Consider the following 57,671-nt stretch of genomic DNA (forward strand, 5'->3'; position numbering starts at 1 on the left):
CCTTGATGATGACCTTGCATGACAACTGTGCTTCCTTTTGGCGAAGACCGAAGGCTTCCCGCATGGCTGCGGTGGCACTCATCATCATGGCGAGACGTTCGCCGGTCGCAGCTCTTGCTTCCAACTGAGACCGAATCTCGTCGACTCTGTCAAAGTTCGTGGCTATCGGATTCTGGCGGGTTACCCCGCCAAACCCATATGCGGCATTATCTTTTGAGACGATGCCGCCCTTCCCGATCGCCTGGCACAGGTCACGGACATAAGCCATGTAGTTCGCACCGGTCCGAGCATTGATATCCTGCTCGTGCAATCTTGTGGCATAAGCCTGGATATGTCCTGGCTTCAGGTGTTCTATACGCTGCAGCCCGAATTTCTGCTGCACGAAGTTACAAAACCGCTTGATCGTTTGCAGTTTGGCTTCGCGAGTACCGCTGCCGACTTTCCAGTTCTTTCCTACCCTCTCCAATGCTTGGCAAGACAATGGCTTCATAAAATTACCTCCCTTTGTAATAGGCCGTTCGAGGCGGCCGAATCGTGGTTGAGTGTAGGCGACCAGACAGCTGGCGCTGTCCCCTGAACTAATCCGAATCCGAAGATTTCGGGTAGCGAAGGTTCATCACGGCTATACGCACTTTGCCGGAGGCTGCGTGCGTATCTGCCTGACGGCAGACGTGATGGGGTCATTCGATAACATTTTGGTTATCGCTCGAATGGGGTGGGAAATTTTTGATCATCGGCGGATCAGTTTTTTGAGGTGTGGTAAAACCAGATGGGGTGCGGTGTTACGGGCGGCGTCACTTTTCTTGAAAAGTGACGCCTTAGCGTTTTTATGTGATCAGTTTCTGCACAGGGATGGTCCGACCGTTGGTCGTCCCAGGGCCGTTGGCCCAAACAAAAAGGGAGTGTGCAAGGCGCACAACTCCCTTTGGAGAAAATCAATTTTACTACGCCTTGCGGCGGATCAGATCGCGAGACCAATGCCTGCGACGACACCATTGTGTTAAGCACACGCTGGTTAATTCCCCTGAGGTACTCAAGCCGAACTCAATTAAGAGCAACTACGAGTATGCGGTCTCAGAAGAATGGAAAGTTAATTTAAACGTACACCTTGAATTGTTTATTAGCAATACAAATAAACATATATATCTTTTATTTATCAGCATGTTGAGCCAATGTGTATAATGTCAACTATAACTGATTAATTATCACCTGTGTCGAACGGGTTCAAGGATCACGGGGCGCAACGCGCTCCCGTGGAGCCGGTGTTATAGCTAAATAATTCCTTTAATTATTGTACCGAGCCCCACAAATGCAAGGCCTATGACCAAGACAATTACTACGAAAACAGCCAAAGACAGCAAACGACTCCCCGCACTCATTTTATATGTCGAGTTCGGGAAAGATTCCGTTATCTCAAAATTATCAAAACCTACATTCGAGTCTTCAGAAATTAAGTATTCAAGTTCAACCGGAATGCAATCATAGCCTTTTTTTGAAATTGGTTGATGATCTGCAAATGCTGCCTTGAGAAATTCAATCCCCAAACGCAAATATCCCTGTTGATTGGCAATAATCTGGCTCTCATCAGGTCCACCGCCATATTGTTCTAATATGACTTTGGCTCCATCGCGTGGAACTTCATCATCCAATTGTTTTATCAATGTTTTTAGTTTGTTTTCGTCCATTTTTTATTCCGCTATAACGGCGCGGCGGGTCAGCCGGTCGCACGGCTGCACCCGTCTGGTTGGGGTGCCTTTATTCTTTTTGTTCTCGTAGTGGTCGTTCAGGTCTTGTTTTGTTGCAGTAACAGCAAGTTTTGTCCGAGCAGGCTGGGTGTGTTTCAGTCCATAAATTGCATCCTGGACAGAAATGAGAGTCAAATTTGTCGTCATAGACAATAGGCGAATGGCAGATTTCGCATTTATAGTCATGGACGAATCCTGAGAACTCTTGCCCGTTGACCGTGACGATTCCACGATTATCATCTTCGACTATTTGAACATTTGTTTTTATCATTTTTATCTATTGCCCCAACGTCGTAGGGGCGCAGCGGCGGAGCGAAGTGGAGCCCGTCTGCCGCCGCCTGGTTGGAACTTCCTCTTTCCACCTTCGTTGCAATAACACCAGTAGACTCATCCTGCGGTAACTCTTCGGCTCAAAGCTTTTAGGTAAAATTGAGTTATTTGTGCAGTCGTACTTCGCTAAATCTCATACACTGAAGGTTTCCTTGTGAATCAAGGCGGCCTTCTTCAACCAGTTTCTGTAATCTTTGAGAGTAGTAAACATCAGGAATTCCATTAATACGGTTTTCTAGGTCATCCATAGTACTCCCAACGATCATAGCAACTTTACGCCAATGCTCCGAAGCATATGATAGCAATGCTTCATCAATTGCATTCAAATCTTGTTGGCTCAATTTAGCTACAAGTGCCTTCTCCTCTTCAGTTAGGTCTGGATCTGGTTTTGGGATTTCTCTATTCATTTAATCTTATCTCCTGTTCCAACGGGACTGAGGGTGTGCGGGCTTCACCGCACCACCCGATGGTTAGTTGCTTTGCCTTACTGCTCCCATTTGCCTGACGAAAAATTGAAAATTCTGTTTTCATCGTGCATCCCACCCCAAATTACTATGTCTGGGTAATTGGATTCCATTGGGTGAAATAAGTCATACAACCACTCTATTACAGCTTCCATATCAAGGGTGACGGTATCTAATCCCAATTCATCGAGGTTATCTTCTTCTGCTTCTGAAAAAGCAGGAAGAATATCCAAGGATTCAGAGATGAAGAAGTCCGCACGGTCAGACACTTCATTCCAATTGGGAAGGTTGTCAATATATCGGATCATGACCTGAGATTTGGACCATAAGCGAACCGGTTGTGCTTCAAACAAATACGCAGTAGCTCCTTCGGGTAAGTCTGCTTGTAAAATTTCAGAAAGCCGCGATTTAGCTTGATTCTGGAGCTTTACAAGATGAGACTTAATGTAATTTTTATACTGCTGATCATTTTGTATATTCATGTTTATTCCTGCAACTAACTAGGGGTTATATGATTGTGTTACTCATCGGAAATCACACATGATATTTCGGAAATCCTCAGAAAACATCCCTTATAAAGTTGAATAAAAGTTCAATTTGGGGCTAATTTGTAATAATATACCACCAAATGGTGGGGTTATGTTACTAGTCATATAATACCGGTGAAAATTATATTGCAGACAAAATAAGACGATCAGACAATTTGATTATTTGCGCAACTGATAATGTTTATTTCTGTAAAGGGCTGATATCAATGCATGTTTCCCAGTTATCACATTCATGTGCATCGGCGCGCCAATTATAACAGGCACTTACAATGATAAATTGCAGGTGCCTGTTTTTTATTTACACCATATCGCAAGGTACTTTTCAGATCTGATGCCTACCCGATGGCATTATTTCAACCTACATGTGCTTTCCCTGGCATTTAAGTTACTTACGGTGAATTATGACTAGACAAGCAATCAATAAAGTATTTTTATTCTTAATAGTACCGGCTCTTCTCATAGCCGCCGGATGGTTTGCCAACGATTGGTATAAGCGTCACGACAAAAACACGGAAAGGCGTATCAAGCTGAGTGGTTTTAATTACATATCCCCTTTGCTAGATGTTGAACTTCCTGAAGGATACAACATCCAGCACGACCCAATTTCGTTCGAGCACAAGGTTAAGAAATTTGTTGACCAGCAGATACAAGCCGGAAAAGTCAAAGAGATGTCGGTCTATTATCGTGATCTGTTGGATGGTCCATGGTTTGGCATTTATGATGATGCTCATTACAATCCGGCCAGCATGATGAAAGTGGCCGTTATGATTGCCTGGCTCAAACGTGCCGAAAAAGACACAACTATTCTCCAGCGTAAGTTGGTGTTTTATGAAAAGAGCAGAAATATTCCGCAGCAGAATTATAAACCAAAGCAGACACTAAAAGACGGTGCCAGTTATACGGTTGAAGAGCTTCTTCGATACATGATTAACTTCTCAGACAATCGTGCATTATCGCTGCTTCATTATGCTCTAACTCCAGAAGAGCTTATCAACGTTCTTAATAGCATGGACGTAATCAACACAACGATTGGAGAAGACAATTCAATTACGGCGCATGGCTATTCAGGTTTTTTGCGTATTCTTTATAATGCATCTTTCCTAAACAAGGAAATGTCGGAAAAGGCGCTGCAACTGATGAGTTTTGACGATTTCCCATATGGCATTTCAGCTGGAATTCCTAAAGGGACAAAACTTGCTTCAAAGTTTGGTGAATTTCAAGACGAAAAGAATCCTGGAGAATTCCAACTCCACGAATTTGGAATCGTGTACCATCCGAAAGGACCATATATACTTGGAATCCTAACTCGTGGAAATAATTGGAAAGAACAGGCAGACATTATCAAATCAATTTCGGAGATAGTTTATAATTCCGTTAATCTGACAGTTACGGATGAATCCAGAGATAAGGAATAAGATAATCAAAGTGCAAGAGTTCAGCAACCCTCTCCATGGATCGGGATGCTCAATTGCTTTTCTGATGTAATACGCTAATCAATCCTTTGCAAAATCAACGGCGAGAGCCTTTGCAGGTGGGGTTATGGGTAAGGTTTCAGTCAATTCGATACTGCTCGCGCTGATTTCCGCCATGATTATCAGCGGACCGGCACTGTCAGCAACTATTCCGGATACTAGCGAGACAGCACAGACGCACGACTCCTCGAACGCACAGAATCCGCTCCACTATCACCTGGTAACAGTGCCATCGACGAACAAAAAAAGAATCGATGCGATGTGCATCAGGTTTCTTTCTTTAATCCCCAAGGCCATGCTGATACCAAAAACCGCAGAAAGTACCGTTTATCGTTTAATTGCTGATACATTCGACTCCATAGAATCCGCTAAAAAACGTAAGACGGAATTGCTGCGACATTGCGAATCCCCTTTTGTCGTGAAAAACAATCAGGGATATGCCGTGATTGCCGCTTCGCAATTGTCCGAGACGCTAGCAGTGGCCGAGCAGAAGAGATTGGCCGCCAAACACATTTCGACGACGATACTCGAACTGCGGGTACCTTTGAAACAGTGGCAGATGAAGAGCACCGAACGCTTCACTCTCAGGGATGCCGTTATTCTGGCAAGCAAACTGACCAGTATCGGCGTGACAACAACCATCGAGCCGACAGCATACTGAAGCCGCCCGTATCGGGAGCGTAATCATACAGATCCTGCAAGTCAGAAAGGTTCAAAATAGTATATGGCCCCACGGGAGTTTCCGCGGGGCCATATTTTTATCCAAATGTCCTGCCTAACGTTTTTTACGCAATCAGTCGTTAAATTGTTACCCCGGAGATATGCCCCGCACAGCGCAGGGTAACAATCCTGCGACACGGGAAGAAATCTATTTCCCGTTTTCCCCGATGTACCCTGCCATGCTGCGTACCGAGGCAAATACCTTGGAACCGGTAGCAGCGTCGGGAACGATCACCCCGAATTCCTTTTCCATGGACACCACCAGCTGCAGTGCATCGATGGAATCCAGGCCCAGCCCTTCACCGAACAGCGGTGCATCGGTCTCGATTTCAGCAGGCGTCATACCCTCGATGCGCAGGCTGTCAATGATCATCAGTTTTACCTTTTCTATCAGATCGTCATTCATCAACTATTCCTTTCCTATGTGTGTGTTTTTGCGGATACCATCATCCTTTTATCAGGCAAACCGCTCTGCTCCAATGAATGGGCCTTGGGCGCCACCGGTTCGTGAACTCTTCCGAAAAAATCATACAGGTTAAACCATTGATCGGGGTAGGCACCGATATAGCGCTCAAATACCGCCAGCAGCCGCTCCATACCGGTCCGGATAGCGCTGCCATGCTCCCCGTGAGTACCGCGGAAGTAGATCGGTGCCTCCATAATGGTAGCATACCCGTCTTTTTCCTTCAGGACAAAAACCGGAATTACGGGCGCTCCGCTGGCCATGGCAAGATAGGCAACGCCCACCGGAATATTGGTAGGACGGCCAAAAAAATCTATCTGCATCGTATGGGAAGATCCGTCCCGGTCAGCCAGCATGGCCAGCACCTCATTGCGCCTCAGAGCGTTTACCGCCTCGATGATCGCAAGCGGCGAGGAATCGTCCCGGTCGACATAGATGTAACGGATTCCGCGCTCCTGCCTGAGAGTCTCACGCAGCGCATTGACCTTGTCATCCGGCTCGCGGAACGTCAGTACGTTGATCGCATATCCCAGGTCGGCCAGACCCAGGCCGCCCAGTTCCCAGTTGCCCAGATGGACCGAGACCATGATCGCACCGCTGCCGGCCGCCAGTGCCTGGTCAAGCATGAGACTGCTGCTGCGCCGCCCGATCATGGCCTGAAGTTTATCACCCTTGAGCCGCATCAGCAGCATCACATCGCACCAGTTATCGCTAAACCTGCAGAAGGTTGAAAACACCAATCCTTCCACATTATCTCTGCCGGTTACAACCTGGAGATTGGAGCGCACGGACCGCCGGGTATCGGTCAACAGCAGGTAAAACAGCCCGCCGAAGAACAGGGTGAACGGCGGAAACATCCAACGCGGCACCAGGATGGTGAACAGATTTATAAAAAAGAGATTTAGGCTGCTGTAAAATGTCACTGCATTAACCCTTTTCCTGAAGTACGCGATACATGGGAGCCACTCTGATCCTACCTGCCGGCTACGACAACAGCCTGATAACAAGTATTACATAGCTTGCTTTTTTAGCAAGTTACCAATCAAAACATCATCTATTGATAACGGTTTTTTCTGCTTTTGACGGATGATCCTTGAACTCTTCCTCCCAGACCGGGTCGGCAATTTCCGCATACGAACGGGAGTAGTCATCCATCTTCTCCGCCAGACCGGTAAAGATCTCATCGGCACCCTCATGGGTCGGATAGGCGCCCTCCGAGGTAAACAGCTCACGTCCGGCAGCAGGCTGATCGATCAGCATGCAGGGACGCAGCAGGTTGTCATGTTCGCCCTGTTTGGCCCGGATCTTTGTGAAAAACGGGGATGCCAGGGCCTCATGGATGGTTGAGCGCCGGATATTATCGACGGCGAAATGACAGAAGACACACGGTTCGATATCGCCGTTGGCATTGATATGAAAATACTTGCGTCCGCCGGCCAGACAGCCGGAGATCATCGGCCCGTCGTTCCAGAAATCGATAAACAGCATCGGCTTGGTAGCGCGGTACCCAGCAACGGTGCGGCGCAGGCCATCGCGCTGCTCGGGGGTGGGCATCAGCTCCGGTTCAGGCTTGCGTCCAACCGGAACATAGGAAAAGAGCCACATCGCAAAGACCCCCTTCTCCAGCAGCATGTCGATGTACTCGCCATTGGTGATGATGTCGGAGTTTTTGCGGGAATGGGTGAATGATCCGCAGAAGGAGAGCCCGCCCGCTTTCATCAGGTCCATGGCATGCATAACCTTTTTGAAATGCCCGGCGCCGCGGCGTTCATCGGTTTCCTGTTCATAACCCTCAAGCGAGAATGACGGCATGACATTGCCAACCTCGGTCAGCCTGGCAACCATCTCTTCATCGATCAGCCCGCCGTGGGTGAACACCAGAAAGGCCATGTCGCTGTGTTTCTTGAAGATCTCGAAGATGCCTTCCATATAAAACGGCTCTCCGCCGGAAATGACCGCGAAATACACCCCCATCTCCTTCATCTGGGTCAGGATGGAATCGACCTCGTCCAGCGAAAGCTCCAGCGACTTGTCATAATCACCGGCATAACAGCCGTAACAGCTCAGGTTGCAGCGCATGGTCGGGCTGATGACCACGGTTGACGGCGGATAGTAGCCGTGCGTGTCGCTCCATTCCTTGCGTTTGTTGGTGCCGTTCAACAGGTGATTCACCAGCAGGTTGCTGATCCATTTGTCACGCTGATTGGGATGCAGATCACGCAGAATCCGGCGCGGAAATTCGATGCTGGGATGTTTTTCCCGCACCAGGCCGCGAATCCAGCGGATACGTTCCTTGTAATAGTCCTTCTTGGGGATCATCTCCATCAGATGGGTCATCCGGATCAGGGTCTCGTCCGATGAATTCACCGCCAGCTGCAGCATGGCGGAAAGCGCTTTTTCTTTGGTGTAGTTTTTTAGAGAATTAAGCATCTGTCAGTTTCCTCGGGTGTGAAATAGTGTCTGTACTTTGGATGTAATGGCTGCTGCCAGATCGCTGATAACAATCCGCCTGTTCGTCAGCGAGGTAAGGTAAAACGGGACCACGCAGCCGCAGCGGTCACAATCGGCCTTGGCCCCCAGCATGCAGGGCTCTTTCGTCACCCCGTCCGGTCCCAGCGCAAATGATTTTTCAGCAAAGGGGCAACGATCTGTGACCGAGCGGGACCGGTCGGATTTCATCAGCGAGAGCGCGCACTCCGTATTGACGATAAAATCACCATAGACCTTCTTCTCGGCTTTTAATTGTTCGAGAATCCGGTCTTTTTCATCCCGGTCAAGGCACAAGGAGTCATCGAGTCCCCGGACCGGGGTAATAAAGCTGAACACCATGTTTCTGACTTTCGGATTGCTGCTCCACTCAGCCAGCGATGCGGAGATATCGACACTGTTCTCGCTGGTAATACAGAAGGCAATCGTAATCTTGAGCCCTTCGCTCTGTTCAATCGTATGGTTGATGGTATCGTACAGCCCCGGTGAGTTGCGCATCTGCTCATGATGCTGCCGGTTTCCGTCCACCGATATGTACCAGCTCACATCCTTCCAGTCCGGCAGCGGCAGCGAACCGTTGGTGGTTACGGTATTATATTTGAAATAGCTCCTGCCCAATTCGATGATCTCCGGTCTCAGCAGGGGTTCTCCCCCCACCCAGGCGCATTGAAAGAATCGAAACCCCGCGGCCTTCATCACCTCGAAATGCAGCCGCCACTGTTCAAGCGTCCACTGGTCGGCATGATCCTGTTCAAAGAAATAGCAATGATCGCAGCGCAGGTTGCATTGATCGGTGACATCGACCGATCCGAAGCTCTGTTTGGGGATTCCGAAGAGGAAAAATCCGAGCCGGGCCAGGTTGTACAGCGATAGATATGGCTTGGAAGGTCGGGGAACACAGGTTGTCGGCAGCTTATCCATACACGTCACCTTGCAAAAACTCTGACAAACAGGATACATACAATCACCAATCAGGTTGAAACACTCCCCGGGAATCTGCCGTCGTATAACGAAACAGTATCCGAGCGTACGTTCTCTGTTTTTTAATCATTTACCTGGTACATATACCATAGCAAGTGGCCTGCCAATAAGCTGCAAAAAGAACCACACCGTTTTATTTGATTTATAACAGGTGATTAGATTGCAGGGAGCGAATGCGGAGAGGTGTAAAACATTGTACAGTCCCTCAACATATGGTGGAACCTCAGCATAGTGCGGGCTGCAGTTCAGTCGGGAGGGTTGTAACTGGAACGCATTTGTCTTCAACGATTAGCTGTCAGATCAAATCGAGGGGAAACTCCTTACTGAAAGGTCGCTATTGCAGGAGATGTTATTTCGCATGTTCCGTATCATGGCGAGGCATGGCCGGATTGTGTGCAGCGGCTGTTTCCCTTGTAGCGGGACAATCGTGTAATTCGTCCGCACCAGCGTACGTAAGACGGTCATTGGGCCCCTTGCGCAGGATGTTGTAGGCCAGGTTGGTGAAGCGGCGTCCCGGGTTTTTCCAGACCCTGGAAAGGATGGAAGGCCAGGTATACGCCTCCTTGCGCGCCTCCAGCCAGCCCCGGTAGAGCTGCTCGGGCGACATCAGCTTCGGACGGAAGACAACCTCCGAATGATTGTAGCGGCTCCAGTCCCGGTGCAGAAGACGTCCTTCCTGCTCGAACTGCTGAAAGAGTTTCGTGCCCGGATAGGGGGTCAGCAGGTTGAAGGTGGGGACGCTCGGAGAGCACTCCCTGACAAAATCCAGGGTCTTCTCGAAGATGCTTTGATCATGATCGTCAAAACCGAAGATCAGGGACGTTTCGAGGATGATACCCGCATCCCTGACCCGCTTCATGAGGTCGGCCTGCGAAGACTGGCCGGATGATTTGGCCAGCACTGAATAAGGCCCGGTCACCGACTCGATCCCGACAAACAGTCCGATGCAGCCGGAACGGGCGACCAGTTTAAGCATGTCGCGGTCTTCGGCAAAGCGCAGGCTGGTTTGAGAGCCCCACCTGATGCCCATCTCCGCCATCCCTTCAAGGATCGGCCGGGCCTTGGCAGGGTCCCCCAGCAGGTTGTCATCCAGAAAGATCACGAGTTTCCGCGGGAACGAGCGGATTTCGGCCAGGATGTCGGTTGCTTCGCGGTAGCGGAAGCGATTACCGAAGTATTGGGTAACTGTGCAGAACGAGCAATCGTACGGGCAGCCGCGACTGGCCTGGACGGTCTGGGTGGTCAGGTAGCGTTTGCCGGCCAGGATCCCGCGGCGCGGCCAGGGGACAATCAGCTTGTCGTCCTGCGCTATCGGCGCCTGATAGACCCTGGCCAACCGTCCTGCGAGAACGTCTTCCAGCAGCTGTGCCAGAACCGGTTCAGCCTCGCCAATGACAACGGCGTCCGCATGGGCAAGGGCCTCCTCGGGCATAACCGTCGGGTGCATCCCGCCCATAATGACCGCAACCCCTTCCTGCCTGAATTGATCGGCAATTTCATAGGCCCGGGTGGCCTGATGGGTCATGGCGGTGATGCCGACCAGGTCGAAGTCCCTGCCGCTGGGAATCGGGTCCTGGCTTTCATCGACCAGGGTCACCTCCCAGTGGGGAGGCACCACTGCCGCAACCTGCTGAAGCGACAGGGACGGCAGCTGGAAATATTTTACCCAGCCGAGCTTGTGCGTTGCCGGGTAAATGAGCAGCAGCCGCGGAGGAGAATGCTGCTGGAGAATGGGTTGCATGCGTGCGTGTTCGTTTATTGAAGGTGTAGACATCCTAGGTTCCTTACACTGTTGAGACGTATTATTGCACGGGTAGCGGCTTGCCGGACTCTATTTCACGTTTCTCGTGGTAGATGAAGCGGACCAGGTAGTACTCGAAAGGATAGCCGCTCTCGAAATAGCGGAAACTCTGCTGATGCCGGGTATCAACCGCTTCCAGGGTCGAGATGCCGGTGTTGATGGCGAGACTGTTGCCGGTGTGTGCAAAGGGATCGATAGCGGTCAGGATTCCGTAACGGATGGTGGTATCGACAGCCAGTCCGCTTGTATCACGCAGGGACGAAGGACCGTAGATCGGCAGTACCACGTAGGGCCCTGAGCCCGCTCCCCAGTAGCCAAGTGTCTTGCCGAAATCCTGGTCGTGCCGTTCCAGGCCGAAACTGGTGGCCGGATCGAACAGACCGCCCAACCCCAGGGTGCTGTTGGTCACGAAACGTCCAAGCGTGATGGCAGACTCCTTCCCTTTCAGCTGGAACAGGCTGTTGGTCAGATTGCGGACCTCCCCGATGTTGTTGTAGAAACCGGAGACCCTGTGCTGGACAAACGTGGGGGTAACAAACTCATAGCTGTTCACAACCGGCAGAAACAGGTATTTGTCGAAGTAATAGTTGAAGCGGTACATGCTCCGGTTGAAGCCCTCCCAGGGGTCCGTCACCTCGGCAAAGTTCTGGTCCCTGAATTCGCTGATCGAGTGCCGCGCCGGCACTTCTGCCGGGGTATTCACCGTATGTGCGGCGCAGCCGCACATGGTCACCATCAGCATCATGACAATGGTGTTCAATAAGACGTTACGTTTCTTGGTAGTCATTAGTACACCGCCTTATAGTTTGAAAAAATCGACCATGTAGGCCAGGTTATCCTTATACTCAAGGTTGCCCAGATGGCCGCCGCGGGGGTAGATCATAGCACGTTCGCCGAAGAGCTGCCGCAGGTATTCCAGGTCCTCTTTGTTCAGGATAAAGTCGTTCTCGTTGGTCATCACACCGAACTTGGAGGACGATTTCAGGTACCCCTCAATGCTCTTGAGGCTCAGGGAATCGATGAAGGCCTGTTTGGTCAGTCCCGGTCTCTGATTCTGGAAGTGGGGAAACAGGTACTCGTTGAAATAGTCGATGAAGCTCAGGTGGCTGGAAACCAGGAAATAATCGAACACATTGTCGGTGGGACTCAGTACCCGGTTCTTCGGCACAACGTAACCGCTGTTGGTCATGACGTCGGAGGCGAAGATCATGCCGGCCAGATTGATACGATAGGTCAGGCCGATCAGACCGGCGGTTTCCTCATTGGAGTACAGGCCTTGGGTGTAGACCGAGTACAGGAATTCATCATTGATGGCGACAAAATTGCCATAACGGTAAAACTGGCTGAACTTGGAAAGCATCTTGTTGAAAAAGATGCCCTGTTTTCGGGAGCCGCCGGGGATCTGCTTCATCAGTTCCTCGATCGCTGTCGCCGAACTGAACAGGCTGACCGGAGGATTGATCATGAGCACATTGCGGAAATTGAAGACCTGGAGATCCTCGTCCAGCTTCGCCACAAAGGCTGCCTGACTGGCTCCCAGGCTGTAGCCCCCCAGGTGGAAGGAGGAAACCTCTATCTCATCCTTCACCTCTGCCCAGGCAACCTCCATGGCCCGGTACAGATCGGCCGCGTCCTCGGTCACCTCGCCGGGGATCCTGCTTTGGGAGGCGGAGATGATAAAGTTGGCATGAGAGGGGGACGGCAGGGTGATTACGTGGAAGCCCGCCTGGTACAGGGCCTTCATCATGGTCATGAGCTTGGTTGACCGGTCGCTGGAGCCGGCGCCGGCGATCAGGAAGACCAGGGGGGCCTTCTGCTTCTGGTAGGCAAAGGTGCAACGCAAGCCTTCGTCGTAAAAGAAGATCGGCGGTTTCTCCCGGTCCGGGATGACATCCAGCACCAGCTGACGGGTGCGCATCTTTGCGGGAAACACGGGCATGAGCTTGGCCGGGGTCCCGAGAATAGTGGCTTCGTACGACCCGGGAATCGGGTAGCCGTAGCCGTCATCTGCCGCATGACCTGACAGTGGCAGCAGGGCAAGACAGGCGATCAGCAGCAGTTTCAGATACATCATAGGTATTCTCCTTTACAGGGCATTTGGCCCTGATCCTTCTGGCACACGTATGCTGTCGGTCAGCGGGTTGTTTCGATCTTGCGATTGGGATCCGCAGGCGCTGCCGGCTTTGCCGCATCCGGCTGCAGCGACTGTTCCGACTGGAAGGGAAGCCGCCCGGTATCATTGCTGAGTTGCGGAGGCTCCTCGACGATCTGCCAGTTTTTCCCGACCGGCACGGCCAGGGGCTTGGGAGACGCGACCCCTTCAGGGGTTGAAGCTGAGGGCCTGGTATCGTACAAGGCGCACGAGCAGAGGAACATGGCGGCAACGAGAACTGACAGCTGAATTAATTTCATAACAGGATCCTTGTATAGACAGTGAATTTAATCGTACCGGCCGATTGGGCCGCATTTACATTTGTTGTGACCGCCTGGTCAGCCGCCCTCAACCCGGGCCATATCCTGCACCACAAACCTGCCGCAGATGAAGCAGAGCAGACCGGCCAGGGCCATGGCACAGGGGGTAATCAGCAGGGCGCTGCGCAGGTCCCAGCGATCGGAAAGCCAGCCGAGGATTGAAGGAGACACGGCGTCGCCCAGGGCATGGATAAAAAAGATATTTACCGCAAAAGCCATGGCGCGGACAGCCGGGTCCGTGACATTGATAATTACCGTATTGAGCGGCCCGGTATTAAGAAAGAGAAAGAACTCGGCGAAGAAAATCGCAATCATGCAACTCGTCAATCCGGGGGCGAGGATCGCCCAGGCGGCAAAGGGTGTCCCGATCAAAAATCCCCATCCGGAAACCAGCAGATACCCCTGGCCGCTCTTTTTCTGCCAGCGGTCGCCGAGCCAGCCACCGGCCAGGGTACCCAGTATCCCCGCCAGCACTGTGGTTGCACCGAACAATGTATTCCCCCTGGCCACATCCAGGGCATGCACGCGGTGCAGAAACGAAGGAATCCACTGGGCCAGCCCCCCGATGGCAAAGGTCATGGCCGCCATGGCAAGGGTGTTGCAGACAAACGAGCGGTTTCTGAACAGGGCTGCATAACCTGTGGTTGCACTATTCCCCTCTCCCCCTGGGAGAGGGTTGGCCGGGTGCGGGGCGTCACCGCCGCGTGGGGGCGTACGCAGCAGAGCGATAGGAATCGCCAGCAGCAGTCCCGGAATACCAACCATCAGAAAAGCGGCATGCCAACCGTAATGCTGTCCCAACACCCCGCCCAGCAGATACCCCAGGGCACTGCCGACCGGAATGGCAATGTAGAACAAGGACAGGATCCGACCGCGTTGTTCCTTGGAAAAGAAATCGGCCACCAGTCCGGGTGACACCGTTCCGAAGCTGGCCTCCCCTACCCCGACAACGGCACGGGCCGCCAGCAGCGACCGGTAGCCCGGGGCAATGCCGGCCAGCGCTGTGGCCAGACTCCAGACAACCAGCCCCCCCGCTGCAAGCCTGGTGCGGCTCCAATGATCACCAAGCCAGCCGAAGAGCGGTGCGATCAGCAGATAGCTGAACATGAAGGCACTGCCGAGAAACCCCAGGGCCGTATCCGAGAGACTCAGATCGATCTTGATCAGGGGAAATACGGCGAAGAGCACCTGACGGTCGATGTAGTTAAGCAGGTTCACCGTCAATAGAAGCCCCAGGGCGTAGCGGCTGTATCGGAGCGAAATCGGCTTGGCATCCATAGGGTCTATCCTCCACATCTTCAGACAGAATCAGTGTCACATGCAGCGGGTCCACTGCAACCCGGCTCAGTGCAGCTACTATATATGGACGATTTCAACGGGAAGCGCAATCTCCGTGGCTGATTGACTCTAAATCCTACATGCAGTTCAAGATATTACTTCTGTAAGACTGCACTGATCTCCCGTTCGTGGTTCGACAAGCGCACCACGAACTGGAGTCAGGCAATGTTGTACTCATTTCTGCTACTCGGCGCTCAGGTACTCCAGCGTGATGGTCACCGTGCGGTTGAAAGCCCTGGCTTCAGGAGACAGGTTGTCGAACAGGGGCGTATTCGGGCCGACTCCCGAATAGCGGATACGTTCGCCCGGGGTTTCGCCGTAGGCCGTAGCCAGCAGTTTGTTCACAGCCAGTGCCCGCCGTTCGGATAGTTTAAGATTATACTTTTCCGTGCCGATGTTGTCGGTATGTCCGACGATCTCGACAGTAGCCTGGGGCAGTGTCTTGATGCGCTCCATGATCCGGTTGACGATTTCCTGGTTCTGCGCTTCGATCGTATCCTTGTTGAAATCGAACAGGATCAGCGCGTATTTTTCCTGCACCCGCAGATCCAGCTTTTGGGCGAGCCGCTGACTGGTCTGGATGAAGATGACTTTGACCGGATCCGGAACGAGCACCAGATTCTGTCCCTTGCTGTCCTGCAGCTCCATCTTCACAGAGATGTCACCGCCGGCGGCCAGGGCCTTGAGATCCCCGGAGCCTACCGGAACAGTGATCTCCTTGGGTGGTGCCCCGTTCCCGGCCAGTTCGGTCAGAGTTCCGGATCTATTGCTGACGATCAGTTTCCAGTTCGCGATCCCGTTCGGTGCAGCCACGTCAGGACGCAGCATCAGGGTGGCTGTATTGATCCGGCTAGTCAGGTAGGTACTCCGGATCGGAGCAAGGATGGACGGATCCGTTGAAATGATCTCAACCCTCCGGTTTTCCGCCTGCCCTTCCTTGAGGTTGATGGAACTCGGCTTCACCGGCAGGTTGCGCGACTGAATTGCCATCCGTTCAGAGGCTATGTTCCAGATTGCCGTCAGATAATCCCGTACCGCTTCGGCGCGCCGGGTGGAGAGTTGCTTGTTTCCCTTCTCCTTGCCGGAGTTATCGTTGCAGCCGATCAGCGTGATCGTGGCAGCGGGTTTGCCGGTCAGCCGTTTACCGATGATGTTCAGGTCCTGATAATATTTTTCCAGAGTAGTGCCGAACTTCTGCTCATCAAAGCCTGCCGTGTCACCAGGGGTACTGAAGCGTACGTAGCGGGACTGGATCTCTTCAGCCGCTTTGGCAAAGTAGATATGTCCCAGCATCGGCGATGAATCGATGGTTTTGATCTCTTCGATCGTCAGGCTGGACGGGCTGACAATCAGACCGGCCCGGGTCTGGACAAGCCTGACCGTGACCGGCTGGGCGGTCAGCGCCAGGGCCTGTCCCTTGCTATCCTCCAGTTCCATCTTCACTGCCAGGTCGCCGCCGGCGGCAAGCGCCTGCAGGTCCGTGGTCGGCAACGGAATCTTCAATTCAGCAGCAGGTGCGCCTTCTCCTGCCAGTTCGGCCACGACACCCCTGGCATTGCTGACAACCGCCTTCCAGCGTGCAATCCCGGAGGCCGCATCGACCGCCGGCCGCAGCGTCAGACCTGATGAATCGATCTTCGAGGTGGGGCTGGCTGCACCCATGGAGCGGACCTCATCGATCGTCAGACCGGCCGGTGCCACAGTCAGCGTGCCCGTGGGGAGGAACAGGTAATTGACAACGTAATAATGCTCCATCTTGGAAGCGACCTTCTGGAAGATGGGGACAAGGTTTGTCTCGGACGTGGCCTTCCAGGTCTGGCCGCGGGTCTGGCTTGTAAACGCGGTCAGGAACTTGTCGGTAGCCGAGCCCTGCAGGTAGTCGATGGCGTAGGCATTGAAGCCCTTGATCCCCTGCGCAGCCTGGGAGACAACCTCGCTCTTGAAGGCGCTGTTCAGGTCCTGCCCGTCTGAAAAGACCACCATGAAGCGGGGTTCAGTGGCCGGCATTTTTTTAATGAGCTCAAGACCGGCGTACATCCCTTCGTAGAGATAGGTCTTGGAGGTAATGCCTTCGCTGTAGGCCTTGGCCGTAAAAACCTTCAGTTCGGCCGATTGGCCTGATTTGAATATCTGCACATGCAGATCACGGCCACCCAGATTGATTGTCTTTTTGTCGTCAAAGACGACCATCTGCACATCGTCGATCGGCCGGACAATCTTCAGCAGTTCGCTGACACCGGCCAGCAGGGCCTTGACGGCCTGGCGCTCTTCCATTGAAAACGAATTGTCCAGAACAAGGACAATGTGCCGGGGTACGTCCAGACTCTCTGCGATCGGCTGCACCGAGGTGATCCTGGCCGTCCGCCCGGACTCGGTTACGGAGAAATCTGCGGCAGTCAACCCGAACAGCGGTTTTTTATCGGCATCATCAACACTTATCAGTACCCTGCCGTCCTTGATGATCTGTTCGATCTTCACCGTTGCGCCCGCTTTGGCGGTATGGATCTTCAGGTCTGCCTCTCCGGCAGCAAACGATACTCCACTCACCAGCAGTGCGATCAGCACCAGCCACATTCGCTTGATCAACATAATTCCATTCTCCTTTTGGTATTCACATGTTGCGTAAAAGTGTCATGCATTCAAAGCTTCTCCACAGCCAGGCGCGTCAGCTCAACAATCTCGGCCGGCTCTTCGAAGCGAAAGTGCAGCGGCTCCCCAAAGGTAACCGTCACCGTCCCCTTTTTCGGAAACGCCACATCATGCGGCAGGACCAGGTCGCTTCCGCTGATTTTTATCGGCACGACCGGAATCCCCATCTCTTTGACCATGATGCCGAGTCCCAGCTGAAATGGCAGCATCCTGTTGTCCGTGGCATGGCCCCCTTCCGGAAAGATCATGATATTGATGCCGGCATCCACCAGCCTTCCCATGAACCTGAGCGAGCCGTTGAAACCCTGGGACTGGGGCAGAGGAAACAGGTTGAACAGAACAGAGGCATACTCATAGCTTAAGCGCCGCAGGATACGGTTGATACCATGGTACTCTCCGAAGAAGAACTCTGCCCAGGCGGCTGTTGCTGTTGTGTAGCGAAGCCTTGGCGGAAGGGCAAACATGATGGCCGGCTGATCCAGGTAGCTGAGGTGGTTGGCCACGAAAAACACCGGCCCGGCCAGATGTTCCAGATGCGCACTGCCCCGCACCTCCAGCGTTACGAAACCGCGAAACAGGGGACCGTGGCAGACCGCATCCCAGGCCATCCGCACCCCCCGGCAGAATCTGGAATTGGTCCAGAAGCGGAAATGGTCATGGCGGGTCAGTTTTTCCCGTTTGACTATGATCTGGCGCAGGTCCGAGACTTTTGTCTGCGGCCCGATCTGGGAATCCTGTATGTCGAGCCGGTATTCCTGTTCCAGAAAACTGATCAGTTCCAGCCGATCGATGGAGGTCAGTCCCAGGTCGGCCACCAGCAGTGACTCCTCGCGGATCTCTGCGACAGCCGTGCCGGTCACCCGAGCGATCAGATTGAGCAGGCTGTCCCTGCTGACAGCGGCATCGCCACCTTCTGTCCCTTTTTTCAGCTCTTCCTTTACCGCAAATTTCTTGATCTTGAGCGTCGTTGTCTTGGGGAATTCCGGTTCGTTCCACAGCGAGTGGCTGGTAATCTGGTGCAGCGCATCCAGTTGGCTGTTGGCCTGGGCGATGATCCCTTCCGGAGCGTTTCCGCTTTCGTCCAGTATCAGCACGGCATGCACCTCTTCGCCCCCGTCCCGATCGACGCCGATGACGCAGGACTCTTTCACCCCGGCGATCCTGTTCAGCACCGCTTCCAGCTCGTCGGGATACACGTTGATCCCCGAACCGGTAACGATCATCTCCTTTTCCCTGCCCTTGATAACCAGCCAGCCGTCCGGCCGAAACTCGCCCAGATCGCCGGTCCGGAACCAGCCGTCCTCCGTGAAGGCCTCGCGGCTGGCCTCTTCGTTCTGGTAATAGCCGGGAAAGACATTGTCTCCGCGTACCTGGATCTCTTTGTCCTCAATTCTCACCTGGACCCCCGGCATGGGGAGTCCAACCGAACCGGCCACCTGACGCTCCATGGTATTGACGCAGAGCACGGGCGAACATTCGGTGAGTCCGTAACCTTCCAGGAGCGTGAATCCCATGTTGTTCCAGAAGGTGAAGACCTCCGGATCCAGGGGAGCGCCGCCTGAAACAAAGGCGGTGAAATTGCCGCCGAACTTGTTCTGTACCGGGAAAAAGAGCGTCTGACGCACCCCTTTCGGGAGCCGTTCTGCCAGTTGCGCCAGCCCACGGAACAGTCCGGCAATATGTTTTTCCTCCAGCTCGCGCTCGATGGTTGTTTTCAGCAGCTGCATCAGGCGGGGAACAACCATGATGATGTAGATGTCCTCTTCACCCAGTGCCTCCATGATTGCGGAGGGCTTGAGGGTGCGCAGGTACACGACCGTTGCGCCACGGTACAGCGGTGTGAAAAAGCCGCCCATCAGCTCGAACATGTGGGAGAGCGGCAGCAGGGAAAGGAAACAGAAATCGGGGGTGATGATCGGTACATGCCGGTTGATCTGGATCATGTTGGCAATCAGGTTTTTGTGGGTCAGAATGACACCTTTCGGATTGCCGGTGGTGCCGGAGGTATAGACAAGCTGGGCCGTATCTTCGGGAACGGCTGTGGCAATCGCGCTGATCGGCTGGAGATCCTCAAGCAGGTATGGCAAATCCTCCATCAGGATCGAGGAGGCTGCCGTGATGCGCTCGGGCTTGAATCTGCTCTGCAGAACGCAGCTGGTGTTCGTCAGAGCGAGAATGGATTCGGCACGGGCACGGTCGGACATGAAGTCCACCGGGACAACAACCGCACCACGAATGATGATGCCCCAGTAGGCGATCGCCCACCAGGAAGAGTTTGGACCCCAGATCAGTACCCTGTCCCCTGCTGCCACACCCTGCTGCTCCAGCAGGTGCGCCATCCTCAGGGCCAGATCATGAAATTGACCATAGGAAACGACCGTGCGCCGTACACCGGTGCGATTGACAAAGGCGGTTTTATCACCCAGCGCTTCGAACGTATTGAAAAGGTCGATCAGTGTCTTCATGGGTACCCCGTTATGCATCTCAAAAACAAATCCCCCCTTATCCCCCCTTTATGAAAGGGGGGATAAGGGGGATTTGCCGTTATTTATCGCGTCCCCGGCCTCGCTCGTCATCCCTGTTCTGACCTTGGCCGCGTTCACGACCCTGGTCCGGTGAAGCGCCTCTTTCCTGCTGTCGTTGTTCGCGTTCCTGCACCCGTGGTGCTTGCTGCTGCTCTTGCTGCTGGCGCTGTTGCTGTTCACGTTGCTGGCGCTGGTCGATCTGCTGCTTCTGTTGCTGCTGTTCACGCTGCTGGCGCTGATCGATCTGCTGCTTCTGTTGCTGCTGCTCGCGCTGCTGGCGCTGATCAATCTGCTGCTTCTGTTGCTGCATCTCACGCTGCTGCCGTTGATCGATCTGCTGCTTCTGCTCATGCTGTTGACGCTGATCGATCTGCTGCTTCTGTTGTTGCTGCTCGCGCTGATCACGCTGCTGGCGCTGGTCCGGCGCAGACACTCTTCTCTGTTCTATCTGCTTGAAATGCTGCTGGACAGCCTTGTCTCGCGGCTGGTAACGATAGCTCTGGCTGCGCAGCGACTGCTGCTGTTCAACACGCGGGTAGCGGTCTCCTGAATACTGGCGCTGGTAAACCGGCAGCGGTGCGCGTGAAGGTGCTGATCTGCGGTTCCACTTGTCCCAGCCTCTGCGCTCCTGTTCCCATCCACGTCCCCAATGTTGTCCCCAGCGGGGTGGTGCAGTCGATGCCCAGCCACGAAAATATACCGGTGGCTGACGGTAGTAGCGTACGGGAACACGCAGGATGTACAACGGGACGACATTCGGCTCCACAAAACCCCAGGGGCCGTTGTACCAGGAACTGGCGTACCAGTTATCGTCCTGATAGACCCAGTACAGGCCGTCGTAAAAGAAGTAATTGGCATCCATCAGTGGAGCGTAATAGACCGGGTAGCCCGGTACCGCGACAAGCTCCGGGAACAGCGGCAGATTGATCCCGATGCTTACGCTGGGCAATCCGATCCCGATGTTCACCTGCGCTTTGGCGGTAGCCACCGGCCCCATCAGCATCATCATCAGAATCAATCCGTAGTGTAAATTTTGCATAGTTTCCTCCCCTGGTTAGTATACGGCGAAATTGCGCCACCCAACAAATCCGGACAATTATTACTACTGCACTTTCGATGTTAATGTATGACCTTCTTCAAAGAAGATATTTACAACTAACATGCCAAAAGAAAATTGAGTGTACTGAGAGGTTAAGTCAGCGTTTGTGCTGGATAAGATAAAAAACTGAAGATGGGAGGGTAAGTGATACTGCAAGAAAGAACCGTCATATGTAACATAGCCGTTAAATGTGGAGGGCAACCTGCTAGCCCGTTTAAGCAGATTAAACAATTTACAAAAAAAACATGCCCCGAATTGCTCCGGGGCATGTGATGTTAATAGGACTATAGTTCCGGACCCGGCAGAGATTAATCATCGTGCCTGTCATGCCCACGTCCACGTTCATGTCCGCGGCCACGGTCATCATGATCGCGATGTTTCTTTTCCTTTTTGTAATGTCTGGGTCTTTCCCGTTCCATATACACCCGGCGGTCTCTTTCAACATAGTAGGGACGGCCTGAGTCCATCTGGACATGTACCCCGGGAGGGGCCGGCAGATAACCATTGACGTGAACATTCACACCGGGAGGGGCCGGCAGTCCCGGCAGGCCCGGCAATCCAGGAGGTGCCGGAAAACCGGCATTGGACTCGTTTAAACCAAAACACATGGTTACTACAGCCAGTACCAACAGGGAAATAACGATTTTTGTTCTCATTAGGGTTCCTTTTACTACGTTATAATTCCCGGAGAACGTGTTCTCCGGGAACCCATCTATATCATGTCCAACGCATACTGTACAGACAGTTGAAACAAATGCTTTGCTTAGTGCTTGTTATTATCCTTGTCGTGATCCTTATCATGGTCCTTGTCATGATCGGAATCGTGATCCTTGTCATGGTCTTTATCGTGGTTTTTGTCGTGATCCTTGTCATGGTCCTTGCCGGGAACAATTGGTGGCTGTATTGGTCCCGAACCGCAGGAAGAAACAGTAGCACCAGTCAATGTTGCGGCGCCTTTCGACAGGTCTCGCCCGATCAGGCTGCCACCGGTGAAGGTGGAGTCCATACCGGCAAGGATGGTTCCCTGGAAGTTCGAAGTCGTCATTGTTGCGCCCTCGGCAACCCACCAATACACGTTGCATGACTGTCCACCACCGGCCATCACGACCGAGAAGTTGGTGCCTGTCAGTGCGCCGGTACCGAGGTTGCCGACCTTGAAGATCCAGACCCCGGTTGCGGGGCCGTCGAGTGTCAACTGGCCCGTTAACGTAGCTGCAGCATCAAAACAGTACACATTCGGTGCAAGCACCTGACCTGCCAGAGTACCGGTCAAGGTCACGTTGCAGGGTTCGGTGGCAAGCGCATCATATGATCCCAGGAAGGCATTGTAAGCAGCAATGGAACCCAGGTCACCCTGATGAACAACCCCGTTAACCGCGCTGTTTGTCTGTGTGACGGTGCTGAAAGGCAGACCGGAACCCACATCTCCAGTGACGGTGGAATCAGTCAAAGACACTGACGGACCGGCCAAAATGGCATACGTCTCAGAAGTTCCCAATGCCGGTGCCGCAGCATAGGCCGAATGGAACGGCGCTGCGGAAAGAAGTGCTGCGGTCAATGCCAATACGCTGAATTTCACTGTAAATTTGTCAAACAGGTTCGTCTTAAGCTTGATACGTTTGCTCATGTTGTTCTCCTCCAAAATTCATAGTTATCATCACACAGTCAGTCCATCGCCCTTTTTCCTGTCTTGTACTCAGACTACTCGTCTTACGGAACGGTAACTGTTGTGGCATCGAGATTAACTGCTGTTTGAGAAAACAGTCTGCCTTTAACGGACGCCTTATTACCAAACGTAATAGCTTCTTTGGCCAGCACAATCCCTTCAAAATGAGCGTTAGCATCGATCGTTACGGCACCGGCTACCTGCCAGAATACATTTTTAGGCAATGCACCACCGGTCAGAACTACATTCTTTCCTGCAGCCATGGTAAGGGCGCCCGTCATTTTGATAATCCAGACATCAGTAGCCTTGCCGTTAAGTGTAAGGTCAGCTGTGGTTATACCGACTGCAGTGCCAAACTCATAGACACCAGGAGCGAGAATTTCGCCTCCAAGAGCGCCACCTTTAAGATTTGTAGTTGCAGCACTTGTAGCTGTCCTGCCGGCTGCATTGGTGTATGCAGTTTCCATGTTGGCTACGGCTGTGGTCAGGTCAGCTGACGTTGTTCCACCTGTATTATTTGCAGCATACAACTTGCCCGGCGCAACCACTTGAGTAGACGTTGAATATGAATTTGTGACATCATCAGCCTGTGACCATCCAGTCAGGAAGTCTTTGGCAGCTGGACTCAATCCTACATTTCCGGTTACGACAGAGGTAGGAACGGTTGCGACACCTGTTTTTGCCAGAATCGCATAATTGGAGGCCGACCCGATGGGAACGGCTGAAGCTTCAGAACTGACTGCCCCGGTAATAGCAGAACCAGCGCTTGCAGCACTGTTCGGATTCGAGTTACCTCCATCATCTCCGCATCCTGTTAAAGAAACCGCCATCAATAATCCCGCCAGCCACTTTTTGTTAATAAATCTGTTTTTCATGATGTTTTCTCCCCGCTCAAAGTTGTACAAACCTGAGGTCTGTATCTTAATGAGTAGTACATCTATCGTGCCAAGGGGGAACCGGGGAGGTTGCGTGTGTAAGGTACTGATTGCGCGATACAATAAAAACGGAGCGTATCAAGGAAAGAGACAAACCACCAAAATCTGCCACCGCATGCAACATAGTCGTCATATGTGGCGGGCTGTTTTAATGAATAGGGAAGGGTGGATTGAGGGGGTTGGTTTTAGATGTTCCAGGTCCAAGAAAACGATTCAGCAAAAAAAATGCCGGGAAGCGAACCGCCCGGCTATTGCATGAAGGAGGACACTGTGTAGTGTCTTCTACCGTAAGTAATTACAACTATCGTGCCGAAGAGAATCACATAGTTCAGCAAATGGTAACATGCTGATTATAAGAGCTATTTACGAACAAGGGCGCATAAAGGCATAGAAAGACCGACAACACAAGCCGTCAAATGTGACAGAGAGCCACCAAATTCAACGGGCCTTGCAATAGAACATATCAGCACCATCACCTCCGCAACGTACCAACGCCCTCCCGGAATGTTCCGGAAGGGCGTTGAGCTACTGCTGCGTATGTCGTGTGCTTACCTTACTCGCAGGTAAAGTTTGCCACGATACGGCGGTTCTGAGCACGACCAGCCTTGGTCTTGTTGCTGGCTACAGGCTTGGTCTCGCCATAGCCTTTGGTGACTATGCGGCCGGCGTCAACCTTGAAGGTGGAGCTGATGTACTTCTCGACGCTGTCGGCGCGCCGCTCAGAAAGTTTCTGGTTATAGGCGTTGCTGGCGGTACTGTCCGTATGACCGGAAATCTCACCCTTGGCATTAGGGAAGTAGCTGAGGAAGTCGCCAACGGTTTTCAGTTCGTCATGGTACTGGGGCTTGATGTCCGACTTGTTGGTATCGAAGTTGATCGCCAACACGGCCGGTTTGCTGCAGAAGCGCTTGGCTGCTGCGGCCTTAACGTGGGCAGGTACGCTTACCACGGGAGGGCAGCCGTCCATGTCAACTTTTACACCGGCAGGTGTGCCGGGGCATTTATCGAGATAATCAGGTACGCCGTCGCCGTCGGAGTCAAGCGGACAGCCTTTTGTATCGACCTTTACGCCGGCGGGTGTGCCGGGGCATTTATCAAGATTATCGGTGACGCCGTCACCATCGGAATCAAGAGGACAGCCGACGGAGTCAACCTTTACTCCGGCAGGGGTGTTGGGGCATTTGTCAAGATAATCAGCTACGCCGTCATTGTCGGAATCGAGCGGACAGCCATCCTTGTCGACGGTTACGCCGGCAGGGGTATTCGGACATTTGTCAATGTTATCGGTGACGCCGTCCTTGTCGGAATCAAGCGGACAGCCATCCTTGCCGACAGCTACACCGGCAGGGGTATTGGGGCATTTATCGAGATAATCGGGAACGCCGTCCTTGTCGGAATCGAGCGGACAGCCATCCTGGTCAACAGTGACACCGGCCGGGGTGTTGGGGCATTTATCGGCAGGATCTAAGACACCGTCATTATCGCTGTCAAGCGGTGCGGATGTTTTAGTAGACTCACCGCCGAAGGCAAACACGACCCCCAGGGTGGTTTCAAGATTGTGGATGTGCTCATCAAATATCATGTTATCGCGGGCATCGACCCGCAGGGCGACATGGTCGGCCACCTGGATTTTCGCACCCAGTCCAATATCAGCCATAGACATATTCTTGTTGTTGATCTTGGGGCTGTAATGATTGACGCCGTAACCGGCAACGATGTAGGGGTTGAAGACACCATCGGGGATCAAATGGTAAATGAGCCCCAGATTGAACTGGGTGATATTCACGTCGTTAATGGGACGGGTGAACTGTCCCTGCCTGATAAACGCGGCGTTCTTATCCTCAACGTAGGTCTTCATGAAGGACCAGGTGCCTTCAATGCCCAGGCGATTCGTGATGTTATACCCCAAGCGTCCACCAACCACCGGGCTGTTTTCCAGATTTTGTCTGCTTTCGAAGATGTTGACACCTCCGAAGGGCGTTACTTCAACACTGCCGGCCTTGATCTCGGCGCGGGCAGACAAGGGGAGCATGAAGACAGAGGCCAGCAACACCGGCGCCATCTTTTTCATGACGGATTTCATTGATAATTTATTCTTCATCTACTTCCTCCTTTTATGGATAGAAATTCTATTGTCTCTGTATTTCAGACTACGTTTGTTTTCGCTGCCGGGAGCAAAGGAGGCAGACATACAGCCTGCCTCCTTTTTACACCCCGCCAACAGAGTGGATATCTGATAAGCCTTACGGTGCTTTCGTCACTTTATTTGCAATCAAGGTAACGCGATCAGTTAACGCAAATAATCGGCCTGTTATGTCGGCAGTGGAATTTACATTTATCTGTGATGCAGCAAATACGTTCCCGTAAAAGATTGTGCCTGCTCCGATAGTCGTGATGCCACCCGTCCTGAAAAAGACGTTTTTGGCCAGTGCGCCGCCATCAAGGATGATGTTGCCGCCCGGAGCTCCGGTTGTAAGTGTGCCGCCGATCGAGAAGATAAAGATCGAATTCGGGTCGCCCTGTGCATCGAGATGGAGTGGGCCTGTTGTTAACTGAACATTAACAGCGGTCTTATAGACGCCACGTGTAAGGACCTGCCCACCCAGCTGGATCGGGCAAACCTGAGTTGCTGCACCCGGATTCGGATCGGCCCCAAGGAAGGTATCGGCAGCCTGCAGGTCGGTTCTAACCTGGTTGATAAATGCGATGGTAGATGCATATGGTGCGGGAATTACGAAGGGCGGCATATCGTCATGTGCATATGACACACCGTTTGTGAGTTCGTCAAAGTGGCCTTGTATGGCACCTGTTGTAAATCCGGCATAATTCGAACGAGCCAGATCAAATATGCCGATATCTCCGTTACTGATAGCAGTAACGCCCGTTGTGGTAATGGCCTGACTGCCCAGAATCACAAATCGGGCGGTCTCGCCCAGGGTCGGTGCAGTCGGGTTTAAGGGCAATGGGACCGGGGTCAGCTCTGTTTTGAATGTCCATGGGTTCGGTGTCCCGCTTGTTGCCGGAACAACCAGTGCGTTGAGCGCCAGGTCTGTGGCGCCGTTGTTAACCGTAACTGTATAGTCGGTGTTGAACGCAAGAGGATTAGACGGGCTGAACGTCGCCGTAGAGCCGCTATAGGCAACGGTTCCGGGTACATTGGTTCCGAGCACGGTCTGTTTCATGGTAAGGGTTGCTGTCGTTATCGCGATCATCGGCTCGCTGAAGGTAACGGCCGGCTTGTAATTGACCGATACCAGGGTTGCAGCATTAATCGGGAGTGTGGAAACTACCGTGGGTGCAATAGTATCAGCAACCGCGCCGGTGGTCGTAAAGCTCCAGACCTTGTTTGCTGCCAGTGCGTTGCCGCCCAGGTCTTTGGCTGCGGTGGTAATCGTGGCGGTATACGTTCCAGCGGCAAGAGGAGTGCTGGTCGGAGTAAAGACCGCAGTTACGCCGGAGTAGGTCACCGTACCGGGAACAACAGTAGCGCCCCGCTTTACGGTAAATGTAGCCGGCAGTACGATTGTTTCAGGGTCCATCGGCTCACTGAAGGTAGCCGTGATGGCACTGTTGGTCGCCACACCTGTGGCAGCAGTAACCGGAACCGTGGAGTTCACGGTCGGTAGGGTCGTATCTGGAGTGGTACCTGTGGTGAAGTTCCAGACATAGTCACTTGAAAGCGCTGTGCCTGCCTGGGTCTTGGCCCCGGTGGTAATCGTGACGGTATAGACCGTACTGGCTGTAAAATTGCCGGTTGGGGTAAAGATCGCCGTTACGCCGGAGTAGGTCACGGTCCCTGGAACAACCGTTGTACCTTGCTTGACGATAAAGGTATTCGAGTTGATCGAAGCGGGATCCATTGCCTGATTAAAGGTTACGGTGAGTTTGTTGCCGATCGGCACAACAGTGGCTGCATTGGCCGGGGTTGTTGCACTCACGGTAGCTACCGGTTCTTTCCAGGATCCACCACCGCCTCCGCCGCAACCGGACAGTATACTGATAAACATACCCATAATTAACATACCTACGAGATACACTTTCTGCGCCTTAACTCTTTTCATACATCCTCCTTTAAAATAGTTACCATCATGGTTGTTCAAAATGATTCCACTCTGCAAATTCATTGTTCTTTTCTCCACCTCAAGGCTTGGTTCCAATTCCTGCATACGCTATATCCCTCTTCCCAAAGCAGGATGAGATGACCAGGATCATGAACGTAATAAGGCAAGTAACCTGCCAAGTGCCGTCAAATAATAAAACAGCCGTTTTATGTATGTAATAACGGGTATTTGCGACATCTGGTACTGAGAGCATGCCTGTTGAAACTGTGTCTCCTGGCCTCCATATGTGGCGGAACCTCAGTATGCGGAGGGATATTTTGTGGAATATCAGTCCGGTATCCGTAACGCATCAACGCCCTCCCGGAATGTTCCGGAAGGGCGTTGATGTTCTGCCTGCCTTACCTACTGGATAATGGTTACATTACTCGCAGGTAAAGTTTGCCACGATACGGCGGTTCTGTGCCCGACCAGCCTTGGTCTTGTTGCTGGCTACAGGCTTGGTCTCGCCATAGCCTTTGGTAACTATGCGGCCGGCATCAACCTTGAAGGTGGAGCTGATGTATTTCTCGACGCTATCGGCGCGCCGCTCGGAAAGTTTCTGGTTATAGGCGTTGCTGGCGGTGCTGTCCGTATGACCGGAAATTTCACCCTTGGCATTAGGGAAGTAGCTGAGGAAGTCGCCAACGGTTTTCAGTTCGTCATGGTACTGGGGCTTGATGTCCGACTTGTTGGTATCGAAGTTGATCGCCAACACGGCCGGTTTGCTGCAGAAGCGCTTGGCTGCTGCAGCCTTAACGTGGGCAGGTACGCTTACCACGGGAGGGCAGCCGTCCATGTCAACTTTTACACCGGCAGGTGTGCCGGGGCATTTATCGAGATAATCAGGTACGCCGTCGCCGTCGGAGTCAAGCGGACAGCCTTTTGTATCGACCTTTACGCCGGCGGGTGTGCCGGGGCATTTATCAAGGTTATCGGTGACGCCGTCACCATCGGAATCAAGAGGACAACCGTTTGAGTCAACCTTTTCTCCGGTAGGGGTGTTAGGACATTTGTCAAGATAATCAGCTACGCCGTCCTTGTCGGAATCGAGCGGACAGCCATCCTTGTCGACGGTTACGCCGGATGGTGTGTTCGGGCATTTATCGAGATTATCGGTGACGCCATCCTTGTCGGAATCAAGCGGACAGCCATCCTTGCCGACAGCTACACCGGCAGGGGTATTGGGGCATTTATCGAGATAATCGGGAACGCCGTCCTTGTCGGAATCGAGCGGACAGCCATCCTGGTCAACAGTGACACCGGCCGGGGTGTTGGGGCATTTATCGGCAGGATCTAAGACACCGTCATTATCGCTGTCAAGCGGTGCGGATGTTTTAGTAGACTCACCGCCGAAGGCAAACACGACCCCCAGGGTGGTTTCAAGATTGTGGATGTGCTCATCAAATATCATGTTATCGCGGGCATCGACCCGCAGGGCGACATGGTCGGCCACCCAGATTTTCGCACCCAGGCCAACATCAGCAACGGACATGTTCTTGTTGTTGATCTTGGGGCTGTAGTGATTGACGCCGTAACCGGCAACGATGTAGGGGTTGAAAACACTTTCCGGCATAAAGTGATAAATAAGACCGAGATTGAACTGGGTGATATTCACGTCATTGATGGGGCTCGTGAACTGACCCTGGCGGGTAAACACTGCGTTTTTGTCGTTGACGTAGGTCTTCATGAATGACCAGGTGCCTTCAATGCCCAGGTGATTCGTGATGTTATACCCCAGGCGACCGCCAACCAGCGGACTGTGTTCCAGATTCTGCCGGTGTTCGAAGAAGTTGACTCCTCCGAAAGGCGTTACTTCAACACTGCCGGCCTTTACCTCGGCGTGGGCAGACAAGGGGAGCATGAAGACAGAGGCCAGCAACACCGGCGCCATCTTTTTCATGACGGATTTCATTGATAATTTATTTTTCATCTACTTCCTCCTTTTATCGCTAATTATCTTTGAATGTCGGATTTCAGGTACTTTTTTTGTACTGCTGCCGGAGGAAAGGAGACAGGCTGATGAGAAGATGAAGCCTGCCTCCTGTTTCTATCCTGCATTTAGATTGAATTCTTCATGACTTCTTACTGACATCCAACTGGTGCGTTAGGATGACCCGGTACGGAAACCATATTACCAAGGAATGTAAACGCTCCTGCACCTTCAGCACCCGAAAACAATCGACCACATGACGTTGAACCGGTTCCCATAGAGATTGCTGCAGAAGCCAGTATGTTGCCCTGGAATGTTGTGCCAGCCTTAAGATCCGCTGAACTGCCCACGAACCACCAGACATTGGAAGCCTTGGCCCCGCCGGTCAGGACAATGCTGCTGTTAACAGCAGTAATTACTGTAGAAGAAGGGGCCTGGAAGACCCAGACATCCGTTGCACTGCCGTTAAGCGTGAGAACCCCGGATACATCAATCGATGAAATATTGGCAATATACGTACCGGCAGGCAATGTGGAATTTCCAGCACATCCTATGCCAGCACCGCCGCCGCCAGCGCTACCAATAACACCGCAGTCAAGTTTAGTTCCACCCGGTGTACCAGCAGGACTGAGGCTGTTCCACTTTGCAAGCAACTGGGCTCTGATATCGATTGCAGTGGTTGTATCAGGATAGCTTAGAGTAATGACTTTATCACCGTTGTTGTTTGTTGGTGGTGTGCCGCCACAGAGTCCAAAATTATCAGTCGAGCCGACTTTAACGCCATTACATTCGTCAAGCGGATTCAGCACCACATTGCCGTTAATTTTGGTAGAACCGGTGTTGGTTATCCCGCCTGCTGATGCAATTCCGTACGACATGAGGTCATTAACATTACCTGGAGGGGTGATGAAAACAGTGTTAAAGCTCCACACATAGTCGTTAGCCACTGCCGGAGAGGTAGAAACACCTGCCAGAGCATTACCCAATGTGTCAGTTGCTGCATTTGTACCGGTACCCTTGATTGTGGCGGTATAGGTGCCGGGGGCAAGTGCTGCCAAGGGATGAAAGGTTGCTGTTCTGGTTGCAGCATCATAGGACACGGGAGTTGCAGCGCCTTGAACAAGGGTCGCGCCAGGTCCTGTCACGGTGAAGGTGCCTGTTGCTGTAAGCGATGCAGGCAGCATGTCTTTATCGAAGGTAGCGGTGACTGGTGTACTGGGCTGCACCGTCGAAACGGGAGGCGACTTGGCAGGAACAGAGGAAATAACGGTGGGCCGGATCACTGGCGCCGTCAGGCTGGTTGTGAAGCTCCACACATAGTCATTTGCCACAAGCGGCAGGGTTGAATTGCCAGCCAGTGCATTGCCGGTCGTATCATTAGCCGTATTTGTGCCGGTCCCCTTGATCGTGGCGGTATAGGTACCGATGGGAAGCACTGCGGCTGGATGAAACGTCGCTGTTCTGTTTGCAACATTGTAGGTCACGGGATTCGTGGTTCTGCCTGTAACAAGAGTCGATCCGGGACCGGTCACCGTGAAGACACCTGCTGCAAGTATCGATGCAGGGGCCATGTCTTTGTTAAACGTGACGGTTATTGCCGTGTCGGGCTGCACAATCGCAATGGGGGTAGACTTGACAGGAACCGAGGAAACTACTGTTGGTCTGGCACCGGTAGTACCAGGGCCTCCCGGGGTGCCGGGTGCGGTCCAGGATCCACCTCCACCTCCGCCGCATCCTGCCAGGATACTGACAAACACACTCATAATTACCATGCTGACTACATACGCTTTTTGTGACATAAATCTTTTCATAAACCCTCCTTTCGAAAAATTGTTACCTGCATGATTTTTTTTTGCTTCCGCCTGACTGCGTTTCAAACTCATCAGATCACCTCTATGTATAAAAATGTGCAGCTAGTCTTTGTAGTTCGTATCCCTCTTCCAAGCCCTGATCTAACAACGGCGCCTGAACGAGATGACCTGGATCGTAACCCAGTAAGAGCAAGTAACCTGCCAATAACCGAAGTGATATCGAATAGTTGAAATTGACCCTTAATTTCAGGGCATTAGACGTGCGGGAGAGAACAGCTGAGAAGGATTATTTGGCAGAATACACCGCCACATTTGACGGAACTTCTATATGCTGAGGCGTGAATCGATGGGAAGTGTGCCGGTAAACAGGAGAAATTGCCTCAAAATCCATGTGCACTGTTCACCTGTCTTTTTGCTTGGAGATCAACAATTACAAGCTATTGAAGATACAATCGGTTGTTATGCCGGCAGACCGGAAAGCAGGCTCCACAATATAGTTAGTGCATTTAATGAAATGCTGATATGCTTACAGACATGAAAAAGCAACTCGAACCGGCAAAAAGAGTTAAAAAAACAGCGATTTCTGCCGCTGGCACTGAAGCTTCACTGCACCCCCCCCTAACCTTCCCGATAGTCGGCATCGGTGCCTCTGCCGGCGGACTGGAGGCGCTGGAGCAATTCCTGCGTCCGGTGCCGCCAGGGTGCGGCATGGCCTTTGTCATTGTCCAGCATCTGGATCCGACCCACAAGGGGATCATGCCCGAATTGCTTCAGCGGATCACACCGATGGAGGTTTTCCAGGTCAAGGACCGCATGCGGGTCAAGCCGGACTGCGTGTATGTGATCCCGCCCAACACGGATATGTCCATCCTGCACGGAATCCTGCACCTGTTTGAGCCGACAGTGGCCCGCGGCATGCGTCTGCCGATTGATTTTTTCCTGCGCTCCCTGGCCGAGGACCGTCAGGAGCGCAGTATCGGCGTGATCCTTTCCGGCATGGGTTCGGACGGCACGATGGGACTGCGGGCCATCAAGGAAAAAGGGGGAGTGGCACTGGTACAGGAGCCCGCCTCGGCCAAGTTCGACAGCATGCCCAGGAGTGCCATCGAGGCCGGCCTGGCTGACCTGATCGCCCCGGCTGAAGAGCTGCCTGCCAAGATCATCGGCTATCTCCACCACGCCCTCGTCATCACCAAGACTGAGCTTCCGCTTGAAGAAAAGGATCAAAGCGCCCTGGAGAAAGTCCTGATCCTGCTGCGGGCCAAGACCGGCCACGATTTTTCCCTGTACAAGAAGAATACCGTCTACCGCAGGGTTGAGCGACGCATGGGCATCCACCAGATCAACCGGATCGCCTCCTATGTGCGCTATCTGCAGGAAAACACCCAAGAGGTGGAACTGCTCTTCAAGGAGCTCCTGATCGGTGTGACCAGCTTTTTCCGCGACCCGGAGGCCTGGGAACAACTGCGCAAAGTGGCCATCCCGGCTCTTCTGAATGCCCACCCGGACGGAGGGAACCTGCGGGCCTGGTCGGCCGGCTGTTCCACAGGTGAAGAGGCCTATACCCTGGCCATGATCTTCAAGGAAGCACTGGAACAGGCCAAACCCGCAAGTAGCTACACTCTGCAGATCTTTGCCACCGATCTGGACCAGGATGCGATCGACAAGGCCCGCATAGGGCTGTATCCGAACAATATCACTGCGGATGTGTCCCCTGAGCGCCTGAAGCGATATTTCATCAAGGATGAGAGCAGCTACCGGGTTGGCAAGGAAATCCGCGAAATGGTGACCTTTGCCACGCAGAACATCATCATGCATCCCCCCTTTACCAAGCTGGATATCCTGGTCTGCCGCAACCTGCTGATCTATCTGTCGCCGGAACTGCAGAAAAGACTCTTTCCACTCTTTCATTACAGCCTGAATCCGGGCGGTGTCCTGTTTCTGGGGAGCTCAGAATCCATCGGTACCTTCACTGATCTCTTCGCATCGCTGGAGATCAAGTCGCGACTCTTCCAGCGGCGCGAAGTGCATCTGTCAGGAGTACCGTTCACATTTCCGGGCTCGTTTGTACCCGATTACTCAGGAGTTTCCAAGGAGCTACCGATGATGAAACCTGCTGCCAACCTCCAGGTCCTCGCCGACCAACTGCTGCTGCAGCGCTTTTCGCCGCCGGCAGTGTTGACCAACAACAAGGGCGATATCATCTATATCAACGGACGGACCGGCAAATATCTGGAACCGGCGGCCGGCAAGGCCAACTGGAATATCTTTGCCATGGCCCGTGAAGGGCTCCGCTTTGATCTTGGCAGTGCCTTCCAGAAGGCGATCCGGCAACCAAAACCCATTTCCGTCAAGGGGCTCATCTGCGGCACTCAGATCGTTGATATAACTGTCCAGGCCATCTCAGAACCGGAGGCGCTGCGGGATATGGTGATGATCGTCTTCAACGACGTGGCTGCCCCCCCTGAAAAGAAAGCTCCCGGACGCTCCAAGGGCGCCCAGCCAGCCAACACATCATCTATCGAACTCCTGCAGGAGCTCCAGCAGGCCCGTGAAACACTTCAAACAATCCGCGAGGAGATGCAATCCTCCCAGGAAGAGCTCACCTCCACCAACGAGGAGCTGCAATCCACCAATGAAGAACTGCAGTCCACCAACGAGGAGCTGACCACCTCACGGGAAGAGATGCAGTCCCTGAACGAAGAACTGCAGACCGTCAACGCTGAACAACAGTCCAAGCTGGACGAACTGGCGCGGGTGCACAACGACATGCGCAATCTGCTTAACAGCACGGAAATCGTCACCGTATTCCTGGACAACGATCTCAATATCCGGCGTTTCACCACCGGTGCGGACAAGATCTTCAAGCTGATCCCGGGCGATGTAGGTCGGCCGCTGTCCGATATCACCAGCAATCTGCAGTATCCCGAGATGTCCGCTGAGGCCCGCGAGGTGCTGCGCATGCTGGCCTTTTCTGAAAAGCAGGTCACTGCTACCGATGGACGCTGGTTTTCGGTGCGCATCATGCCCTACCGCACCATGGAGGATGTCATCGCCGGTGTGGTCATCACCTTTACGAACATCACCGCCGCCAAGGCACTGGAGTCGGAGCTGCGCGAGGAGAATGCACGGCTCAGGGGTCTGCTGGAAGGGAAAAAGTAAGATGAATCAAAGTCCCCCCTCCCCTGGAGGGAGGGGGTTAGGGGGTGGGGGAAGCTGCCATGAAACCACAAAATTCCCTACATTCATTTGCCAGAGAATTGCGGAACAATTGCACCGATACGGAACGACTCTTGTGGCGTTATTTGAGAAACAGTCAGCTTGAAGGCGTCAAGTTCCGCAGGCAGCAACCATTTGAAACGTATATTGTTGATTTCATTTCCTTTGATAAAAGGATAATCATAGAGCTAGATGGCGGACAGCATTCGGAAAACACAGAATATGACAAACAAAGAGATGCTTGTCTCCAAGCCAATGGTTTTGTTGTTTTAAGATTCTGGAATAACGAAGTAATAGAAAACACAGAAGGCGTACTAGAGGTTATCAGGCAACAATGTTTGCAAGTTACCTCCCCCACCCCCTAGCCCCCTCCCGCAAGGGGCGGGGGGACTTTATAGTTGTTGCTGCAAAGTTACATTGCTTCAAAATACGAGACAAGCGAGAGTAACTCATTGGGAATAGAAGAAGAATCAACACTCTTGAGATCAGCAGCCGAACTGCGCCGACATGCGGAAGATTTGTTGTGCGCAAAATCAGCAGAATCGCACCTGCCCCGAACCAAGGAAGCAACACAGAAACTTGTCAGTGAACTCGATTTATATCAGATCGAGATGGAGATGCAGAATTCTGAACTGCGGCGAGCACAGGAAGAGCTTGAGAACCAGCAAGTCGAACTTGAGATGCAAAACGAAGAACTGATGCGGGTTCAGACCGAGCTTGAGATATCGTGCAACACCTATTCCAAACTCTATGATTTTGCACCGGTCGGCTATTTCACCTTTGATGCAGCCGGACTGATAAAGAAGGTTAACCTCACCGGAGCCCTATTGCTGGGAGTCGACAGAGCGCTCCTTGTTAACAAGGCCTTTAGCTCATTTATTGCCGATGCTGCCGGGAAAAAGGTCTTTTCCAGTCACCTCAAAACGGTTTCGCAAAAAGGAGAGATGCAGAAATGTGAAATCAGGCTCTCGGGGAAAGCAAGAACAACGGTCTATGCCCAACTTCAGAGCGTCACGATAAATGATATTGAAACCAAGGAAGATCATATACTTTCCTCAATCGTAGATGGCACAGTTGCCAAGCAGTTGGGTGTGGAAATCCAGGATGCCCGGGAATATGCCGAGAACATCGTGGAGACTGTGCACAAACCGCTTGTGGTGTTAAGTTATGACCTGAAAATTCTCACAGCAAACATCAGCTTCTACGATACCTTCAAGGTAACGCCCGAGGAAACAATCGGGAATTTCATCTATGATCTTGGTAACCGGCAATGGGATATCCCCAAGCTGCGGGTCCTTTTCGAAGACATCCTCCCCAATGATACCGTACTCAATGGCTATGAAGTTGATCATGTGTTTCCGGGAATCGGCCGCAAGATCATACTGCTCAATGCCCGACAAATTTTCCGGGAAAAAATCGGCTCACACATCATCCTGCTTGCCATGGAAGACATCAGCATGCGCAAACAGGCAGAAGAGGCCATGCTCAAGGCCGGGGCACTGCAGCGCGCGATCTTTAACAGCGCCAACTTCTCCAGCATCGCCACCGACGCCAAGGGGGTCATCCAGATCTTCAACGTCGGCGCGGAACGGATGCTGGGCTATACGGCCGACGAGGTCATGAACAAGATCACGCCGGCCGATATTTCCGATCCGCAGGAAGTGGTGGCACGCGCCAAGGCACTCAGCGTCGAGCTCGAAACCCCGATAACACCCGGTTTTGATGCGCTGGTCTTCAAGGCCCGGCGCGGGATCGAGGATATCTACGAACTGACCTATATCCGCAAGGACGGCAGCCGCTTTCCGGCGGTCGTCTCCGTCACGGCCCTTCGCGACGAGCAGAATGTAATCATCGGCTACCTGCTGATCGGCACCGACAATACGGCACGTAAGCTGGTGGATGCCGAGCGGGCCCGGCTCGATCAGGTCCTGCAGGACAAGAACACCGAACTGGAGAGTGCTACGCGTATTGCTGAGAAAGCCAACCTGGCGAAATCCGATTTCCTTTCCAGCATGAGCCATGAACTGCGCACGCCGCTCGGTGCGATCCTGGGATTTGCCCAACTGCTGGAATCGGGTGTGCCGCAGCCGACTCCCTCCCAGAAACGGAGTATCGATCAGATTCTCAAGGCCGGCTGGTATCTGCTGGAGCTGATCAACGAAATCCTCGACCTGGCCCTGATCGAATCCGGAAAACTGTCACTATCGCTGGAAGCGGTATCACTGACGGAAGTCATGCAGGAATGCGAGGCCATGATTGAACCACAGGCGCAAACGCGCGGCATCAGCGTGGCCTTTACCCCTTTCGAATGCCACTACTCGGTCAACGCCGACCGGACACGGGTCAAACAGGTCATCATCAACCTGCTGTCCAACGCAATCAAATACAACAAGCCGGGCGGAACGGTAGTCGTAGAGTGCACCCTGAGCCCTCCGGATTCGATCCGTATCAGCGTCCGGGATTCCGGCGAGGGACTGGCGCCCGAACAGCTTTCGCAGCTTTTCCAACCCTTCAACCGCCTGGGGCAAAAGTCGAACATCGAAGAGGGCACCGGCATCGGCCTGGTGGTCTGCAAGCGTCTGGTCGAATTGATGCACGGCACCATCGGCATGGAAAGTAAGGTCGGAGACGGGAGTGTCTTCTGGGTCGAACTTAAACAGACATCTGAATCGCACGTTATCGCCCGAACGGCCGAATTATCGACGGTTGCAAGAGTGCCCGTTCAAAGCGCAGCGCATTTGTACTCCCTGCTGTATGTGGAAGACAACCCGGCCAATATGATGCTGATCGAGGACCTGATAGCGCGCCGCCCGGATATCCGCTTTCTGAGTGCGCGGGACGCCGTTCACGGCATCGAGATCGCACGAGAATCTCAGCCGGATGTGATCCTGATGGACATCAACCTGCCCGGCATCAGCGGACTGGATGCGCTGAAGATCCTTCATAATGACCCGACAACAGCGCACATCCCGATCGTTGCGCTGAGTGCCAATGCAATTCCCCGCGATATTGAAAACGGCCTGAAAGCCGGATTCTTTCGTTATCTTACCAAACCGGTCAAGGTCAACGAGTTCATGGCCACGCTGGATATGACACTGAAATACGCAAAGGAACAACAATGATTATAAGCGAGTCCGAGATACGTGACGCCAGCATCCTGATCGTTGACGACCAGGAGCCAAACGTCACCCTGCTGGAACAGATGCTGCGTGAAGCCGGCTACACCTGCATTGCCACAACCATGAATCCGGAGGAGGTCTGCGCGCTGCATCTTGAACACAGCTACGACCTGATCCTGCTTGATCTGCAGATGCCAGTCATGGATGGCTTCCAGGTAATGGAGGCACTCAAGACGGGCGATGCGGGCGGTTATCTGCCGGTGATGGTGATCACCGCCCAGCCGAACCACAAACTGCTGGCGCTGCAGGCCGGCGCACGGGATTTTGTCAGCAAGCCGTTCGAACTGCTGGAAGTCAAGACACGCATCCGCAACATGCTGGAAGTCCGGCTGCTGCACAAAAAGCTTGAGCAGTACAACAGGGAGCTGGAACAGGCCGTTCAGGAGCGCACCGGAGACCTGCTCACAGCCAATCTGCAGCTGACACAGGAAATCGGGGAACGCAAGAAGGCTGAGGTGTCGCTCCAGCAAACCTACGCGGAAATAAAGGTGCTGAAAGACCGGCTCAATGCTGAAAATATCTACCTGCAGCAGGAGATTGACCAGCAATACAACTTCGGCGAGATCGTCGGCCAAAGCAATGTGCTCTCCTGCGTCTTCTCCCAGGTCGAGCAGGTTTCCCCCATGAATGCGACCGTCCTGCTGCTGGGCGAGACCGGCACCGGCAAGGGGGTGGTGGCCCGCGCCATCCACAGCAGCAGTACCCGCAAGAATCGCCCCTTGATAACGGTCAACTGCACGACACTGCCGGCGACCCTGGTGGAAAGCGAGCTTTTCGGGCGGGAACGGGGGGCCTTCACCGGCTCCGATGCCCGCCAGATCGGGCGCTTCGAGCTGGCCGACGGCGGCACGATCTTCCTGGACGAAATCGGCGAGATGCCGCTGGAGCTGCAATGCAAACTGCTGCGGGTCATCCAGGACGGTGAGTTTGAACGCCTGGGCAGTCCCCGCACCATCAAGACCGATGTCAGGATCATCGCCGCCACCAACCGCAATCTGGCAGACGAGGTCAAAAACGGCAAGTTCCGCGAAGACCTGTTCTACCGGCTCAATGTCTTTCCTATCACCATGCCGCCGCTGCGCCAGCGCAAGGAAGACATCCCGCTGCTGGTCAATCATTTTGTGAATAAATTCAACCACAAGATCGGCAAGAAGGTCGAGACCGTTTCAAAAGACACCCTGAACATCCTTCAGGAATACCACTGGCCCGGCAACGTGCGCGAACTGGAAAGCGTCATCGAGCGGGCGGTCATCATCAGCAAGGGGACCGCGCTGCAGGTCCTGGACCGCTTCGAGACCTTCCGCAAGACAGAGGAAACAGATGGGCAGGACATCAAAGCCCTGGCCGAACTGGAACACGACCACGTCCTGCAGGTGTTGCAGAAAACCGGTTGGCGCATCGAGGGTAAAAACGGCGCGGCGATACTACTGGGTCTCAACGCCAGTACCCTGCGCGCCCGGATGCGAAAATACGGCATCGTCCGGCAGTAACAGAATATTTACCAGCGTTGTCCGGTTAGGTAATTGCATTTGCCTAAAAGTCCCCCTCCCCTTGCGGGAGGGGGAGTACTTCCAGGGATACAAATAACAGTCTCAGTGCCGTCCGTCATATATTGCAGTTACGTTAAAAGTGACGGGTTTCGATGACGGCCTCCCCCCTCCAACAACACACCCCCACTCTCTTTTATCCTTTACAATCAGCACCTTTCACCATCCTGCCTTACAGACATTCTCTGGCACGTTAGTTGCGAATAAAGATCCTATCAGAAAATAGCACTGACTCGCTTTCTGCCAAATTTGAGTTGGTAGTGCGGCTTGAAATCAAAGATATCACCTTGATTTTGAACAGGCTGTATCAATTCAGTGGGAGCCCCATGAAAAAACCTGCCACAACATTGGAAATACTGACCTTGGGGCGCTTCAGCGTTTCTATCAATGGAAACCCGGTTGCTTCAACCTGGCCGGACGAAACAATAAAGATTTTCTTCTGCTCACTGATTTCTCCTCTGGACCTTTACTTCACCTGGGACCGGGTCTGCCGCTCCATGCTGGGTGTTCCGGAGACACGCGCCAGCAGGCGCCAGCTTGAGGAGGTTCTGATCAGGCCCCTCAACAGTTTCCTGATTAAAGAGTTCGGCTTCACCCCTCTCATCGCAGGGCTCGAAAGTATACGAATCGATCAGCAGCGCATCTATGTCGATGCCATGGAGTTTCACAATGCAGTCACCGAAGGGTTCAAACTGTTATCCCAGGGCAACCGGGCCGCAGCATTTGATAAACTCGGCCGGGCCAAGTCACTCTATGCCGGCAGTTATCTACCGGGAATACCGGGTAAAATCATCAACAACACCCGCAACGAACTTGAGTCGCTGTACCGGACTGCTGTCATGGAAATTGTTCCGAAAGCCGGGCGCAATCCGGGCCAGATCGAAACAGCGCGTCCCGGGGCAGATTCACCGGGGAGCATAGCGGTGTATCCGGCAGTAAAAATCAAATCCGTACACCACGGTCGATGACCTCATGCCAACAGGATCTCGTGGTAAAAAATATGCCAGCCCGCTGACATACCCTTCTTGCAACGGCAGCCGTTCAATTTCCCGATAATCCCGCCATCACAACCTTGCCCGCCACACCAACCGGATAGGGTCATCATTTTGCAGCAAAACGTTACGCACAACTCACTTCTGATCCGGAATCTGCTCGACATGAAATTTAGCCGTGATTGGAGATTATTCAGATGAAAACAGTCATAATTGGCGGCATCGCCGGTGGCCTGTCCGCCGCCAGCCAGATCAGGCGCGACGACCCCTCCGCACAGGTGATCGTCCTGGAAAAGTCCGGGGATGTATCCTACGGCGCCTGCGGGATGCCCTATAACCTGTTCTACAAGGACAAGCCGCTTGAGAACCTGTATGCCATGAGCCTTGATGAGATCCGCAAGAAGCGCGGCATCGATTACCGCCAGCAGCACGAAGTTGTCGCGATTGACCCGATCGGGAAAGAAGTAACAATCCTTGATCACGAACTCTCACGATACTATGTGGAACAGTACGATTTTCTCGTGTATGCCACCGGCACGAAGCCGGTCAGACTGAACCTGCCCGGATTTGATGACCTTGACGTCCATTATTTCAAGACCCTGGACGACGCGCGGCTGGTCAAAAAACGGATCTACGGCAACGCACCGACCAGGGCTGTACTGATCGGCTCCGGTTATACCAATCTTGAGCTGGCGGATGTCCTGCACAACATGAAGATCACGCCGGTCATCCTGGAGAAATCCGCCGCAATACTTCCAGCTTTTGCTGAAGAGATCAGGGCCAAGATACTGGAAAAAATGGTTGATAAAGGGATCGTACTCCATACCAATATTGACATCATTGAGAAGAAAGGTGCCGTGGTCAGAACCACAAGCGGAGACTTCGAAGCGGATATGGTCATAATCGCCATCGGCACACGACCGAACACGGAGCTGTTCTCGACGAGCGGTGGCGAATTGGGGATTGCCGGGGCCATCAAGGTAGACCGTTTCTTGCGGACAAACCTGCCCCAGGTCTTCGCGGCCGGTGACTGCGCCGAACACTATGTCCGCCAGCTCGGCAGGAACGGCTACATGCCGCTCGGGCCGGTAGCCAACAAGCAGGGTCGGCTGGTCGGCAGCAATATCACCCATGGCAAGGACATGAAGCAGTTTAACGGCATCGACCAGAGCGCGGTATTCAAGTTTTTCGACCTGACAGTGGCCACTACCGGCCTCAATGAACAACAGCTGCAGGAACGGGGTACGGTCTATGTAAAAACCTGGGTTGACTCGCCGACCAGGGGCGCCTTCCCGGGAGGCGGCAGCATGCGCGTCCTGCTGCTGTGTGAAAAAGGGAGCGGCCTGCTGCTCGGCGCCCAGATGATCGGGCAGGATGTGGTGGCAAAGCGGATCGACGTCCTGGCTACCGCAATCTACAACAGCATGACGGTTATTGAGTTTGCTGACCTGGACCTCTGCTACGCGCCGCTGTATGCGCCGGTTTGGGATCCGCTCCTGCTTGCTGCGAACAAGGCGGTCAGGGAGATGTAGCGGAACAGCCCTTCATTCCCATCCCAGACACACTAGACAACTACCCCTGCGCATCCCGTCACATATGACAGCACTGTCAATATTGACGGAATTCACTGTCGGCACAGCATGTATCCCGCAGAATCCCTGATCCATTACCTGCACACAATCAGACAGTTGCACGCATACCATCCGCAGGTCTCCTCTGGCACGTTAGTTGCGTTTTACCTGATAAGTACGAGACATACCAACGGAGAACAGCATGAATCCAGAACAGCACAAAAGCAGTATGTTTTTTGGCAACGAGCGGAGAACCTTTGCGCGCATCCCTGTCGCTATCCTGGAGCTGGACATGCTTCAGGAGCAGGCCTTCAAGACGACCTGCCAGGAAATCTCCGACCTCTATCACATGCTGCAGAACAAATGCAGCCAGAATGATCAGTTGCTTGCACGTGCAACCTACCCTGTGACCATGGAGCAGACTCATGCAGGAGAACAGCATCGAAAACTCCTTGTTTAAGAAACTGCAGCAATCAAGGGTGGTTCGCTGGGGAATCGGTATACCGGTCGCTCTGGCCCTGATCCTCTTTTTCGCGTCATTTGTCCTAGATGAACCGCTGCGCAGCAGCATGGAAAAAAGAATGAACCATGGTCTGAAAGGGTATTCAGTGCGGCTTCCAGGGCTGCATCTTCGCCTGATTGGCCTCGGACTGACCCTGAAAGGCCTGACCGTCATGCAGCAGGCCCATCCGGATACCCCGGTCGTCACGTTCCCGGTCCTCAAGGCAAGCATCCACTGGCGCGAGATTCTCTCGGGAAAGCTCGTCGCCGAGTTCATTCTTGATCGTCCAAAAATAAACATCAACCTGCAGCAGCTGCGCAGCGAAGCGACCAGTACAGTTCCTCTCAAGGAACGCGGCTGGCAGCAGGCGGTGGAAGCCATTTACCCGCTGAAAATAAACTCCCTGAAAATCAACGACGCCAGTGTCACCTATATCGATCAGGACCCGAAACAGCCGCTCGTCCTGAGCCATCTGAACCTGCAGGCATCCAATATCCGTAACATCCACCAACCGGACCAGGTCTATCCCTCCAGCTTCCACCTGGATACGGCTGTCTTTAACAGCGGTCGCGGCACTGTCGATGGCGACGCCAACTTCCTGGCTCAACCGTATCCCGGCATCAAGGCCCGCATCAAGCTGGAAAAGATTTCAATGGATTATTTTCAATCAATGATTGCCCGCTCCAATCTCTCCATACAGGGCGGACTGCTCCAGGCTGCCGGTGACGTCGAGTATGCCCCGACGGTGAAAACCGCCCACCTGAAAAACCTGACGATCCAGGGGATGCGCCTGGACTATCTGCATTCGCAGCGAACTGCCGTTGATGAAAAGAAAAACGTAGCCGTCGTAAAAAAGACCGCAAAAAAGCTTAGCAACAACCCCGGCATCCTGATGCAAGCCGACCAGGTAATGCTGACCGGCTGCACTCTCGGCATGGTCAACAAGGCGGCTAAAAAACCGTACCGCCTGTTCCTGGCCGATACAGACCTCCAGCTGAACAACTTTTCCAACCAGTTTGCCCAGGGGCCGGCCCAGGCAACATTGAAGGCCAGATTCATGGGCAGCGGCCCGACGACAGCAACGGCAACATTCAGACCGGAGAAGGGGGGGCCGGATTTCGATCTGTTCCTCAAAATCGAGGAGTCACGTTTGACAGCGATGAATGATGTACTGCGCTCCTACGCGAACTTCGATGTCTCCGCCGGGGTCTTTTCCCTGGTCACTGAGCTGCATGTCAAAAATGACAGGATTTCCGGCTACATCAAACCCTTCATCAAAGATGTCAAGGTCTATGACAAGCGAAGGGACAGGGATCAAGGCACCTTCCACAGGGTGTACGAGAAGATGATCGGCGGGGCCGCTATGCTGCTTGAAAACAGGACACGCCAGGAGGTTGCCACCAAGGTAATTATCAGCGGTTCGACCGGCAATCCGGAAACCAGCACCTGGCAGATTGTCGGCGCACTCATCAAGAACGCATTCTTCAAAGCGATTCTGCCCACCTTTGACAAAGAGGCCACTGGAGCAGGCAAGCGCTGACAGGAACAGACTCACAGCAACGATTTTTTCCTGAAAAGCACAATCAAAAGGACCAGCCATGCGACAACTGATGTTTACCGTACTATTCGTTTTTATGACATGCCCGGCATTTGCCGGAGAACTCAGCCTGCTGGGCGGTTACGGGTTTACGGATAAACCTCTGGAAAGGACCTATGCCTGGCAGGTCCAGTACATGGAGGGGCTGGGCGATCATTTTGCCTACTCCCTTTCATACCTGAACCAGGGTCACTTCAGTGAGCACCATCGTGACGGCAATGCCGCCAATCTCTGGGCCAGAACAAATCTGCTCGACCGGCAGCTTTCGCTGGGCGTCGGTGTCGGCGGCGTATTCTATTATGACACCAAAATTCCAACCGATGGCGGCCCGGCCCGGGACTATCATGGCTGGGGAACCATGGCCAGCGTGGCCGCAACCTGGTACACCAAAAGCCGGTTATTTTACCAGCTGCAGGGCTACTGGCTCAGGGGCAACAACAGCTTCGATACCCTGACTGCGATGGCCGGCATCGGCTATCAGCTGGATGCCCCGCCATCAAAGGGTCCCGACGTAAAAGGCACCCGTCTGACCGAAAAAAATACCGACAACGAACTGACACTGTTTGGCGGAGAAACCGTTGTGAACATCCCCGGCGACGGAAAATCGCTGGCCCTGGCCCTCGAATACCGGCGCGGACTCTGGCGTTATCTGGAATGGACCGCAGGGGCGCTGTACGAGGGAAAGAGTTCCCTGATAAACCGTTACGGCCTGACCACTCAGCTCTGGCTGGCAAAACCCTTTCTGGATGACCGCATCACCCTGGGCATCGGTGCGGGTCCGTATTTTGCCGTTGATCACCGCCTCCAGGACCGGAAGGTGCGCATACCGGTCATCTTCTCCACAACCGGCAGCATCCGGATCACCGATAACGTGCTGCTGCGGGCGACCTGGGACCGGATCATCACCACCTACGACCGCGATACGGATATCTTCCTCGGCGGCCTGGGGTTCCGATTTTGAACAGCCTGCGCTTGTCTGCAGCACAGTACCACCTGACCAAACAGCAGGAGACACAATGACAACACACCTTACGCTGCAGGATATCAGCACAACAAATCGTACCTTATACAATAGCCTCTGGTCACAGGCTCACCTGGCACGGCCGGAGCGTTTCAACACCTGGCCGCTGATTTCCGGGCTGCTGCCCGCTGCCCCGGACCGGCTGGAAATCGGACCGGGCCTGCGCCCCCGGCTGCCGATCAACGGCACCCATTTCGTCGATATCAGCACTGCAGCGATCGAACAACTGCGTGCCAAGGGCGCAACCGCCCTACCCGGTCTGATCAGCGATCTGCCGTTCAATGACCGCACATTCGATCTCGTCTGTGCCTTCGATGTCATTGAACATGTTCAGGATGATCAACAGGCCTTTGCAGAATTAAACCGTGTGCTCAAAGACAACGGCACTTTGATTGTTTCCGTGCCCCTGCACACGCAGCGCTGGACAGAGTTCGATGAATGGTCCGGTCACGTGCGTCGCTACGATCCGGCTGAGCTGCTGACTATCCTGGATGGCCACAATCTGGTTCCGGTACAAAGCGCTGTCTTCGGCATGCAGCCCTCCAATCCCCGGCTGTTGCAGTTCGGCCTGTGGTGCCTCAAACATAACCGGCGAACAGCCATGTTGTTCTACAACCGGTTGTTCATGCCGCTGGGTGTGTACTTTCAAAGCAGATTAAAGGTTGTCAACGGATTGATGGACACAACCGGCGTTGACGAGATTGTGCTGGTCTGCCGACGGAAGGTACGCCCGCAAGCGGCAGATCACCTGCAGTAGACTGATGCGGCGCCAACCCCGTCGCATATGGCGGTTATGCCAAACATGACGGTTTCCTGTGACAGATTCACCTTCACCCCATACGCCTGTATTCCATTTATCCCTTTGCAATCAGACCGTTACGCTTGCACTTTCCCCGTAAATTCTCTGGCACGTTCGTTGCGATATACCTCAATTGCAGAACAAGGGCACGGTCATGCCTTCAGCACATTTGAGTCAACATCACATCAAAGGGAGGAGCACGTGAAGAGCAGCAAAGAAGAGCACAAACGCTTGCTGACTGTAGCAGCGAAAAAACAACTGATATCCAAAGGAGAAGTTATGAAATCCACCTGTACCCGATCCACCCTGGCAGCAGTTCTCGCCGTCACGTTGATGAGCATCACCCCGATTGTTTCCCATGCTGCCGACACAGCAGACACTACCGGTAATTCGGCATCCGCAACATCGCAGGAAAAACCGACGAATTACCTGATGCTTAAGGGCGGGATCTATTCCCCCAGCACATCGTTCGACATTGCCAATGCTGCCGGCGGCGCTACCGTATATAACGACAGGGTTCACATGGACAGCAAGACCGGTTTTGCCGGTGAGGTCGCATTCGGCCATTATTTCCTGCCCATGCTGGCCGTGGAACTGGGTGCCGGCTACTTTGAAAGCGAAGGCTCTCCGGCAGCACAGCCCGGTGAAACCAAGCTGCGGGTCGTGCCTCTGACAGCCACCGCCAAAGTGCTTCTTCCACTCGGGATTTTTGAACCATTCGGCCTGGTCGGAATCGGGGCCTACATCACCGATCTGGATGTGCGCATCAATAACGGTGATTCCCGCAGTTCCTCGGAAGTCACCTACGGATTTCACGCCGGTGCCGGTTTCAACATCAATTTCAACAGGAACATATTTGCAGGACTGGAAGGCAAATACCTTTGGGCCGAGCCTTCCTTCGGCGGCGATCATATCAACCTGGACGGCTTTGTCACGACCGCTACCGTCGGATACCGGTTCTAAGCGGTTTCAGCATTATTCATTACAGAAATACCTGGTTCAATAAAACAAGCAACACACATCCCAATGGAGGAAATTCAACATGAAAAAGATTTTATCAGCAGTAGTCGCCACTCTCGTAGCAATGTCCTTTGCCACAGTTGTATTCGCAGCAGATACCGCCAAAACAGTAGCATCAGCCAAGGTCACACCGGTTGCTGAAGCCAAGCAGGATGTGAATATTGCCAAAGCAGAAGCAAAAGCTGCAGAAGAAAAAGCGGCAGCAGATGCCAAAAAAGCAAAAGCAAAAGTGAAGGCAGATGTCAAAACAGAAAAAGCAAAGGTAAAAGCTGACATAAAAACCGAAAAAGCCAAGGTAAGTGCCGATCAGAAAGCTGAAAAAGCCAAGGTAAAAGCAGATGTTAAATCTGCCAAAGCAAAGGCTGAAGCTGATGCCAAAGCTGCAAAAGAAGCTGCAGCTCCTGCCAAGTAATGCAGCGCCAGTTCTCAACTGCAGTTGCAGGGCCGCTTATCATTCAGTCACATAAAGGAGAAACCCATGAAAAACAGCACGAAAGACCAGATTGAAGGCAAGTTCCACGAAGCAAAGGGTGCTGCCAAGGAGATCGCCGGCAAACTCACCGATAATCCGAAGCTTGAAGGAGAAGGCACCGGAGAAAAGATTGCCGGTAAAATCCAGGAAAAGATCGGTCAGATTGGCAAGGTTCTCGGGAAATAGTCGGTAGTGTCCGGTTTGGTTTATGCAGTAGCCGTATAAGTCCCCCCTCCCATCAAGGGAGGGGAGGCTAAACGCAAACACCTAACCGGAAATCACGGGGAACTAGCGACAGATCAACATCAGACAGCAGGACAAATAACATTCGAAAAGGGAACGTGCAATGAAATCACTTTACTCTCTAGCAATAATGGCTGCAGCTTTATGTGTGCTGGCCTTCAGTGTGCCGGCCCAAGCAGCCAAGATAGACAGCCGCATCGAATTATCGGCCAAACAGTCGTACGTGTTCAAAACCTACCTGCAGGGTGACGACATCAAAATCCAGTCCAAGGACGGAGCCGTTACCTTGACGGGGATTGTCTCCGAGAATTTCCACAAGAGCCTGGCCCAGGAGACCGTCGCCGGCCTTCCGGACGTCATCAGTGTGGACAACCGGCTGGAAATCAAGGGTGCCGCCCCAACTGCCAACTCGGATGCATGGCTGCGCGACAAGGTTAAAGTCGCACTCCTTTTTCATCGCAGTGTTAGTTCCTCGGCAACAGAAGTAGACGTCAAAGACGGGATCGTGACCCTGAAAGGCGTTGCAGCCAGTCAGTCGCAAAAAGAATTGACGACTGAATACGCCAAAGACGTCGAAGGGATCAAAGACGTAAAGAATGACATGACCGTAGCCGCGTCTGCGAAACACACTCCCCGGACGGTCGGACAGAAGATCGATGATGCCTCCATCACCGCCCAGGTCAACATGACCCTGCTGAACCACCGTTCAACAAGTGTTCTCAACACCAAGGTAAAGACCAAGCGCGGCGTTGTCACCGTCGGCGGCAAGGCCAAAAATACAGCCGAAAAAGACCTGGTTACCAAGCTTACAAATGACATCAACGGTGTCGTCAAAGTCAGAAACCTGATGATTATCGAGTAATCCGGGTACGAAACAGGTGTGGACTTGATCTGCACAGCAGCAAGAGACGTATTGTTTGCAGCAGATACGCGAAAAAGGGTGCATCGCGGTGCACCCTTTTTTTGAACAGTATTCCAACGCACCCGAGGGAATTCCTATGAAACAGAACGAGACTGAACTATCGGAACGATTGTTTCGCGTGAAATATGAGCAGCTGGGAAAACAGGAACAGCATGTCGCCCATCATCTGGCCGAACGGACACACATTACGAGAAATGTCGCCCAGGATCTTACGGAGCAATCGACTTTTGGCCAGCGACTGGCTGACAAAGTCGCTTCCTTTGGCGGTTCATGGACCTTTATCTCGCTCTTTGCGGTTGTCCTGGTTGTCTGGATCCTCCTGAATTCACTGATTCTGGTCAGGTACGGCAATAAGACATTCGATCCCTATCCCTACATCCTGTTGAATCTGTTCCTGTCCATGCTTGCAGCTATTCAGGCTCCGATTATCCTGATGTCGCAAAACCGCCAGGCCTATAAGGATCGCATGAGCGCGGAGCATGATTACGAGGTCAACCTGAAGGCTGAGCTTGAAATCATAACACTGCATGAAAAAGTGGATGCACTGAGAGATACGCAGTGGAGTGAACTGATTTCAATCCAGCAGGAACAGATCACGCTTCTCAACCAACTGATTTCAGAGCGTAATACAAAACAGTGAACCGCCGGGAGCCTGCCGTGCGTAGAGAATTCCTGACCCGATCATGATCAAAAACCAATCGATATATCAGCTGCTGGAACGTACCATCGCATTTTTGCTCCTGGTAGTGCGCGGATTCATGCGCAACCAGGGCCTCCTGCTGGCCGGTGCGGTCGCCTATTACACCCTGCTGTCCATCGTGCCGCTGTCAATAATTGCACTGATCGTGCTGACGCAATTCATTGAAGAACAGCAGTTGATTCATACCTTGTCGATCTACCTGGAAATGGTGATCCCCGGGTATGCGACAACCTTGACCGAACAGGTGGCCGCATTTCTGCAAAACCGCAAGGTTGTCGGCATCATCGGCTTTCTCGGCATGCTGTTTTTCAGTTCGACCGCTTTTTCCATGCTCGAAAAGGCCATCTCGGTGATCTTTTTCCAGAGGGTCAGATCACAGCGCCGCAGCTTTTTCATCTCCGCCATTATTCCCTATGTGTACATCTTCGTGATGGGCATGGGGGTTATACTGGTGACCTTCATTATCGCTGCGATCGATATGCTGGAAAACGGCAATCTGGCTTTTCGCGGCTACAGCCTGAATCTGGGAGGCGCGACCGGCACCTCGCTGTATTTTATGGGAATTGTCGGCGAGGTTCTGCTGCTCACATCGATTTACCTGGTGATGCCGATCGTGCGGGTACGCTTTCGACATGCACTCATCGGCGGGATAACGGCAACCATCTTATGGGAAATCACCCGCAGGGTGCTGGTCTGGTATTACGCCACCGTTTCCACGATCAATGTCATTTACGGCTCCATCTCCATAACCGTGGTGGCCCTGCTCTGCGTAGAGGTTGTTGCGATTATCCTGCTGTTTGGAGCCCAGGTAATTGCAGAGCTTGAGCACACCAGCGATGAAGAGGCACTGGAGAAAACAGCAGGATTCAAGACGAGCGGGAATGCAGAGGTTAAAGTCACACCTTAACAGACCGGACATAACCTGAAGAAAATACGAATATATCTATCCAATAGCCAGGAAAGGGCGTAGAGATAGCTGCTGACCTTCCATCAGAACTCATTGCTTTCAGCACATTTCGAAGCCCGGTTTATTTACGGTCATCTCCCTCCACCTCTTAAATTCATATCCTCCGGAACAGTCCGCAACTGTTCCCGCCTGAGCCTTTCTGTCTCGTGAACTCATTCACCTTGACTGCAACTGCACGGACAACCCAGCGGAAAAGGACTCATCGTGGACGACGGCATCTTAATTGGATATTTTGCGCAGAAAAGTGATGCACGCAGGGCTCTTCGTGAATTGTCGCGACAAGGCTTCAGCCGGACCGCCCTGGTGCATAAGAATACTGACGGCGAAGTACGTAATGCAGTGCCGTACCTGCGTCGCCGCATATTCCGGGTGACCCTGGCGGCCCTCCTGTGCGGGGGACTGGGCAGGATAGCAGCCCAGCTCCTGCAGCTGCCGCAGTTGCTCCCGTACGGGAATATTTCCACGTCTCTGGCCCTGAGCCTGATCTGCGCCGCCATCGGCTCTCTGGTCGTCCTCTTCAGGCTGCGACCCGCCAGGTTCGGCGTTGACTCGAAGGTTGTGAGCAGTTATGCCCGCTGGCTCGTATCCGGAGAGTCGGTCCTGATTCTCCAGTCCCCGGTTGCATCCATGCAGCGTCCGGTGGCCCTGCTGCGTGAAAGCGGCGACCCCCCTCCGGCCCTGTTCATCATGCATCCCAAACGCGAACGGCGCTCAGAAACCCGGGTGCCCGCCATAAAGCTCTCTCCGATGCAGATCCAGGAACACGCCCAGCGGCATGCCAGGGAACAGCAGGTGGATGCAAGACCGTCACACTCGGCCGAGCTGCTCAAGCGCCTCAGGCAGTCGCGCCTCTGGGTGCGCCAGGTTTGCGCGGATCTCGCCGCAGCCAGCCGCCTGGAACAGAAAGCCACACCGGCAGCCGATTGGATCCTGGATAACGAATACATCCTGGAGGGCAATGCCCGCGATGTGCTGCTGAATCTGCCCCGCAGCTTTTACCGCCAGCTGCCCGCTCTGGCCTCTGATACCTACAAAAGCTTACCCTGCATCTATGCCCTGGCCAAGGATCTGGTTTCCCATACGGAACTGCGGCTGGACCGGGAGAATATCCTGGCGTTTATCGATGCACACCAATCCGTGCGCACCCTGACAATCGGCGAACTCTGGGCAATTCCCCAGATGCTGAGGATTGCGCTGATCGAAAGCATTCAGAGTCTGGCCGTCACTGCCCTGGCGGACCTGCGGGAACGCCAGCTGGCTGATTTTTGGGCCAACCGTTTGATCACGGCCAATCGCCGCGACGCCAACCAGCTCTTCGTGATCCTGGCCGAACTGGCCAAAGCGGAGCCAAATCCCAGCACCTTTTTCGGGGTGCAGCTGATCGGCCTGCTCTACGATGAAGAGGCCGCACTGGCACCGGTCCAGAGCTGGCTGGAGCGCACGCTCAAAAACCCCCTGCATGAATTCAATCTGCGTGAACTGAACCGCCAGACCAGAGAGCAGTTATCCTGCGGTAATGCCTTCACCAGCCTGCGTCTGCTGGCCCGGTTGGACTGGCGGGAGATCTTCGAGAAACTCAGCCGGGTGGAGCAGACCCTGCGCCGTGATCCCTCCGGTGTCTACAGCGGGATGGATTTTGCAACCCGCGATCGCTGCCGTCGGGCGATTGAAGCGCTGGCCCGTGCTTCCCGGCAGCCCGAGCACCAGGTTGCTGAGCTGGCCCTGAAACTGGCAACCCAGGCGGGTCGTGCCGGCACAGGCCATGAACGGCGCAGCCATGTCGGCACCTGGCTGGTCGGCGAAGGCCGGGCCGAACTGGCTCTTCAGCTCAGGTGCACCGAAACCTTCCGCTACCGGGTCCTGGAATGGATTCATGGACACCATACCCCTGTCTACGCCCTCGGCATCACCGGGTTTTCAGCCCTGTTTTTTACCCTGATCGCCCGCTTCTTTCCGGTCGGGTTATCCATCCCTGTCCAGCTGGGCTTGTTGCTGTTTCTGCTGATTCCGGTCAGTCAGCTGGGGATCGAAGTAGTGAATTATCTGATCACGCGGCTTCTGCCCCCCCGCTCCCTGCCCAAGATGGATTTCGAAGATTCGGGCATCCCCGATGAATTCCGCACCCTGGTGGTCGTACCGATGATGCTGACCAGCGAGGAAACGGTCCGGGGCGAGGTGGAGAAGCTGGAGATCCGCTACCTGGCCAACAAGGAAGCCAATCTGCTGTTCAGCCTGTTCACAGACTACACCGATGCAAACACACGTTCCCATGTCGACGACAGCCTGCTGCTCCAGACCGCCAGCAGTTGTCTGACCGAGCTCAACCAGCGCCACGGTGCCGAGCGCTTTTTCCTGTTCCACCGGGAGCGCACCTGGAGTGAATCGGAGCAGAAATTCATCGGCTGGGAGCGCAAGCGCGGCAAGCTGGAGGAACTGAACTGCCTGATCGACGGCACCCGTCCGGAAAAAGCCCCCCCCATGGTATACGTTGGCGATCAGCAGCAGTTGGCGGACGTCCGCTTTATCATCACCCTGGACAGTGACACCCAGCTGCCGCATGCCACGGCCCGCAGAATGGTCGAGACCCTGGCCCACCCCCTCAATCAGCCGCGCTTCGACTCAGCCGGCAACGTCATGGCCGGTTCCTATACGATCATCCAGCCGCGGGTCAGCCCGACCCTGGCCAGTACCAGCGCCTCGACCTTCAGCCGGCTCTTCGCCGACGCCATCGGCATTGACCCCTATTCCCAGGCCGTCTCCGATGTCTATCAGGACTTGAGCGGCGAAGGCTCCTACCATGGCAAGGGGATCTACGATGTGCGCGCCTTCAGCCGCGTGCTGACCGGCAGATTCCCGGAAGAGCGGGTCTTGAGCCACGACCTGATCGAAGGGGCCCATGTCCGGGTGGGACTGGCCAGCGAAATAGAACTCTACGATGAATTCCCCCAGGGGTATCAGAGTTACAGCAGCCGCACCCACCGCTGGGTGCGCGGCGACTGGCAGATCGCCGGCTGGATCTTCTCCCGTGTGCCGCAGGCTGCAGGCGGACGGGGACCGAACCCGCTCTCCCTGCTCAGCCGCTGGAAGATCCTCGACAACCTGCGGCGCAGCCTGCTGCCTGCCACCAGCCTGGGACTGCTGCTGTTCTCCTGGTTCATTTCCCCGGGCCTGGGCTGGATTGCTGCACTGGTAGTCGGCATGCAGCTGCTCTTTCACCCGTTGGCGCAGCCCTTCACCATGGCGACCACCCACCAGGGACTGAAGTATTTCTGCCCCTCCAAGCTGTGGCATGATCTGATGCGGGCCGCCACCGACGCCGCCCTGCTGCCGCACCAGACAGCGGTGACCCTGGATGCCATTGCCCGGGTCTGGTACCGACGTGTCGTTTCACAGCGCGATCTGCTGGAGTGGACGGCCCAGGCCACCCATTGGAGCGCCGCACGGCGCCAGCCGCTGTTCGTCGCCAGCCTGGCCCTGGGGAGCATCTTCAGCGCAATCGCCGGACTGGCTATCTGGCGCTTCACACCGGACAGCCTGCCCCAAGCCCTGCCCTGGCTGATCCTGTGGTTTTTGTCGCCGCTGCTCGGCTGGATCCTGAACCTGCGCCCAATCGAAAAGCAGCTGACACATCCGCTGCCCGAAGCGGACCGCCTTTTCCTGCGCCAGATCGCCCGGCGGACCTGGCGCTATTTCTCAGCCTTCGTCACGGCCGAAACATCCTGGCTGCCGCCCGATAATTACCAGGTCGCCCACCAGGACCGCCTGGCCATGCGCACCAGCCCGACCAACATCGGACTGTGGATGACATCTGTCCTGGGTGCCCATGACTGCGGCTACCTGACGGTCAACCAGGTGATCGAACTGCTGACGGCCAGCATGGCAAGCATCGCCCGATTGGAGCGCTATGAAGGTCATCTGCTGAACTGGTACGATATCCAGACACTGTCAGCCCTGGAGCCCCGCTATGTCTCCACGGTCGACAGCGGAAACCTGCTGGGTGCACTCTGGGCTCTGGAGCAGGGACTGGACGAACTGCGGCATGCCCCTCTGCTGACCGGCACGGCCTTTGCCGGTCTGGCTGACAGCGGGGAGATTTTGAAACAGGGCGCAAGCGCGGCAGGAACTCCCTGCCCGTACCTCCAACCGCTCAATCAGCTCCTGGCCGAGTGGCATGAACCGCCATCCGACGCTATCGATCTCTTGCGCCTGCAACAGCACCAGGTGACAGCCGTCAGGTCGGTTGTCACCGCCGCCGGAGCCGTGCCGTGGGGAGTGGAACTTGATCAACAGGCTGCGGCCTGGACCCGGAACAGTGACCGCTATCTGGCCTGGATCAAGATCCTGGCAGAAAAGAGCGAGCCGGAGCTGGCCCGATTGGGACCGGCGGCCCTGTCCGCCATCCGTCAGGACCTGTCCCGGATGCCGTCGCTGCACGACCTGGCCCATGGCCTGGCACAATCAATCCCGATCCTCACACAGATCCGGGCTGACACAATTCCTGTTGAGCCGTCGCTGACTGAATGGCTCGACCGTGTACTGGCGGCCTACGCCACCTCGCAGTGGCTGGCCGGCGAAACCATGGAAACGGCTGAACGATTGACCGTCAACTGCCGTGAACTGTCAAGCGCCATGAACATGCGCTTCCTGTATGAGCCCAAGCGCAAGCTGTTCGCCATCGGCTTCAATGTCTCCACCAATGTCCTGGACGGCTCCAGCTACGACCTCCTGGCCAGCGAAGCGCGGCTCGGCAGTTTCGTTGCCATTGCCCGGGGCGATGTGCCCCTGGAACACTGGTTTTCCCTGGGACGCCCCTATGGCGCCATCGGCCGGCAGCGGGTACTGCTCAGTTGGACCGGGACCATGTTCGAATACCTGATGCCGCTCCTGTTCCAGCATTCCTACGGCAACTCGCTGCTGGACAAGGCGGCACGGGAAGCGGTGGCGGTTCAGATCGCCTACGGCCGAAAGCTCCGTGTGCCGTGGGGTATTTCCGAATCCGCTTTTGCCGACCTGGACCTGGCCAAGACCTATCAATACAAGGCCTTCGGTGTCCCGTCGCTCGGCCTGAAACGCGGCCTTGAACAACAGCTGGTCATTGCTCCCTATGCCACCCTGCTGGCGCTGAACATCGCGCCGAACGAGACCGTGCAGAACCTGAAACAGCTGGCCGGAATGGGGCTTTTGTGCGATTACGGCTATTACGAAGCCATGGATTTCAGCCGTCAGACGCAGCGGGCCGGCCGACGGGGAGTGATCATCGAGGCCTATATGGCCCATCACCAGGGGATGGCCTTTCTGTCCCTGACCAACTTCCTCCATGACAACCCGTTCCCGCGCCGATTTCATGCCGATCCGCGGGTGCGGGCCTTTGAAGCCCTGCTGCAGGAGCGCATCCCGACCCTGCCGCCGCTGCAGCTGATCTCGATGCGGCAGAGTGAACCGGTGCTGTTGAGCGGAGACCTGGTTGCGCCGGCCGGCATCTCCTTCACCACCCCCCATACCACCACTCCCCGGACACTGCTGCTCAGCAACGGCCGCTATGGCCTGATGGTTACCAACAGCGGCGGCGGCTACAGCCAGTGGGGCATGCAGGAACTCACCCGCTGGCGCTCCGATCAGACCTGTGACAGCCAGGGGACCTTCTGCTACATCCACGAATCCGAGCCGGATCACCTCTGGTCCAACACCTATCACCCGGTCGGCGGACGCACTGAAGGGTATTCCGTGGATTTTGCCCTTGACCGGGCCGTATTCCACCGCATAGACGACGGCATCCATACGGAAACCGAGGTGGTTGTGTCGCCGGAGGATGATGTGGAGGTGCGCCGGATTACCCTGGTCAACCGCTCCTCCCGCACCCGTTTCCTCAATCTCACCAGCTATGTCGAGCTCTCCATGGCGCCGCACAATGCGGACCGCCAGCATCCGGCCTTCAACAAGCTGTTCATCCAGACCGAGGCACTCCCGGAGCAGAAAACGCTGCTCGCCTATCGCCGGGCGCGGGGAAATAACGAACTGCCGCTGTATGTAGCCCACTGTTTGACGCATGCCCAGGCCGGCGATGCCGACCCGAACAAAGCAGAGTGGCAATTTGAAACCGATCGGGGCCGCTTCATCGGCCGCGGCCGGACCCTGGCCGATCCCTTGGGGGCCCGGCAAAAGCTCGGCAACAGCCACGGCTTTGTCCTTGATCCGATGCTGGGCCTGCGACGGAGCCTGATCCTGGAACCGGGTCAGCGCGCCCAGCTGTCCCTGGTGCTGGCCGCCGCGGCCAGTCGCGAACAGGCCCTGCTGCTGATGGACAAGTACAGCGACGCCCATGCCTCTGAACGGGCCATGGATTTCGCCTGGAGCTCCGCCCAGCAGCAGCTGCAGGTACTGCGCATCCAGCCCGATGAAGCGCGCCGCTTCCAGCAGCTGGCCAGTCACCTGCTGTTTCCCAATCATCTGCTGCGGGCACCGGCCGAGCGACTGGAAGACAACCGCAAGGGGCAGGCAGGTCTATGGCCCTACGCCATTTCCGGGGACCTGCCGATTGCCCTGGTGACCATCGGCGAGATCCGCGAGATCAGCCTGGTGCGCCAGATGCTCCAGGCCCATACCTACTTGCGCATGCATGGGCTATCGACCGATCTGGTGATCCTCAACGAAGAGGGAGGCAGCTATGAGCGGCCGCTCCATGAACGGCTTGAGCAGCTGATCCAGGCCCACACTGTTTCAGCGGCGACTGACCGGGCCGGCGGGATCTTCCTGAAGAGCGCGGCGCTGATCCCGGAGACGGACCTGAATCTCCTCAAGGCCGCCGCCAGTGTCGTGCTGGTGGCGGCGCGCGGCACTCTCCCGCAACAGCTGGGTGTGCCGATCGAGGCACCGGAACTCATGGAGCGGCTGGTCCGGAAACGTGCCCCGCGTGAGCCCTCGGCCCCGCTCCCCTTCATGGAGCTGCACTACTTCAACAGCCTGGGCGGATTTACCCGGGATGGGCGTGAATATGCCATCTATCTGGGGCCCACGACCAACACCCCGGCACCCTGGGTGAACGTCATCGCCAACCCGACCTTCGGCACCATGGTGGGTGAATCCGGATCCGGCTTCACCTGGTACGGCAACAGCCAGCGCAACCGCCTGACAAGCTGGTCCAATGATCCGGTGCTGGACCCGGCCTCGGAGGCGATCTACATCCGCGACGAGGAAAGCGCCATTTTCTGGTCGCCGACTGCGTCACCGATCCGTGAAGAGACCGCCTATCGGGCCAGGCACGGGGCGGGTTATACGGTTTTTGAGCATAACAGCCATGGTATCGAACAGGAACTGACCGTTTTCGTCCCGGTTGACGAACAGGGCGGCCAGCCGATCAAGCTGCAGCGCCTGCGGCTGACCAACT

43 protein-coding genes (2 of these 43 only partly in view) are annotated in these 57,671 nt (G+C 54.3%); 19 read left to right on the plus strand and 24 right to left on the minus strand.

The features are described 5' to 3' along the window. From ACOCF6_RS22845 to ACOCF6_RS22865, 5 genes are all read right to left on the minus strand, one after another. On the minus strand, positions 1 to 490 hold the 5' portion of the coding sequence (locus ACOCF6_RS22845; protein WP_482462638.1) for an integrase domain-containing protein. It extends 359 nt beyond the left edge of the window; the window shows 490 of its 849 coding nt (coding positions 1–490); its start codon is at positions 488 to 490; its stop codon lies beyond the left edge, outside the window. A gap of 781 nt (positions 491 to 1,271) precedes the next feature. Continuing rightward, complete coding sequence (locus ACOCF6_RS22850; RefSeq protein ID WP_482462639.1) at positions 1,272 to 1,685, minus strand: hypothetical protein; 414 nt, start codon at positions 1,683 to 1,685, stop codon at positions 1,272 to 1,274. A gap of 3 nt (positions 1,686 to 1,688) precedes the next feature. Continuing rightward, complete coding sequence (locus ACOCF6_RS22855; RefSeq protein WP_482462640.1) at positions 1,689 to 1,931, minus strand: hypothetical protein; 243 nt, start codon at positions 1,929 to 1,931, stop codon at positions 1,689 to 1,691. Positions 1,932 to 2,179: 248 nt separating this feature from the next. Continuing rightward, the gene (locus ACOCF6_RS22860; RefSeq protein WP_482462641.1) at positions 2,180 to 2,482 is read right to left on the minus strand and encodes a DUF3658 domain-containing protein; all 303 of its coding nucleotides are present in this window, start codon (positions 2,480 to 2,482) and stop codon (positions 2,180 to 2,182) included. A 77-nt stretch (positions 2,483 to 2,559) separates the two neighbouring features. Then, on the minus strand, positions 2,560 to 3,021 hold the full coding sequence (locus ACOCF6_RS22865; RefSeq protein WP_482462642.1) for a hypothetical protein: 462 nt from the start codon (positions 3,019 to 3,021) through the stop codon (positions 2,560 to 2,562). Between the two features lie 467 nt (positions 3,022 to 3,488). Between ACOCF6_RS22865 and ACOCF6_RS22870 the strand changes: the two genes are divergently transcribed. After that, entirely contained in the window at positions 3,489 to 4,502 is a 1,014-nt protein-coding gene (locus ACOCF6_RS22870; protein ID WP_482462644.1) for a serine hydrolase, read from the plus strand. A 124-nt stretch (positions 4,503 to 4,626) separates the two neighbouring features. Next, positions 4,627 to 5,220: a hypothetical protein gene (locus ACOCF6_RS22875; RefSeq protein ID WP_482462646.1), complete on the plus strand. Its 594-nt coding sequence runs from the start codon at positions 4,627 to 4,629 to the stop codon at positions 5,218 to 5,220. A gap of 207 nt (positions 5,221 to 5,427) precedes the next feature. Here ACOCF6_RS22875 and ACOCF6_RS22880 read toward each other — a convergent pair whose 3' ends face one another. The 19 genes from ACOCF6_RS22880 to ACOCF6_RS22970 all read right to left on the minus strand — a co-directional run bounded on the left by ACOCF6_RS22880 (position 5,428) and on the right by ACOCF6_RS22970 (position 31,536). Beyond that, positions 5,428 to 5,685 (minus strand): phosphopantetheine-binding protein, encoded by a 258-nt coding sequence (locus tag ACOCF6_RS22880; RefSeq protein WP_482462648.1) that lies wholly within the window; start codon positions 5,683 to 5,685, stop codon positions 5,428 to 5,430. A 14-nt stretch (positions 5,686 to 5,699) separates the two neighbouring features. After that, complete coding sequence (locus ACOCF6_RS22885) at positions 5,700 to 6,665, minus strand: lysophospholipid acyltransferase family protein (protein WP_482462650.1); 966 nt, start codon at positions 6,663 to 6,665, stop codon at positions 5,700 to 5,702. Positions 6,666 to 6,792: 127 nt separating this feature from the next. Continuing rightward, positions 6,793 to 8,172: a radical SAM/SPASM domain-containing protein gene (locus ACOCF6_RS22890; protein WP_482462652.1), complete on the minus strand. Its 1,380-nt coding sequence runs from the start codon at positions 8,170 to 8,172 to the stop codon at positions 6,793 to 6,795. 3 nt (positions 8,173 to 8,175) lie between these two features. Next, positions 8,176 to 9,150 (minus strand): radical SAM protein, encoded by a 975-nt coding sequence (locus tag ACOCF6_RS22895; RefSeq protein ID WP_482462654.1) that lies wholly within the window; start codon positions 9,148 to 9,150, stop codon positions 8,176 to 8,178. Between the two features lie 409 nt (positions 9,151 to 9,559). Then, entirely contained in the window at positions 9,560 to 10,951 is a 1,392-nt protein-coding gene (locus ACOCF6_RS22900; RefSeq protein ID WP_482462656.1) for a B12-binding domain-containing radical SAM protein, read from the minus strand. Between the two features lie 61 nt (positions 10,952 to 11,012). Continuing rightward, complete coding sequence (locus ACOCF6_RS22905; protein WP_482462658.1) at positions 11,013 to 11,798, minus strand: MlaA family lipoprotein; 786 nt, start codon at positions 11,796 to 11,798, stop codon at positions 11,013 to 11,015. 12 nt (positions 11,799 to 11,810) lie between these two features. Continuing rightward, positions 11,811 to 13,085, minus strand: coding sequence for an alpha/beta hydrolase (locus ACOCF6_RS22910; protein WP_482462660.1), 1,275 nt, complete (start codon positions 13,083 to 13,085; stop codon positions 11,811 to 11,813). Between the two features lie 59 nt (positions 13,086 to 13,144). Further along, positions 13,145 to 13,423, minus strand: a complete 279-nt coding sequence (locus ACOCF6_RS22915) for a hypothetical protein (RefSeq protein ID WP_482462662.1) — start codon at positions 13,421 to 13,423, stop codon at positions 13,145 to 13,147. Positions 13,424 to 13,501: 78 nt separating this feature from the next. Continuing rightward, a complete protein-coding gene (locus ACOCF6_RS22920) occupies positions 13,502 to 14,761 on the minus strand; it encodes a spinster family MFS transporter (RefSeq protein WP_482462663.1) in 1,260 nt (419 codons plus the stop codon). Positions 14,762 to 15,004: 243 nt separating this feature from the next. Further along, positions 15,005 to 17,410: an OmpA family protein gene (locus tag ACOCF6_RS22925; RefSeq protein WP_482462665.1), complete on the minus strand. Its 2,406-nt coding sequence runs from the start codon at positions 17,408 to 17,410 to the stop codon at positions 15,005 to 15,007. 50 nt (positions 17,411 to 17,460) lie between these two features. After that, positions 17,461 to 19,935, minus strand: coding sequence for an AMP-binding protein (locus ACOCF6_RS22930; RefSeq protein WP_482462667.1), 2,475 nt, complete (start codon positions 19,933 to 19,935; stop codon positions 17,461 to 17,463). 79 nt (positions 19,936 to 20,014) lie between these two features. After that, positions 20,015 to 21,034: a hypothetical protein gene (locus tag ACOCF6_RS22935; protein WP_482462669.1), complete on the minus strand. Its 1,020-nt coding sequence runs from the start codon at positions 21,032 to 21,034 to the stop codon at positions 20,015 to 20,017. A 368-nt stretch (positions 21,035 to 21,402) separates the two neighbouring features. Then, positions 21,403 to 21,750 carry a hypothetical protein gene (locus ACOCF6_RS22940; RefSeq protein WP_482462671.1) on the minus strand — a complete coding sequence of 116 codons (348 nt, stop codon included), beginning with the start codon at positions 21,748 to 21,750 and terminating at the stop codon, positions 21,403 to 21,405. Between the two features lie 107 nt (positions 21,751 to 21,857). After that, a complete protein-coding gene (locus ACOCF6_RS22945; protein WP_482462672.1) occupies positions 21,858 to 22,721 on the minus strand; it encodes an ice-binding family protein in 864 nt (287 codons plus the stop codon). A gap of 83 nt (positions 22,722 to 22,804) precedes the next feature. Beyond that, positions 22,805 to 23,635 (minus strand): ice-binding family protein, encoded by an 831-nt coding sequence (locus ACOCF6_RS22950; RefSeq protein WP_482462674.1) that lies wholly within the window; start codon positions 23,633 to 23,635, stop codon positions 22,805 to 22,807. Between the two features lie 613 nt (positions 23,636 to 24,248). Continuing rightward, positions 24,249 to 25,796 carry a thrombospondin type 3 repeat-containing protein gene (locus ACOCF6_RS22955; protein ID WP_482462676.1) on the minus strand — a complete coding sequence of 516 codons (1,548 nt, stop codon included), beginning with the start codon at positions 25,794 to 25,796 and terminating at the stop codon, positions 24,249 to 24,251. A gap of 142 nt (positions 25,797 to 25,938) precedes the next feature. After that, positions 25,939 to 27,756, minus strand: a complete 1,818-nt coding sequence (locus tag ACOCF6_RS22960) for an Ig-like domain-containing protein (protein ID WP_482462677.1) — start codon at positions 27,754 to 27,756, stop codon at positions 25,939 to 25,941. Positions 27,757 to 28,177: 421 nt separating this feature from the next. After that, the gene (locus tag ACOCF6_RS22965) at positions 28,178 to 29,725 is read right to left on the minus strand and encodes an outer membrane beta-barrel domain-containing protein (protein ID WP_482462679.1); all 1,548 of its coding nucleotides are present in this window, start codon (positions 29,723 to 29,725) and stop codon (positions 28,178 to 28,180) included. 152 nt (positions 29,726 to 29,877) lie between these two features. Continuing rightward, positions 29,878 to 31,536, minus strand: a complete 1,659-nt coding sequence (locus ACOCF6_RS22970) for an ice-binding family protein (protein WP_482462681.1) — start codon at positions 31,534 to 31,536, stop codon at positions 29,878 to 29,880. A gap of 522 nt (positions 31,537 to 32,058) precedes the next feature. Between ACOCF6_RS22970 and ACOCF6_RS22975 the strand changes: the two genes are divergently transcribed. From ACOCF6_RS22975 to ACOCF6_RS23055, 17 genes are all read left to right on the plus strand, one after another. Continuing rightward, positions 32,059 to 34,698: a chemotaxis protein CheB gene (locus ACOCF6_RS22975; protein ID WP_482462683.1), complete on the plus strand. Its 2,640-nt coding sequence runs from the start codon at positions 32,059 to 32,061 to the stop codon at positions 34,696 to 34,698. Positions 34,699 to 34,757: 59 nt separating this feature from the next. After that, complete coding sequence (locus tag ACOCF6_RS22980; RefSeq protein ID WP_482462685.1) at positions 34,758 to 35,120, plus strand: endonuclease domain-containing protein; 363 nt, start codon at positions 34,758 to 34,760, stop codon at positions 35,118 to 35,120. 87 nt (positions 35,121 to 35,207) lie between these two features. Next, complete coding sequence (locus ACOCF6_RS22985) at positions 35,208 to 37,877, plus strand: ATP-binding protein (RefSeq protein WP_482462687.1); 2,670 nt, start codon at positions 35,208 to 35,210, stop codon at positions 37,875 to 37,877. Next, positions 37,874 to 39,424: a sigma-54-dependent transcriptional regulator gene (locus ACOCF6_RS22990; RefSeq protein ID WP_482462689.1), complete on the plus strand. Its 1,551-nt coding sequence runs from the start codon at positions 37,874 to 37,876 to the stop codon at positions 39,422 to 39,424. Before ACOCF6_RS22985 ends, ACOCF6_RS22990 begins: the two co-directional genes overlap by 4 nt. Positions 39,425 to 39,807: 383 nt before the next feature. After that, positions 39,808 to 40,449 carry a hypothetical protein gene (locus ACOCF6_RS22995; protein ID WP_482462691.1) on the plus strand — a complete coding sequence of 214 codons (642 nt, stop codon included), beginning with the start codon at positions 39,808 to 39,810 and terminating at the stop codon, positions 40,447 to 40,449. 221 nt (positions 40,450 to 40,670) lie between these two features. Further along, positions 40,671 to 42,005, plus strand: a complete 1,335-nt coding sequence (locus tag ACOCF6_RS23000; protein ID WP_482462692.1) for an FAD-dependent oxidoreductase — start codon at positions 40,671 to 40,673, stop codon at positions 42,003 to 42,005. 241 nt (positions 42,006 to 42,246) lie between these two features. Then, positions 42,247 to 42,504 (plus strand): hypothetical protein, encoded by a 258-nt coding sequence (locus tag ACOCF6_RS23005; protein WP_482462694.1) that lies wholly within the window; start codon positions 42,247 to 42,249, stop codon positions 42,502 to 42,504. Next, the gene (locus ACOCF6_RS23010) at positions 42,470 to 44,086 is read left to right on the plus strand and encodes a DUF748 domain-containing protein (RefSeq protein WP_482462696.1); all 1,617 of its coding nucleotides are present in this window, start codon (positions 42,470 to 42,472) and stop codon (positions 44,084 to 44,086) included. The genes ACOCF6_RS23005 and ACOCF6_RS23010 overlap by 35 nt, the downstream gene beginning before the upstream one ends. A gap of 58 nt (positions 44,087 to 44,144) precedes the next feature. Beyond that, on the plus strand, positions 44,145 to 45,104 hold the full coding sequence (locus ACOCF6_RS23015) for a hypothetical protein (RefSeq protein WP_482462698.1): 960 nt from the start codon (positions 44,145 to 44,147) through the stop codon (positions 45,102 to 45,104). Positions 45,105 to 45,159: 55 nt separating this feature from the next. Beyond that, positions 45,160 to 45,921: a class I SAM-dependent methyltransferase gene (locus tag ACOCF6_RS23020; RefSeq protein WP_482462700.1), complete on the plus strand. Its 762-nt coding sequence runs from the start codon at positions 45,160 to 45,162 to the stop codon at positions 45,919 to 45,921. Between the two features lie 321 nt (positions 45,922 to 46,242). Beyond that, on the plus strand, positions 46,243 to 46,926 hold the full coding sequence (locus ACOCF6_RS23025) for an outer membrane beta-barrel protein (RefSeq protein WP_482462702.1): 684 nt from the start codon (positions 46,243 to 46,245) through the stop codon (positions 46,924 to 46,926). A gap of 79 nt (positions 46,927 to 47,005) precedes the next feature. After that, positions 47,006 to 47,395, plus strand: coding sequence for a hypothetical protein (locus tag ACOCF6_RS23030; RefSeq protein ID WP_482462704.1), 390 nt, complete (start codon positions 47,006 to 47,008; stop codon positions 47,393 to 47,395). 66 nt (positions 47,396 to 47,461) lie between these two features. Beyond that, positions 47,462 to 47,641: a CsbD family protein gene (locus ACOCF6_RS23035; protein WP_482462706.1), complete on the plus strand. Its 180-nt coding sequence runs from the start codon at positions 47,462 to 47,464 to the stop codon at positions 47,639 to 47,641. A gap of 160 nt (positions 47,642 to 47,801) precedes the next feature. Next, positions 47,802 to 48,560 carry a BON domain-containing protein gene (locus ACOCF6_RS23040; RefSeq protein ID WP_482462708.1) on the plus strand — a complete coding sequence of 253 codons (759 nt, stop codon included), beginning with the start codon at positions 47,802 to 47,804 and terminating at the stop codon, positions 48,558 to 48,560. A gap of 136 nt (positions 48,561 to 48,696) precedes the next feature. Beyond that, positions 48,697 to 49,260, plus strand: coding sequence for a DUF1003 domain-containing protein (locus ACOCF6_RS23045; RefSeq protein ID WP_482462709.1), 564 nt, complete (start codon positions 48,697 to 48,699; stop codon positions 49,258 to 49,260). 43 nt (positions 49,261 to 49,303) lie between these two features. Then, the gene (locus ACOCF6_RS23050; protein WP_482462711.1) at positions 49,304 to 50,227 is read left to right on the plus strand and encodes a YihY/virulence factor BrkB family protein; all 924 of its coding nucleotides are present in this window, start codon (positions 49,304 to 49,306) and stop codon (positions 50,225 to 50,227) included. 264 nt (positions 50,228 to 50,491) lie between these two features. Then, on the plus strand, positions 50,492 to 57,671 hold the 5' portion of the coding sequence (locus ACOCF6_RS23055; RefSeq protein ID WP_482462713.1) for a glycoside hydrolase family 94 protein. Its footprint extends 1,994 nt past the window's final position; only the first 7,180 of its 9,174 coding nucleotides appear in the window; it begins with the start codon at positions 50,492 to 50,494; its stop codon lies off the right edge, out of view.

This window comes from Geobacter psychrophilus, assembly GCF_056821595.1.

What these genes read in the sequence shown, in the direction of transcription:
- ACOCF6_RS22850 (WP_482462639.1), bottom strand. Translation starts at nt 1,685, where the DNA reads ATGGACGAAAACAAACTAAAAACATTGATAAAACAATTGGATGATGAA.
- ACOCF6_RS22855 (WP_482462640.1), bottom strand. Translation starts at nt 1,931, where the DNA reads ATGACTATAAATGCGAAATCTGCCATTCGCCTATTGTCTATGACGACA.
- ACOCF6_RS22860 (WP_482462641.1), bottom strand. Translation starts at nt 2,482, where the DNA reads ATGAATAGAGAAATCCCAAAACCAGATCCAGACCTAACTGAAGAGGAG.
- ACOCF6_RS22865 (WP_482462642.1), bottom strand. Translation starts at nt 3,021, where the DNA reads ATGAATATACAAAATGATCAGCAGTATAAAAATTACATTAAGTCTCAT.
- ACOCF6_RS22870 (WP_482462644.1), top strand. Translation starts at nt 3,489, where the DNA reads ATGACTAGACAAGCAATCAATAAAGTATTTTTATTCTTAATAGTACCG.
- ACOCF6_RS22875 (WP_482462646.1), top strand. Translation starts at nt 4,627, where the DNA reads ATGGGTAAGGTTTCAGTCAATTCGATACTGCTCGCGCTGATTTCCGCC.
- ACOCF6_RS22880 (WP_482462648.1), bottom strand. Translation starts at nt 5,685, where the DNA reads ATGAATGACGATCTGATAGAAAAGGTAAAACTGATGATCATTGACAGC.
- ACOCF6_RS22890 (WP_482462652.1), bottom strand. Translation starts at nt 8,172, where the DNA reads ATGCTTAATTCTCTAAAAAACTACACCAAAGAAAAAGCGCTTTCCGCC.
- ACOCF6_RS22895 (WP_482462654.1), bottom strand. Translation starts at nt 9,150, where the DNA reads ATGGATAAGCTGCCGACAACCTGTGTTCCCCGACCTTCCAAGCCATAT.
- ACOCF6_RS22900 (WP_482462656.1), bottom strand. Translation starts at nt 10,951, where the DNA reads ATGCAACCCATTCTCCAGCAGCATTCTCCTCCGCGGCTGCTGCTCATT.
- ACOCF6_RS22905 (WP_482462658.1), bottom strand. Translation starts at nt 11,798, where the DNA reads ATGACTACCAAGAAACGTAACGTCTTATTGAACACCATTGTCATGATG.
- ACOCF6_RS22910 (WP_482462660.1), bottom strand. Translation starts at nt 13,085, where the DNA reads ATGATGTATCTGAAACTGCTGCTGATCGCCTGTCTTGCCCTGCTGCCA.
- ACOCF6_RS22915 (WP_482462662.1), bottom strand. Translation starts at nt 13,423, where the DNA reads ATGAAATTAATTCAGCTGTCAGTTCTCGTTGCCGCCATGTTCCTCTGC.
- ACOCF6_RS22920 (WP_482462663.1), bottom strand. Translation starts at nt 14,761, where the DNA reads ATGGATGCCAAGCCGATTTCGCTCCGATACAGCCGCTACGCCCTGGGG.
- ACOCF6_RS22925 (WP_482462665.1), bottom strand. Translation starts at nt 17,410, where the DNA reads ATGTTGATCAAGCGAATGTGGCTGGTGCTGATCGCACTGCTGGTGAGT.
- ACOCF6_RS22930 (WP_482462667.1), bottom strand. Translation starts at nt 19,935, where the DNA reads ATGAAGACACTGATCGACCTTTTCAATACGTTCGAAGCGCTGGGTGAT.
- ACOCF6_RS22935 (WP_482462669.1), bottom strand. Translation starts at nt 21,034, where the DNA reads ATGCAAAATTTACACTACGGATTGATTCTGATGATGATGCTGATGGGG.
- ACOCF6_RS22940 (WP_482462671.1), bottom strand. Translation starts at nt 21,750, where the DNA reads ATGAGAACAAAAATCGTTATTTCCCTGTTGGTACTGGCTGTAGTAACC.
- ACOCF6_RS22945 (WP_482462672.1), bottom strand. Translation starts at nt 22,721, where the DNA reads ATGAGCAAACGTATCAAGCTTAAGACGAACCTGTTTGACAAATTTACA.
- ACOCF6_RS22950 (WP_482462674.1), bottom strand. Translation starts at nt 23,635, where the DNA reads ATGAAAAACAGATTTATTAACAAAAAGTGGCTGGCGGGATTATTGATG.
- ACOCF6_RS22955 (WP_482462676.1), bottom strand. Translation starts at nt 25,796, where the DNA reads ATGAAGAATAAATTATCAATGAAATCCGTCATGAAAAAGATGGCGCCG.
- ACOCF6_RS22960 (WP_482462677.1), bottom strand. Translation starts at nt 27,756, where the DNA reads ATGAAAAGAGTTAAGGCGCAGAAAGTGTATCTCGTAGGTATGTTAATT.
- ACOCF6_RS22965 (WP_482462679.1), bottom strand. Translation starts at nt 29,725, where the DNA reads ATGAAAAATAAATTATCAATGAAATCCGTCATGAAAAAGATGGCGCCG.
- ACOCF6_RS22970 (WP_482462681.1), bottom strand. Translation starts at nt 31,536, where the DNA reads ATGAAAAGATTTATGTCACAAAAAGCGTATGTAGTCAGCATGGTAATT.
- ACOCF6_RS22975 (WP_482462683.1), top strand. Translation starts at nt 32,059, where the DNA reads ATGCTTACAGACATGAAAAAGCAACTCGAACCGGCAAAAAGAGTTAAA.
- ACOCF6_RS22980 (WP_482462685.1), top strand. Translation starts at nt 34,758, where the DNA reads ATGAAACCACAAAATTCCCTACATTCATTTGCCAGAGAATTGCGGAAC.
- ACOCF6_RS22990 (WP_482462689.1), top strand. Translation starts at nt 37,874, where the DNA reads ATGATTATAAGCGAGTCCGAGATACGTGACGCCAGCATCCTGATCGTT.
- ACOCF6_RS22995 (WP_482462691.1), top strand. Translation starts at nt 39,808, where the DNA reads ATGAAAAAACCTGCCACAACATTGGAAATACTGACCTTGGGGCGCTTC.
- ACOCF6_RS23000 (WP_482462692.1), top strand. Translation starts at nt 40,671, where the DNA reads ATGAAAACAGTCATAATTGGCGGCATCGCCGGTGGCCTGTCCGCCGCC.
- ACOCF6_RS23005 (WP_482462694.1), top strand. Translation starts at nt 42,247, where the DNA reads ATGAATCCAGAACAGCACAAAAGCAGTATGTTTTTTGGCAACGAGCGG.
- ACOCF6_RS23010 (WP_482462696.1), top strand. Translation starts at nt 42,470, where the DNA reads ATGCAGGAGAACAGCATCGAAAACTCCTTGTTTAAGAAACTGCAGCAA.
- ACOCF6_RS23015 (WP_482462698.1), top strand. Translation starts at nt 44,145, where the DNA reads ATGCGACAACTGATGTTTACCGTACTATTCGTTTTTATGACATGCCCG.
- ACOCF6_RS23020 (WP_482462700.1), top strand. Translation starts at nt 45,160, where the DNA reads ATGACAACACACCTTACGCTGCAGGATATCAGCACAACAAATCGTACC.
- ACOCF6_RS23025 (WP_482462702.1), top strand. Translation starts at nt 46,243, where the DNA reads ATGAAATCCACCTGTACCCGATCCACCCTGGCAGCAGTTCTCGCCGTC.
- ACOCF6_RS23030 (WP_482462704.1), top strand. Translation starts at nt 47,006, where the DNA reads ATGAAAAAGATTTTATCAGCAGTAGTCGCCACTCTCGTAGCAATGTCC.
- ACOCF6_RS23035 (WP_482462706.1), top strand. Translation starts at nt 47,462, where the DNA reads ATGAAAAACAGCACGAAAGACCAGATTGAAGGCAAGTTCCACGAAGCA.
- ACOCF6_RS23040 (WP_482462708.1), top strand. Translation starts at nt 47,802, where the DNA reads ATGAAATCACTTTACTCTCTAGCAATAATGGCTGCAGCTTTATGTGTG.
- ACOCF6_RS23045 (WP_482462709.1), top strand. Translation starts at nt 48,697, where the DNA reads ATGAAACAGAACGAGACTGAACTATCGGAACGATTGTTTCGCGTGAAA.
- ACOCF6_RS23050 (WP_482462711.1), top strand. Translation starts at nt 49,304, where the DNA reads ATGATCAAAAACCAATCGATATATCAGCTGCTGGAACGTACCATCGCA.